Genomic DNA, 57,671 nt, shown 5'->3' on the forward strand with positions numbered 1-57,671 from the left:
CTTGTTGTACTAACGCCCCTGTAGCCCGAAATAGCGTCTTCTAGTTAACACTAATTAATCTGACTATATTGTAATTATTAATAAGGGATGTGAAACCGGCTTAGCTATCCAAAGCTCTAAATGGTTATAGCTCTAGTATATTTCTTCTCTCCTCTTCTATTGTGCTCATATATATGGACTTCTGGAAGCATAGATTTATTGATGGTACGTCCTAGTTCAACTGCAAGTCCAGCCGGTCCATAATAGAATAAATGAATGTCCTTATAATGATGGAGGTCTTGTAGGTCATATACATATTTGCGGAATGCCTCTTTAATGATTTTTATGTCATGATTATATATTACGGCATCTATACCCGGTTTTTCTATTCGGATATCCAAGTGTTGATAAGGTGACTCGATTACCTCTCTTACTTCTTTCTCAGCAATCATTCCACTTACTTGAACGGTCACAACAAGAGAATCATGTACGTCCTTGGATATATTAACGTTTATTTTTTGTTCCTCTGCCTTCTCGCTTGAATTCTCTAAAGCCCATTTTTGAATTTTTCTGTCGTATTGGTATACTACTACAGGCACGGTGTCTGAAATTAATTGCCCAAAATGAATCAGGAGTGGAATAGGTGACAAGGTAAAAATAAAAAGCTTAGTCCCGGAAAATTCTTTCTTCGCTTTTACTATGCGTTTAAAAAATTCTTCATTATGTTTCTTGGCTTCTTCCCATCCCGCTTTGGAAAAATCAATGAATTCCTCTTGGAAGGAAACAGCATCTAAGAATAGGGTATCAATTTCTTCATTAAGAAGAATGGAATCAAACGGCATGCTGTTTTTCCTTTTATGCAATACCGCTATCGCTTTTTTCTCTTGTTTTAAACGCTCATCTACCCAAGATTCATGCTTCTCTTTCATATCAAACAACATCACTGGTGGGTAGTTTTTAACGTTTGTATCGATGGTATGATGACAAGGGCTGCATAACAACATCAGGTTTTCTATAGAATCGATGTTTTCTTCATTGATTCCAAATTCCTCACCAAATTCGCGTCGTGGTGCCTTTTTTCCCGTGCCCTTTCCGATAATATGAGCTTTCTCTCCGATATTAACTTTCTTATCGATATCATCAAAGATTAATGTCCTTTTACATTTCGCACACCTTCCACCAGAACGTACCCATAAATCCCTGTCATCTATTGTAGAAAATACAAAAGCATCTCTAGCCATACATTTAACACCTCATCAGTTTTTTTACTTCTAATCTTTTTCTATTTCCTGTCCATACACCAATTGATTCCGTGCCGACTATGATGAAAAACAGTTCATCGGAGTCACAAATGGTATCTTTCAAGACTCTTTTCCATTCTTTGATATCGTGAGCGGAAGGGGTAGGATGTGGCTCTGGATGAGTGTGCCACTCTCCTAGGTAATTGCATGTCTCCATACTTTCTTCCCAAATGGATTGGACGATTTCTTGGTGGTCATCCCGGTGTTTTTTAAAAAAATATCGCTTTCGAATATCCCTTTTCATCGGGGCTGTTCCCCGGTCGACCACCACATCTAATGAAGACTGAATAAACCTACCTAACAACACGCCCCCAGCTTCCCTATCCTTATTTCCGATTTGCCGGTATTCATGAAATAAGGCATTTACTCTATCGCTTATTTTAATGACTCTCTGGGTATCAATGTTAAATTTCATCCGTCTCACCCATTCCCACAAACTGGACAGTTGTGAACCTTATACAAATATTTCGTTTGCGAAAGCTGCTCGCTGCTTAATTCATATCTATTACTGACCCTTTTCCCTTGAGAAACCATCTCATCACCTTCTCCCTTCCATGAAAGCAAGGGATTGCCAGGTTCTTCTCCTTGTAATGTTTTGATGGCTAATCTGCTTGTTAGAATAGCCGTTTGCAGCGCATCAAGCGAACCATATGGCGTGAAAACTGATTCACAACCTGTCAAAGTCTTCCCAAAGAACTGGTCAGGGGCGGCAAAAGATGCCCTGTTGGAGACTAAGATACTGCTATCCTCCGGGTCTGTAAATAGGCATTGAAAACAACCATCTTTGTTTGGATTGTTTGTAAGAAGAGAATGCCCCCCGATTCCTAAAGGGTCTAACCAGGTATAGATAATAGGTGGACTGTCCGTCATATGATGAAACTGCTTATTTAATTCCAATTCGACTGTTGGTGTTCCTAATGCCAGTATAATTAAATCAGCATTCATTATCTGGTTCTGTTCTTCTTCCATTAAATCCAGAACATCCATTGCTTCATAATCAATTTCTAAAAATGGATATTGCTGAAGGAGTTTCATTTTTAATGCTTCCGCTTTTGAAATTATTGAATACTGATTGTCCACGCTTTTCCAATATAAACTATCAGCTCCAAGTTCATGACGATAAATGTTATCTACATCCAACCCGTCTTTGTCTATCAGCATCATGGTTGTAACCCCTGCTCTAGCTAATTCAAAGGCTATTCTACTTCCAAGAGAACCAAGACCAATTAATGTAACCTTCTTTCCTATTAACCGATTATGCCCCAACGTACGATTTAGAAGGAAGTGCTTATCATGACGTTTAATGGACAATGCTGTCATAGAGAAAGAAGACTCTACTTTCTTTAATGGATGAGGGAAAGGATAACAGGTTTTTACTTTTCCGTGTTTCTTTTGGGCAGCAGACTTTTTGTGTTCCATTTTTTTGAAGTCATTCAGTAATACACCGAAGAAAATTCGTTGTCCTTCTTCAACAGGGATAGAAATGTAGATATATTCCTTTCCCTGTAAATTAAATGTGGTTTTCTTCAAATAGGAATGGAGCAGCTTCTTAGTAGAACTACTAATATTATCAAACACAATCTTTCTTAATAGTTTAGCAGTCCAAGATTCCCAATATGCAGGTGGTTTAATCTTGGTACCTTTTCTAAGAGGGATATGAATGCTGATTTGTGAGGTAAAATCTTTTGTCACATCACATTTATACAGTGTTTTCAAATAGCGTAAGGTCTCTTCATCCAGTTTCTCCACGATTATGGTTTTACCGCTCTTTTCATCAAAGAATGTGATTATTTTCCCGAAAGTATCACCTGGAGAAAATAAAGAATCCACTCGTATCATTTTTTCTTGTCTAATCCAAAGTGTTTCGAATTCTTTTAGGTAATCTTCCTCGTTTCGACCAGTAATTCCATTTCTTAAGGTATTTTCTGCTCTTAAAAAAGCTTCTTTTACAAGACCAGAGGGATTGCTCTGGTCTAAAAGCAACCCCTCATCATGGGCATAACAAATGTATCCATCTCTCTCGATATGCGGTAAAAATCCAAGGACTTTCGGGTCCTTTAAAAACAACATGGGTTTTTCCACCGGAAATCGTTTAGGTAAGGCAACCTGTAATGTTATTTCTTTGCCTTCAATAGTATATTGCCCTTCAAAAGCAGCTTGAAAGGGTCCTCTTTGATTGCTGAAGTCCGTTATTTTCCTAACAGATGATAATAAATCATGTAAACCAAAGTTTACTATTCCTTGTTGCTCTGTCATCATGATTTCACCTCAAGCGGAAGAATTATCCGTAATAAATGTTCTCCCGCTTTTTACAGCTGTATCAGATTCTTCTGGAACGGGGAAATCATCTCCAAATTCCCCTCTTAGTAGTTTGCACGCTTCCACTGGGTCTGTTTCGGTAGAGGCGTCTTTTAATGCATCCAATAAGCATTGGAGTTTTCCTTTGAAATCAATCATTTGTTTCGCACTCATTTTTTCATAGATGTCGTTATACGTAGGTGTTGGAAGGTAAATATGCAGTCTATCTTCCCACTCTAACGTTTCACTATTCCAAACGGATTGAAAAGCATTTAACATGTTCTGAACAAAGGATTCAAGCGCATCTAAATCCTTATAGGTTTTTGGTGTATTCATAAATTGGTCGGCAGGTGTGTACTGGGTCTGAAAATGTGTCAACCCTGCCACGGTTAATCCGATACCAGATGGACGATTAACCTGTCCTTTGAATTTAACATCCTTCCACCGTTTCATATAACGAATGACTCTTCTGAATTGCTTCCTATCTTCAATATCCGAAAGATGGTTCTTAATGGTACTTACTAGTGTTTTGGGTTCTGCCTCGTCCCAACAACGTTGTTCAACCGTGCTGTGCAATTTGCCTTTAGCATGGTACGTGTTATTATCACCATCGGAATATATTGCGAAATCCACATGGTAATTCCTTTCATCTTCCCCATCAGATTCGAACTTAACCGTCACACATGGTTTTTTCATTTCAACATTGTCATACTCTTTAATAAGAGCATCGTATACCCATTTTTTTACGGTTACGGGATTCGGAAAATCATCTTTGGAAACATCAAACAGAAGTCCTACATCAATATCATAGTCTCCTCCGTCCAATGATTTAATTCCAGTGTGCATGGCGTAACTTCCTTGGTGAAATACAGAAAAACGACCGGAATCATCTGGCATATTTTCATCTAACTTATCCAGAAGCTCGTCTCTTTTTTCTCGAAGTTCTTTGTTGTCGTCGTAATCAAGCTTAATTGAATCATGAAAACTTTTGAAATAAGATTGCACGTTAGCCATAAAATGCCTCTTTTCCCTATGAAATTAGTAAAACAGATTATACCCGCAAACAAAAACATACATTCGCATTATATTGATATTATTATACAATTTTACCAATTTATAAGTCAACTTACCTACTCGCTATTTCATCATGAAAGGAAATACTGGTAATAACTAATCACTCCTTTAGTTGGACTAGAAACTTTTCAACTCCTTAATAAGAAATATGGTATTATTTTACAGATGGACTTCAAAGTGGTGTTTTAAATTTATGTAGTAGAACTATTTTTCAAATAACAATAAAGCATTTGAATTGATGGCTTTGGTGTGAAGGAGAGGAGGACAAAAAATGCCCTTAATAATAAGGACAGAATTCTATTGTAGAAAAAAATTGTAACAGCCAAACTTTTGGCGCTTCAATCGAGTATGGATTATTTAAGGTGCCAAGAGCAGGATTCTCATACTCTTGACTTGCCCAGGTCTCACTTTACCAAGCACTCTACTACGAGTACACCTTATTCTGCCTAGCTTTCGCTATGAGGACGGTTGACTTCTGGGGAAGTGTATTTCCTTTTAACGGAAGACACTACGAGAGTAAATCGTAGCCGGGGCAGACGGGTTACCCAACGGAAAGCTTTTACGTCATATTACAACAGCATATTTGCCTTTCAAACATACTGAGGAGCACTTCGCCACATCTATAATTGGGATTAAAATAGTTCAAAATGGATTGTTTTATCTATGTTCATCATTTTAAAGTAATTTTACTAAATCCTTTTTATCTATAGAATTTACTTATATATCTACTGAAAGAAAATATAATCGTTTCGGCTGTTCATATATATTCCAATTAAATTTATACGAGTTATTAAAAATAAGTTCTACATCTTTCCCAATCTTTGTATGTACTGTCTTATAGATTTTTCTAGGTTCAATTTCATAGCCTTTGTATGTTGGAAAGTCCTCTCCAGAAGTATTGGGTGGACTAACATTGGTATAAGCTACTCGATTAGCAAGCATATAGAATTTACAAACTGAAAATCCCTCATGCTTTAATTCTTTTAGTTTCTCTAATCTATAAATGTCTTGATAAGAACCTATTCTCCCTATATCTGTTGCATCTCCTGATTTAATAGTATGTTTTAACTCAATTGCCGCTTTAGCACTATCTTTATTTTCAAAATTAATTAATTCACAAACTATATCAACTTCAGCTTTTCTCTCAAAACCAACTTGTTTCTGAATTGTATATTCTAAATCAACATGAAATGTCTCTTGTTTAGAAAAGCAGTATAGTGTACCAACCTGCTGTATGATATTTGCAAAATGGTGTTGGAATGATGCTTCTTTGTGAAGAATAGCCCTACCTTGTATACAATGAGCAATAAATATGTTCCAAGCGGAACATAATATCTGATTCATTCTTGCTTCGATAGACCCATTAATTAGCTCTTGAAATTCCATTTTTTATCTCCAATAATAATTGAAATTTATAAGTTTGCCTTATCAAGGAACTGTATGACATTCTTCATATGGTTATTTAAGTTTTCATCATTCAAATCCTTAATATCCCAAATCAATGCAACTTTTTTAGCAATCTCAATTTTATTAAAACTGCTTCCTACATTTTTTATTATTGAGTTTTTAAGATGTTGATTTTCCAATTCCGATTCATGTACATACATCTGGGCAAAAAACTCATCGAATGAAAAGGACTCGATAAAATCCATCTCACTAATTATTTTTGGATTAGGTTCATCAAATTGATGGACTATTGTTTCTTTATTCTCATTGACATATGTAAATCGACTTCGATGTTTTATCTCATTACAAATCACCTGTGTCAGTTTATCCTTTGGAATGTAGTTTTCAATCTCTCTTCCATCTGTTATCCATAAATAAACATATGGACTAGCAGCATTCGTCTCATCAAGTCGGTCTTTTAACCTTTGCAATCTACCCTTGTATTCTGTTCTTGTACCGCCAATATCACTATCACAAACAACAATTGAGTATCTACTTGTATTTAAAAAATCAATAAAGTCCGATAAATTTGATTCATTTTCTTTTAAAATTGTATAGTGGTCTAACAAGGAACCGCCATAAAATACAAAACTATAATTCTTTCCTTCGCTGTAATTCTTACTATGAATTGTATTATATAATTCTATCCATTTATTTATATAGATTCGGTCACTTGGACCCTCAACCCAAATAACCAGATTAGACAACAATAGTTGTGAAGGTTGAATCCCTAATAGGTCCAGAATTGCAAAATTATCTACTTTATTTAGGCAGCTTGTTACACTAGTTGCACCCATATTGTCCTGTTCAAATCTATGGACAGAGTAATTTTCATTAATCAAATTCAATATCACATTTGAGTGGGTAATAAGAAAATACTGATGTTTCTTAAATACACTATCGGTTTCTAAAATGCGAATTAAATCAGAAATTGATTTTGCATGAAGATTCATTTCAGGTTCTTCAATAAAAATAATACATTCCTCATCTTTACATTGATAAATAGCTGTTAATAGCAGGATGAATTGTAGAACTCCCACCCCTAAATCTATCGGTTCATGTATTAAATTATTTCCTTCTTTGTTGAAGAATAGTTGATACTCTGCTTTTTCTAACGGTTGGTCTTCCATCATTGGGATAGCTTTACGGTTATCTCTTACATAAGGGGATTGACCATAATTAGGATTAATGAGCTTTGTCTCTAGAGTCACATCGGCATTTAATAGCGCAGATAGCCATCTAGACATATCCAGTTGGTACTGCTCATACCATTTATAATCATGGATTCCCTTAGTAAAAACAAAATCAGCTGTTCGTATTCCATCCACTCTATGTTCTGGTTTCCCTTGTGAATTAATAAAGAATCCTCGAATATCAGTGAATATTTTTATTTTTTTAGTCATTATGTTTTTCCAAAAATAAAAGCTATCATCATTTGTTACGCCATTTATTTTAAAGATTTCTTTCTTCTGCACCTTTGTACGAATTACTTCGCATATATATGTCCGGTCCTGAGTTTCAACGGTTAATTCACAAGTAACATCCTCACATTTTTTTATCCATGTATCTTCTTCTTCAAGAAAGCACGTTAGTATTAAATTGGGAGCACCATGATTACTAAATAATGTTTTAAGGCTACTGAAAAATCTAATTAAATTTGATTTACCAGAATTATTTGGACCAATTATTAGATTTATTCTTTTTAAATTACTTAGTGTGATGCCTTTATCTGAAAATGACCGCCAGCCATTAACCTTTAATTCTTTTATTTTCATTTGTCTCTCCTTAATTAATCAACTTAGTTAATGTTTATAAATGGAACTCGGGACAGTAAAAATAATCTTTTAGAGGATTTTGCTCACATTTTTTTGAAAATTCCCACAAATAAATCTTAGCAAAGATTGGAAAAAAATTATATATTAATAATTTTTATTTTAGTTCAAATAGTGATTTTATTTATAAAACCGGAAAACGCTGGAGTAGAACCCCAGCGTTTTTTTAAATCATTTAATAATCATCAGTTAGCAACTTTCTCTATACCCATTTCCTCCAACTTATTCCATAAATTTTCAAGTGACTTAGTTTTGTTATAATAAAATTCTCGACCTCTAACTCTCCAAAACTTCCAACCTGCTCGTTCTAAATCAGATTGACGTTGCATATCCTCTTCCCATTTTTCAGGACCGTGCCATCTCTCACCATCACATTCAACAGCAAGACGGTCTCTGATTCCTTCAATAACCAAATCAATACGGTAATTTCCTACTTTAACTTGAGGTTGTACTTTATATCCTTTTGCTACAATCATACGTAATACTTCAATCTCAAATACAGAATCACATTTTTCTTCTAAATTCTCAACAATTTCATTTACCCTTGTTGGATTTTTACAATAGCTTAATAACTGATATCGGTAACAGTCTTTCTTCAATTCATCTAACTCGACTGAATGATACAGTCTCATTTGATTTTTCGCTCTGCTTGCAGCTACATTAAAGGTTTGTTGTTGGTCTTTCTTTGTCATCTTAACAAATTTTCTGTTACCAGCGATAACCATTGATAAGAATATAATATCTCTTTCATCTCCTTGGAGGCTGTATGCATTTCCACAGATTATTTTTCTCTTCACAAACTCACTTTCAGATATTCTCTCACGTATTTTATTTTCAATAAGAGATGCTTGTTTATTTCCTTGTAATGCAATTACACCTATTGTTTGTTTTCCATACTGTGGGTCTGCAATTATACTTTCAATATCTTCAACGATTTTATCAGCTTCCGGAACATTTACAATAGAACTTCCTTCAGTGGCATAACCGTCTTCAACTTTAATCGCAACTACTGGCGGCTCTATTTTTTCGTTTTCAAATGGAAGTCTTAAAGGAACCATTTGTCCCCCATAACTGAGGTCATTCGAAAATTGTATGATTTCAGGTACACATCTAAAGTGTTCTTTTAACATTAATCTGCCACTCTTAGGGAAGATTTGGTCAGCAATTTCGTAAAGAGATATTTTATGGTCAAACAACCGCTTGTTTGGTACCCCTTCTAGATAGCGTTGTATCAATTCTTCAATTTCAGCGTCTTTCGTTCCAATTCCATACGGGCTTATTTGTTCATCATCACCTACAACCACAATTTTTTCACCTCGTAATAGCACAGGAACCGACATGATATCGCATTGACTACTTTCATCAAAAATAATGACATCAAACTTATCGTTATAAATTGGAAAGTTTTCAATCACTTGATTGACCGGCATAATCCATACAGGAATCGCTGATTGAGCCTTTTCCATTTCTTTACGCGCATCAGCTAAATATCGTTTGTTATTACCAGTCCCTTTACCATAACGCTTTATAAAGTTTTTCCAAGCTACAAGAGCTCTCTTTTGTGATTCAGTTATTCCATTAATTTGATTTAACCAAGTAGAACTTGACACTATTGATGTAATTAATTTCTTTTGATAATCTTGTTCAGATTTGATGTTGTTTTCTATTCGTTCCGCTTCAAAGTTTTGATTTTCTGTCATCCAATCATGTAAAGATTTTAGTTCCCAAGACTTATGAACTTCTTGAGGAATCGGTACATACTTAGAGAGGAAATCAACCATCATAGCTGCTGTTTTAGGCGCAATTACCTCAAGTCGTGTAAACAAAGCAAAGTATTTTGTAACTTTTTCTTTCTTATTCATTAGATACGTTAATTCTTCAAGTACAGACTCCCATCTAGAATCATCTTTGTCATTTAATACATCAAGGAATGATTGTACAATAGGGTGTATTTCTTTTTCTTTCAATAGTTGCTTTAATGTATCTCTATATAAATTGTAGTTCCTTTCCCACTCTTGGAAGTTAAGAACATCAAACAGGTAATTAGTTATTGATTTAAGCTCTACATAAAAATTGTAATTTAGCCAATTGGAATTATTCAGTAATAGACGATTTGAAGTTTGTATAAAACCTTCTACTAAGGCTCCTAAACGCATAGTTTTCTCATAGGGTTCGATTACTTTGTCAATCGTGCTAAAAAGACGCTTATCTTTGATATCAATTGGAGTTCCACTTATTTCATCGATGTTTGAGTTCCAAATGCGAACTACTTCCTCTTTTTTCTTTTTTAAAATAAGGTGTTGTTGCAGTATGTCAATTTCTTCAAGAGTTCTTACAGGCTGACCATTAATGATTGATTCTTGCCATAAATATTTCGCATTCTTCCCCTTAGTTAAGGTAAATATCGTATTAGGTTTTTTGTTTGCTCTTAATCGTTCCCCATAAATATAAATATCTGATTCTAATTCAAAATCTGGTTTGTTAGGGAGAGTAATGTCATGACTAATAATAGTTTTATGAATAGATACCATTTCTTTATTCATTTCTTTTATTCCACTAAAGAAAGAGGTCCATCGTTCTTTTCGGGAATCACCAGCTAGACAGTCATCTAGTATCTTCTGATTCGCAGTTCCTTCTTTAAAGCAGTCTTTGTATTCTAAAATTCTTGAAAGCTCTATGTTTAATTTTTCAGCATATGGCTTATCATGAGGAAATTGAATTTTATTAGTATTTATAATTGCCTTATCATGTTTATGTTTTAATTCCTGACCGTTAAAAAGCCATTTCTTCATTTCTTCTGGGCTTTTTAATAAATGGATATCTGGAAGAACTGTACCTTTTAAATAAAGGTCTTTTTCTTCTAATGAACCGTTTAGTTCCCAAAGAGTCTTAAATTCTTCTTCTGATAACGGAAATGCAGAATTCAATTCCACTTTATCTAAAATCCAATGATAATCTAATGATTCTTCAGTCAACATTTGGGCAGTATCTGCTTTGGTGATGGAATTACCTTTGTACTCAACTTCTGTTTTTTCACTTTTGCTGTACTCCAGTAACTGATGTTTAAATTTTGCTTCATTTCTTCGACTACTATCTAATTGGTCTTTATTTCTTGCTATTTCTGCTTCTAACTTTTCAATTGATGTATTCCCAAGTTTATCTGAAATTGTCCGTATGGATTTTTCAATTTCTCTTAGAGAATCTCTACCTCCACCGAGGACGGGTACACACAAATCACGTATTTCTTCAGGGATTTTCGCTTTTAGAACTTTTAGAGGATTTTCCTTTTGGCTAGTAATAAGTATTTTCTTTCCATGCGCAAGTAAATGAGAAACAATATTGGCTATTGTATGAGTTTTACCAGTCCCCGGAGGTCCTTGTACGGTCAATCCGTAGTTACTTGACAGCCTTCTGGCAATTTCTTTTTGTTCCTCATTTGCAGCAAGAGGGAAGTATAATTCTGTACCTACTTTATCCCATTTATAGCTATTCAATTCTTTATCTATTTGCACTTCATTTCCGACAATAGACTCAATTGTTGCAGGTACCTCAAAGCCTTCGTCTTGCATAGACTCAATGATTTGTTCTAAATCTTTTTGTATAACTTGATTGTCTTTTCGTCTTAGAATAATTACATATTCATCTAAATGACCTATAGCATCTTTTGACGGATGGATAGGTTCACCATTTAAAGCAGCACGACCACTCGCATCAATTACCTGCATAAATTGGCTAGATAAGTCCCGCACATCTTCTTCAAATACATCTCTATATCGCGCTATTCTTCCTATATTCTGAATTTCCTCCATATTAGGAAGTGGGATGCCACTAAGTATATTCAGTTCGAGCTTGTATCCTTGATTAGTTGGTTTGACAGTAATAATACCTTTATCAGTATCAAGTTCTATATCCAGTTTCGTCGTAAATAAAGGATGTAGGATAGAATCAACTTCATGTTTCCACGTAAAAATCGTCTCTCCTAGCAGTAATTCAAGACCTTCACCTTCAACTTGGAAATCTTGATTAATTCTGAAAAATAGTTCATACAAAGTTTGAACCTTTTTCATTCGAGAAATTTCCGCCGCCCAGTCACTCCACAATGCTTTCCAATCATTGAATAACTTTAACCGACTTGAATCCTCTTCAAAACGTATTTCCACCTCATCTTTTCCTTGGATTACTACTTTCGGGGCAGGGATTTTTGGAGGTTGTATTTCTTTATTATACGAATATGTAATCCACTCTCTAATGGACTTGTCAGGATGTGGAGGAGTCAAAATCGCTTCAGTGAACTTTTGTCTATGAATCTCAATAATTGCTTCCTCATCTTCTCCTTCTCCCATTAAATATACTCCATCACCGTAATCTTCTAGAGAAGCACTAGTCCAATTTTTATCATATTCCTTAAAATCACGGATAACCTTAAATCGCAAGTTATTAATTGCTAACAAATATTCAAACAGTTGCCTAGCTTTGTCGCTCAATTAAAAGCACCTCTTTATTATTTCATATAGTAAATATAACACATTGTATGTATGGGAATAAAAGTTAATTCTTTAGGTCGATTGATAAAATTTATAAGCAAACTTGTGTAATTGCTGAATTTATATATATGAGTCTTTTGTTGGAGTTATCCATCTTATTTTTTTCCCAATCTCATTAATATTTCTCACAAAATCGCTAGTATAAATAATAAAACAGGTAATATCAAAACGCTTCCGGAAGGGGGTGAAACAAAATCACTTTAGGAATTACACTATATTCTCAAAAATAATGATTATATATTGTGCTTTAAAATTGTACAAAATATCGATACTCTACTGCCTCTACAGTAAGAGTTTCTTTAGACCTATACGTAATCGGATTTGGATACTCTAGGTATCAAAATCTTATTGAGCTTGATTTATAATACTTTTACAAACGAAAAAATCTTTACTTGTCTAACATTTATTGAAGGTCAGAAATCTCCATTTATCTAAATAAATATTATGACGGTTTTAGGAGTAAATACTAAAGGTTTAAAAAGGCATGTTCTAAATGAAATTTGTTTTTTTATTGGGAAACAATCGTTTAATTCAATGAATGGGTATAATGTACATGAAGGGTTTAATGATGGCGGAAGATATGCTGCCTATGGTGATGTTCTTTTGAGGCTGAACGGAGAAACTTACGATGACGAAGATAAGGGTAATGAGTTAATTAGAAAATGGAGCAAACATTATAAAAATGGATACAGAACAGGAGCAAAGCATCTGGATGACTCTTTAAAGAGAGAGAATTTATTACACATGAATTATCTCTATAGAAAAAAGACTAGGTGTTCCTCTTTGTTTTTTTATTGATTAATTAATCACTTCCTTTTACTCTTATTAAGTCACTAAATCTAATCCACTGAATTTCTTGGTTAACTTCCAGCATACTCATCTTTTTAATAGGTACTCACGATAATGAACAAGTCCAGTACAGTTTCAATTTGCCCATCTATGTAATATGTTATCTCAATTTCTTTCGCGTACTCCATATGTTCACAAATAGTTTGTTTGCTTCTTGCAGTTGCTGTTCATCTATAATAGGTTTATCTACTTTGTTCTTATATTTTTTCCTTCTTTGTCGTCAATATTTAGACTTTTAAACTTTTAAAAAAACATGAAGAACCCTGTTGGTTCTTTATGTAACCAAAATGAGAATTTGAAGTTGGTATTATTTTAGAACTGAATCACTTTACATGTATGAATTTATGTAATGTGAAAAAAGCTGATTTGAAGTATGAACATTTCTGAGGGAGAGTAGTAAAGTATTCGGTGTAAAGTAGTGGTTTTTATAGCTACTAAGGGAGCCTTGATTAAAATATAAAGCTCCCTATGTGTTACTATATATTATTTATGTAATCCCTTTTCTTTAAACTCTTTCCATATTTCTTCTATGAAAAAGATTGGATGTGAGTAACCAGCATGACGTAAAAATTCTTGGTATTCAGGATGGGACTGGAAAAATCGAGCAGTATAGGCTTTTCTAAAACGCAGATTTGTGGAGGTTTTAAATGTTGAATCTGCAAAAATGAGTTCTTTTAACTCTTGCTTTTGTTTATCCTTCTCAGCCTGAGTTTTCTCACTAATTTCTTTTAACCTCTCTTCCGGAATTTCACGTACTACTTTTTTAACGATTATTTCCACCATTTCTTCATATTCACTAAGTTCAAAAACATGTTCCCATACGGTATAGTTATAAAACAAGAAACCCTCTTTTATATAGTACATTAATAGAAGTGATGGCTTCTGAAAATCAATTTCCTTTATCATTTTATTATATTCATGAATCTCCATGTTTAGCCGCTCTTGTATAGTCTCTTCATATCCTTGATTGTATTCATTTGGGATTAAATAGTCCTCCTCATAAGCGTATAAATAATTATAAAATAACAATTTATTTTCTACATGTACATGAAAATCTAAAAACTCCTTCTGATTTGGTATTTTTATTTGATTCTCACTTTCTCTGTCTATTTCAATTGTTCCATTAACAAGAGAAAAACCCCTCGTTTTAGCAAGACTTTCCAAGTCTTCTTTAAGCGGTATTTGATATTCCATAACATACCCTCCTGAATAAATTCAAAGCTAAAAATTTGTATCCTCTATTAATAATAGTCTAATAGTCCTTTTGACTAATCACAAACAAAAATTCCAAGTATTTGAAGGCTTTTTCTAAAAGGTATACCTTTTAAAAGTGGTTTTTTAAAGCCGTAGAATCAATAGTCAAGAGGTCTAAAAGGTTATTGTAAAATAGATAGAAATAAGGGGTTGTTTTCAATGATGGTAGGTTACGCAAGAGTTTCAACGATTACGATATAATAAGGATATAAGCAAGTTGAAGTAAAATCAATCAGGACATAAATACTTAGTGGAATAACTAGGATAATCTGAATTCCCATTATCTCTAGGAGGTACATATTTGAAACAAACTAAATCGAATAAAGGTTGGTTAAGTCTTGGGGCAATCGGTTTATTTATTATTGGGAAAATGAAATGGTTGTTTGCATTATTAAAAATAGCAAAGTAGGTTCGTTGAGTGTCCCCTTTCATGATAATTTACGAAAATGTTCAAAACTTGGGTCATCTGCATTTAGGACAGCATATTTTTCATCTTTAGATTTAAATGTAATTCCGAACCTAGAAAAGCCCTTTTGTATTCCTATATTGTTCAATTATGTCATGATAATCCATGTGGTCTTGAGTAAGGTTTGTAAATAAAGCTGTTCCAATTCGATTTGTGCAGGTGACACAAAAAAACATTTATGAAACAAGAAAAATATGAAATAATATTATTAGTTAAGCTGTCTCATACTCATACTACAGTAATCAAATGCTCAATGTATTATTAAACAATTAAACCTGTTGACATTTATACGAAAAGGTGAAACCTTTACGATTTCACCTTTCTAGTATTAATCAATAGATTAAACCATTTAAACTATTATTTTTATATAAGCTATATATACTCTAATTTTATATAAAATCCCTTGATTTCTTTTTGATTATTCCTTATAAAACATATCTTTATCATCTTGTGTATAAAGATAGCCACTCAATTTACAGTTCCAGGCTTCTTGACTATAAGAACTTTGTTTCTTATTAAAAAAACCGAAATTCTCTTCTCCCTGTCTAACTATTCTAAACGTAAATCCCTGGTTCAATAATAGAGGGTTAATGGTGTTTATTCTAATTATACCAAAATCACTAATATTTCTCATTACTTGTGAAGTAATTTCAGTTTCGTTAAGTTCAATCACCAATTCTAAATGAGCTTCAAATATCAATCTCTTCATAAAGCCAAATACAGATGAAATTAATTCATTTGAAATAAGCAAATTAAATTCTTCATTGCTCCTTGCTAATTGATGAATTAACAGTCGATTTTTTTTATCGAAGGGATAATTACTTCTTTTTGATTCATAATCCGAAAAAATATTAATAGAATTTTGATTTTGAGCAAATTCCCTTAAAAAATATTTAACAATCCCTGTCCTTTGTACAGATACATGTAAATCTTGAATTTTCCTTTTTAGCTTGGGTTTTGCTACAGTTCCAGCGAATTTTTTTGGTATTGTTGGAGCTATAATGTCTTTGTGCAGTTCTTCAATTGCATTACCAAAGTAAATCCCCAATTCCACAAGCTTTTTATATTCGGGAATTGATAAAATTTCTTCAATCTCCTTTTTTAATGATTCATTTTTCTGATTTTCTTTATTCGCCTCTAATAAATAATATGCATTTGGTATTCCATAATAATGTCCAAGACCTTCTCTAGCATTAGATATAACTAATTTAAAGAAGTTATACCAAGCTTCAGGGGAAGTTTTTTCTTTTGTAATTTTAATTACGTCTAGAAGTTCTTTCCCCTCGTCAATTTTTTTAATAACTTTTCCTAACTTATATGAAGTCTCAGCTATATTCATTTATTTCCCACCCTTATGCTTCATCTTATAAGCAATAATCATCCCTATAATTGTGTTCGATTTCCAAACATCCATCATCTCAATATTTTCTGTTGCACGACCATGAACTAAATCATTTCTTTTTTTTCTAATAAGGTTTAGGGAGTTTTCATCTGTTTTTGTGATTGGAATTTCCAATGTTGCTATTAAATTACGTAACTTTGCAAATAAAGGAGCATTAGTTAATGAACTAGAAAACTTACCCTTAATATCTTCAGATAACTTATCTTTTTCTTCTTTGGAGCCGTCAAAAACTGAATTAAATTCATTTAGTGCAGCTGCGACTACCTTTTTTCTGATTCCCTTATTCACTAATGGAGACACCTTTTCATCTGATAATAAAAATTCTATTGATATGTTACTGAATATAATTTGGTCTTCTAAATTAGTAGAATCCCAACTCCGTTTGAGCCATTTTAAAGCATTTAATAAATTTTTCATCTCTTCAGAAACGTCATTATCCATATTGGCAGCTATCAAATCTTCATACCAATCTAAATTTTCTATTTTTTCATTAAAAGATTCATCTAGTGTAAGTATGTTTGGTTCCACTATCTTTTCCATATCAGAAACAACTAGGCCATTTGTAACTAGATTACGAACATACACTAGAGAGCCCACTTTGGGTTTTGGTACGAAAACGTCTCTCTTCCACTCTGTTATATAGTCCTGAGTAGAGTACAATTCAAATAATGAATCTTGTTTAACAATATGGTTTATCGCGTTTAGTGCATCTTCAATTTGCTTTTTGGCTTGAGAATAGGCTGCATAAGGAGACTGACTATCTACATTGACTTTAGCTAATGTATAATGTCCAAATTTATCCTTTAATTTCTCTTTCATCAATGCAATATCATAGTTATCAGAATCACTTGCAAGTAATTCTACATTACCAATCCCTATGGACTCAGTTTCAACCAATATGTTATGTACTGGTATCAACACTATATAAGGTTGAATATGCTCCTCAATTCCTTCTATGTCAGCTTTCCATCCATTACTTCTAACCATGAAATCAATAAGGTAACGGGGGTCGGTATTTTCAGAGATAAGTAAACCTAAAGTAGATTTCTTGAGATTGTAAACATTGGTATTGAAATTCAACGTAACTGTTGAATTATTTTCTTTCCGAACGGATATTATCAAAGCTAAATAATATTTTTGCATCCCTTCCCCATAATCAACATAAATAGGAATTTCATTAATTAAATGAAAGGTTTTAAGGTTCATCTCAAAAACATCTTTAAGAACAATTTCCCCATAATCATCGCTACCTGAATATCCTACAAAATTAAATCGTAAGGGTGTTATAAAATCTTCTTCGGAAACCTGTATTTGCATTTTTAATGATGTTTTTTCATCTTCATTTATATCTATTAATCCATAAAAATGGTTGCCAAGTTTAATTAAGTTGTCTCCATTTTCTAGTATTTCATCTGAAATTTGTTCTAATAATTTTATTGCTACATTGATATCATCGACACTGATTTTTTCATTTTGATTTTTATATGTAGTCAATCTATTTAATATTTGATTCAAAACTTGGATTGCAGTATATTTATTAATCCCAAATAAATCTCCTGTAATCGTTGATACACCTATAAGCAAATATGCTGGAACTTCAGATTTCTTACTTTTGAGAAGAAACGCTTTTATCATTTCTTCATCCTGATACATAATAATTTCATAACAAACAACTGAATTTTTAAACGGTTCAAAGGGCAAATTTATTGGTATATGCTTAGCTGCTGCTGTAAATAGTTCAGTCATTATATTACTCCTTTGTAAACTTAATTTTATTAATATAAAAGTAAAGCAAGCAATAATTAAGGACAACCATTCTGTTTTTTGCTACGCCAAACTACAGAAACTGAAAAAGAAGAACCACTTCTTTAATCCCTCATAAGGGTCACAAGAAGGATGTGGTTCTTCTTCTAATACTAAACTAGATTGTTACCAGCCACTCTATAGATTAATCTTACTTAAGCGTTAATTTTTTATAGTAAAAAATATCGTTACTCTTTTAAACTAAAATTTTGTTTTCCCCTGCGCATTATCTAATTTTGAAACTTAAATATATTAAAAATCTACCATTTCACTTTGGAAATCTTCTGGAAAATTCTTCATATCTTCTAATTGTTGAAGAAAATAGAGCTTTATGGTTACATCTTTATACATTGCTCTAAATTCATCTTTCATCATATTTAAGCAATACATACAAGGTTCAAGTTTTGTGTATATCCTTATTGTTACTCCACCACTTGTAAGGTCATTCTTATATCTACGCACAATCTCATTAAAAATTTTGCGTTCACAACAATACTGCCTTTGACCGATGTAGTCTCTGTTGTAATAATTTTGGGGCATGTAAAATTTCAAGTTTGGAGTTAGTCTATGTGCTACAGGAAATTGCCCTAGAGGTCTCATACAAAGCACAGGTGGTGGCATGTCTGGTAACCTTTCAAAAGCAGGAATATCAATATCTTCCTTTGCTGAAAGATTAATCTTGCTATGAGCAAAAAAGTAAGGAATATCTTTTGCTGACTTGCTAGGTAATATTACTTCCGCAATTGCGATGTTACCATTAATATTCCATCCCTCTATTATCTTTTCAAGGTCTTGTTTTAGCTTTTTTCCAATTTGAAGTTCCTGCTCTACTTCTTCTTTATTCATCTAAACCTCCCATGGTTAAAATGTAATCCAACTAGAATAGATTATCATAATTACTTGATTATGGTAAAGGAAGAAGGGGGCTATATAAATCACCCTCAATATAACAAGAGAACTCTACAATATATTGGAACTCACCGGTTATCTCAAAAGGATAAGTGGCTTCTGGGCCAGGTACAGTTATTATTTTTTCTGGATGGAAGTAGCTTATTTCTACCTTCATGTTATTCGCCTCTCTTAAAAGGTTCGGATAGTTATATTTTTATTATATACCACTTGAAACTGTTGTTTTCACTGGCCTATTAGAGTTATCAGCTTGTTGAACTAAACTGCCCCGTTAGCCATCCATGAATCGCAAAAATCAGCGATTCACCACAAAGAATGAAAATGGTTAGGAAGTGTCAATACTGATACTGACCGTAATCCATCGGCTAATTAATTAACGCTCTCCTCTTTTTTTTTAACGATTGAGCAGAGTCTTCTTAAGTATTGTCATTTTTCATTTTTAAAGAGACTTATTTTCATGGTAGTTCATCAAGAAAATCAACAACATCCTTTAACTGAGCCTACAAATTAAAAAAGTTGCAATATAGAGGGGATTCCTCTCGAATATTCACTGGGAGCATCCGGTTTTATACATGTCAATTATTATTATTTCTTATTGTCGTATACGCATAAGATTATCAACGGTTAGTAAGGTTTTCAATATCAAAAATGGTGGTTTCATTACGATTTATGGTGTTGTCCTACATACATTTTGTAACATCAACTTTTCAGCATTGGAGAATCTTGTACTTCTCTTCCAGTTAAAACGCGAGCATAAGCACCACTCTAAACATTTAACACCCCTTTTTCTAAAATATTATCTTTATTCATGTGTATTCTATTTACAAACCCATCACCTTTCGAGTTAAACATCTCCTCAAAATATTCACCATAATTTGGACGAAAGGTTCCTATATTGTATTCCCCCCCTTTTCATATGTTTATAAGTTCGATTTTCTGTCCATACTAATCTTATAAGTTTCGATAATATATCCATTAAACTATACTTTATAGGATTGAATATCGAACTAATAATAAGAAAAAGCTTATAACATATAGCATTTAAAGCCATTTGTTTATAAGCTAGTTCTGTTCAAAAAATCCGGTTCGGTTTTTCATACAAGTGTCCGGTAGAAAGTTCGATTTTCTATCCCATTATATTTTCGAGTAGTACAACTGGGTTAACTTTGAAAAGCACATTAAATTTCAAATCTGTTCCCATTCTATCGTTAATCCTTATACTTTCAATAAAGTAAAGGAATACTAATCTCTGTTCTGTATGTGATAATTCGTTTAAATCCAGCTGCTCAAAATTGTGTAAAAAGATATTTATATTATCTGGTTCTAAGAGATTTTCGATATCTTGTATTGTTTGATTAACATTATGAATTTGCTTTTGTATCCTCTTTTCGACATTTCGAAATACGCTGTCCAATTTTAGCCCTTTTTCAATTTGAATCTTTTTATTTTCCTGAAGAAGCTTTTCTTGAGCGTTTAGTTGTAAAAGAAAACCTTTTAAAGAATCAGAGTAATTTAATAATGAACTAGTTACTGTGGAAGAGTTAATTTTAAAAGAAACTGCCAATTGTTTTTGAATATAATCAATTAAAAGTTGGTTTAAACTTTCAGCTTCAATTTCAAACGGACAATTAGTGCAGTAATATTTCAAATAGGCATATTTAATACCATTCTTTTTTGTAGAGCTATTCCGATGTTTAAGCTGATAATCACAATTTTCACAATACAATAGGTTGCCGAATAAAAATGGTGTTTCAAATTTATTGTACCTTTTTTTCAATGAACGATTAATTTCAATTAATCGACTTAATGAATTTGGCACGATTGGTTCATGTATGTGCTCTCTATAAAATTTCTTTTCAAAGTTTTGTTCTCCTTTGATATTCCAGTCTAAGTGACCTAGATAAACTGGATTTTTCAACATATTGTCTATTGTACTTGCTTGCCATTTTTTTTTGGAAGGTGAAGGGATTTCAGCTTCATTTAAAATATCCGCAACCTTTTGTACAGAATGACCCCAAGATGCTAAATAAAAGATGAATAATACAATTGCTTCATCTTTATTAGGTACTAATTGCTTTTGTTCTTTAATATGCTCATACCCAAATGGACTAGTAGAACCAGGTCTTTTAACAACTTCTAAATTCAAATCAGTCTTTTGACTGTCTACTGCTCTTCTTGATTTTTCGATAGACTCTGCATTAGCTATAATCAGTTGCAACTTAACGTCCAAATCGGCAGGTGTCCAGGCTTCTTCTTTCGTTGTAGTGAAAAACTCAAGATTTGGTTTTTTATTAATTACATCATAATAAAACTCAGAAACAAATGAATAAATTTTTCTATCAATTCTTGAGAAGTCATAAAAAATAACAGCTCCTATATCTTCTGTTAATATTATTCTTTTCATTTTATTTAATCCATCCCGTTTGCTAGCCTTTATTTTAAAAGCACTCACTGCATCATCATAAAAAATAAACTCATCAGGTAATATATAACCCTTTTTATTAGCTAAATCTTGGATTGCTAACTTTTGAACTTCAAATGAGTTATTACCTTTTTGATTAGTGGATGAACGTCTAATTGAAGCGACAGCCAACTTTTTAGATGTTAATGTTAACAATACTACTCATCCTCTCTATGTAGTCCTTATCTAGGTATTCATTAAAAAAGAAATGATAGGTTAAATATTTTTCATCAACGAAACATTTTTTAACAATAAGATTTACGAAGTTCTTGATTTCATTTTCCGTTAAAGAACTGCCAACATTTATTTTTTCAATCAACACTTCCAAATTTTTTTTATAGTTATTACATATTAAAATCTGTTCTTTCACTTCTTTTCTTGCAGCTTTTAATTGCTTTAATTTTCTGATATCTTTATCAAGATTACTGTTATAAAATTGCTCTTTAGGTGATGTAGCGATTTTTAGTTCTTTATCTTCAATCTCTTTTTCAGTTGAGTAATGCTCTCTTTTCTTATTTTCTATAATTTTTTCAAGAATCACTAAAGCCTGTTTCTCCAAGGCATTTTTATTCAACGAGCTAAATACTATGGAAAGGTTACTGATTAATGATTTGTTAAATTCACTTACCTTAATCGATATCTTCATGTGTTTCCTTGAACAAGTGTATAATCCTGAATCACCCATTTTATTCTTTCTATATACCATTTTGTTTTGACACATTTTACAAAAGGGTATAAAAAAACTTTCTGAGGAACGTTCGTCCAGATTCCCCTCTAGCTTACTAATAAAGGGCTCAACTTTATTTTGAACTTCAGAAAAAACCTCAATTGTTATTGCTGGTTCAACATATGATAGTAAAGCGTAACGTTTTCCAATTTTTTCATGACCTGCATAAAAACAATCTGTTAATATCTTTACGATTTTCATCGGTGGTCTATTGAATACCCCTGAAAAAACTGTAATTAATTCTATGAATTCTTTAGTATTCTTAATTCCATTTGCTTTTTCGAAAAGGTTCATTAATTGAGTTTTATATTCTGAATCCAAAGCGTATTTTTTTATGATATCCTTCTTATTAACTATAAAGCCGAATTTCCTATTGGGTAGCTTTCGATTATTATCCGCTACCCTGCGTGCAATGCCTTTCCCTTCTTCTTCTATCAAAATCCCGTTAAACCCCTCTACCAAGTAATTAGAACTAAAATTTGAATAGCTCGCATCAGTTGTAGTGAAATTTATTTCAATATTATTAGCAATAAACAAATCTACTAATTCAATGTATTCATAGAAGTTTCTAGTCAACCGGCTTCTGTCATAAACATATATCTTAGCAATTTCCCCTTGTTTAATTAATCTAATGACCTCCACCATTTTCTCTCTGTTCTTAATGCTAATTTTGTTTGCTGAAACTCCCAGTTCATTGATTTCTAGATACTCATCTTCATCCAATACATCTCTGTACTTTTTATCAGCCGCTACTTGCATTTCTAAACTCTGGTTTTCTGTACTAACTCTCCGAAGAAATAGTATCAACTTGTCTTTTTTTACTAATTTATTCAATTTTATCTTCCTTTCCTTGGTACCGCTTATTAATTATTTGAATTTGCTCTGTGACGGAAAATCCAATTTCTTGAAAAAGTAATTTTTCAATAAGTCGCTCAATCCACATTGTTCCCAACTCGTTTTGCTCTTGTGTTATAACAAATTGAGTTTTAATGTCCTTCATATAATCGTCTCCTAATCTAGTCTTATATACATAATTGACAGAAAGCGTTTTTTATATACCTACGAGTTTTTTAAGCTGTCAAAATCGAATTCTAGTTGGTATGTATCTTCTAAATCCTCTGATACTTCTAAAATATCTTTTCTTTTGCTGACAGCCTTATATGTATTTGAGCCTGGCAACTTAAGTTGCTCGAATATACTTTTCATTATTTATTCCTTCTGCTCATAATCAGAGCTATATATTTAATAACAATGGTTGAAGAAACATTATGTTTTTTACATGCTTTCTCAAGACTTTCCAATAGATTTTCAGGGCTATGCTCATTCATAATATGTTTCTTCTCCAATTTTGTTTGTAAATACATTTATTTTTTGCTGGGTAATTGTTCTTATCCTTCGATTAGGTTTCCTTACTTGAATTTTCATTTTCCTATTCCTCTCTTTCATCCATTTAGTAAGCATCATTTCAGTAAGGTCATAGTAGCAAATTAAAAAATCGAATGGATGGAAAATCGAAATTTTTTTTCTAATTCAAGATTTATTTTTTTAAAAAAAAATCTAATTAGAAAAAACAACAAATAGGAGATTTAATTTGCTATACTAGATAGTTTTTAAAAAAATGATATTCAAAATGGGATATAAAAAATATGTAGATGGGTTAAAGGAGGATGGATTAAAGGCTGTATAACATTGCTTATTTTGAACGGACAATACATAAGAAAAGGACCATGCAAGGGTCCTTTTTACTTGATAAAAAATTAATTATGGTTAAATAACCAACAGCTAATACCTCTTATTTCGCGCACTTAGGTAATTTAATAAATTCTTATGACCGGTTTCCTTTGTCACCGGTATCCCGAATTATTTGTTTTATTTCTTCTTTTTTCATTATTTTCAACACCTCTAATTAAAATCTTACGATTAATTATATTACTTCAAATCTTCAATAGAACAAATAAACTTAAAAACCAAACCAGTGCAAACAGCCAATTTTTAAGTAAATGGTATCGATTTATTTTTCGCCATATTCTTTTCTTAAAAGGAATTAACAATTGGCTAAGCGAATATAGGTATTTAAGTTTATTAGAAGGGTTGATTCAAGTGAGTATTAACATGGCTGAACACAGACTTGTCAAAAAAATAGCGATTTCAATCATCTCTACCCGTTTAGAAAAAATCTTGGATGAAATAGAAAACTTATTTGGTGTTATTCTCGATACAGAACCGGCAGATGTACTGGCTACAAAAGCGAAACAGTTAGCCTCTGCAACAACTGTAGAACAATGCATTGATATTTTTATATAGAAGATTGAAACATAAAAGGCATAACAAAAAAAGGTACTCACCATTGTTGTGAGTACCTTTTTGCCTAAGATTTTTGCTTCAAAAAATGAACATGAATACGATTATTTCACTTCCATAATCCATTTTGCTTTGCTACCCGTAATATAATCTGTGTAGAAGATTTCATAAGGTGCATTACCGGTTACTCCGAAAGCAGCAGGTCCGTTAACATGCTTACCTGCTTGAACACTCTCGGTTAATGTATCGAGAGCATATACCTCCATCTTTTCACCTTTGCTGTCATACACTTCAAAATCTCCCGCGCTAACTACTTGTTCTTCTTTTGTCCCATTTTGGTATTCAATATCAAATCCCATTACTTCTTTGGGCTGTGTTTCTTCAAATTCGTTTCTTTCCTTTGTATAATGTGCATTTGTTAATGTAATGATATGACCTTCCACATTTACCTTTTCACCTAGTTTGAAGGTTCCAAGTTCTTTAGGTTTTTGTTCGGAATCCTCACCATCTTCTTCGAATTCAATAGGCTTCTTGTTTTCCGCAATAACTGTGTTACTCAAATCAACGGTACGGATAGTTGGTTCTTTTTTATCATCATAGAGCTCAGAGTGTTTATATAGTTCTCGTATGTAGGCATCCATAATTGCTGCTTGCATGCTGTTCTCAAAGCTTCCACCATCTGAGTTGTTCACTTTCATTTCTATCGTCTTAGAGTCTTTTAATTCAATGCTTTTATAAGTGATAGTGCCGTCATCATCAGGACCAGACATCTGTTTTAAAATTGTTTTGAAATCTTTTTTTGGCATATAAATTTTAGCCCATGCCTCTTTATCTGGATTCTCAAAATCTATTTTAGAGAAATCTTCCAATGTTGAGAATTCTTTTTGCTCTTTCTTCGGTTCTTCAACCTTTTTTACATCTCCGTTTGAACTGTCTGAACATGCCGATAAAAGAATGACAGACAATAAACCTATTATTAATACTTTTAACAACTTCATTATTCATTTTCCCCCTGTATGGTGTCTCTTTTAGCACGGTTTATTATCTCTTGTAACAATATTTTAATCAATAGTTGTTTTACAAAAGGTAACAGGAAAGTTAAATAAAAGTGGGAAGTCCAGATATCAAGAATCAAATAGTAGATTATTTGGTGGAGTATTTAATTTAAATATAGACAATGCAAGAAAAACGATATATGGTTCAGAAATTGAAAAGAAAATCGATGGCGATATTTTTGGTCACAACACATGGGACCCGCTTTTTGGGCGGAAGAAATAATAAAAAATAATTATATTTATCAAATGGAAGAATAGGTGTCGGTCTATTTTCGCTGTCTTTGTGATGAATGTTTCGACTTATAAACAGCAGCTTCTTTTTGTGTTAAGCGTTGAAGCAGTTCTATTTAGGCTAATGTACCAACATTATTGTTTAATAGAATATACAAAAAAGAAACGGTAATACTTTGAGAAGTATTACCGTTGTTGATATTGTCTTTGGTTAATATTAGCTTACCTTTATTGTTTTACTTTTACTCTTGTTACCTGATTTATCTTGAGCGTATACCTTTATAGTAGAACCCTTCTTTTGTGCCTTGATTTTCACTTTATAATTTCCTCGGCTATCTACTATACCTTGTCCGATTTTCTTGCTTCCATTGTAAATAAAAATGGATGCGCCTTTTTCACTCTTACCAGTAACGGTTACGGTCTTGCTCGTTATTTTATTAACGGTTGGAACAGGTGGAGCTGTTTTATCAATGACCTTAACGGCTCTGCTGGAGCTCTTATTTCCTGAAGCATCTTTCGCATAAACAACAATGGATGTGCCGGCTTTTTGCTTCGAAATCTTCATGGTATACGAACCGCTTTTTGATGTGGCTTCTCCAATTGTCTTGGTTCCAACCACCGCATATACTTTTGCATTGGTTTCGGCTTTACCAGCTATAGCCGTCGAATAATCATAGACTGTATTGACACTTGGGGCAGATGGAGCCGTTTTGTCTATTACCTTAACTGTTTTGCTGGAGCTTTTATTCCCTGAAGTATCTATCGCAAACACACCAATGTTTGTTCCGGCTTTTTGCTTCGAAATCTTCATGCTATACGAACCGCTTTTTGATGTAGCTTCTCCGATTTTAGTGCTACCGACCATGGCATAAACTTTTGCGTTGGTTTCAGCTTTACCAGAAATAGCAGTCGAATAATCATAGACTGTATTGACGCTTGGGACAGATGGAGCTGTTTTGTCGATAACTTTTACAGAATTGCTTCCGCTCTTATTTCCTGCTGCATCAACCGCATGCACAACAATGGATGTGCCAGCTTTTTGTTTAGCAATCCTAATGGAATAGCCACCGTTATTCGCTCTGGCTTCACCGATTTTCTTGCTTCCCACCATGGCATATACGTTTGCATTAGATTCCGCTTTACCCGTAATAACGGTAGCATTATCATAGACGGCATTTACAGTAGGCGTAGATGGTGCTGTAACATCTTTAATTGTTATCTCTTTTGCTGCACTGATGTTTCCTGCTTTGTCTGTAGCCGTAATGGTTAGTTTTTTTCCTGCTTTTTGTTTAGATATTTGGACGGTAAATTTACCATCGGTATTTGCTGTAGCAGTTCCTATTACTGTTGTACCGTCTTTTACTCGTATTATGGAATCTGCTTCGGCGGTTCCTGATATGCTCGAAGAGGTATCCTTTACTTCATTTACTGTTGGCACGGTAGGTGCTGTTACATCTTTAACTGTTATCTCTATTTCTGCGCTAGGGTTTCCTGCTTTATCCGTAGCCGTGACCGCTAGTTTTGTTCCAGCTTTTTGTTTAGATATTTGGACGGTAAATCTACCGTCTATACTTGTTGTAACTGTTCCTATTACAGCTGTTCCTGATTTTACTTTAATCAAGGAACCTGATTCAGCTGTACCTGATACGCTTGTAGATGTTTCTGTTACTTCGTCAACTGTTGGAGCAGTCGGTGGTGTTACATCCATAATGATTGTTTCTTTAACTTTTACTTCTTTTGCTACGCTGGAGTTTCCAGCATCGTCAGTAGCCGTGATGGTTAATTTTGTTCCAGCTTTTTGTTTAGGTATAGAAACCGAAAATTTGCCTTCGTTAGTTATCGTTGTACCTAATACGGTCGAACCGATTTTTACTACTATCGATGAATTTGTTTCTGCTGTTCCTGAAACACTTGTAGACAAGTCTGTTACCTCATCCACGTGTGGAGCTGTAGGTGCTATTACATCTTTTACAATAACTGTCTTGGCTTCGCTTTTATTTCCTGCATTATCAGTAGCGGTAACGGAAAGTTTTGTACCTTCTTTTTGTGCATCAATCTTTACTGAAAACGTTTCATTGTCTAAGGCTACTCCTGTTCCCAACTCTTTTTCACCAGCCTTAATGGTGATAGTTGAGCCTGCTTCCGCTTCCCCAGTCACACTTGTACTCGTATTATCTACATTGTTAACTTTTGGTACGGGTGGTGATTTCACATCTATTTGAGGTAATCTTTCTAAATGAATATAGTAATCATCAACTAGAACCCGCACAGCATGGAGGTTTTCTTCTGTCCATTCAATATGATTAAATGTTAGATTGATTGCATTACCTGTACGGAACCCGCCATTTTTACAATTAGTAACCAATGGACTAATGTCCGTAATTTGATTGGTCATTAGATTGAGATTATATAATCCTGTCATATTACTTATAGGTGTAATATCTTTAATCTTATTATTTTGAAGACTCAGAATTCCTAATTGTTTCAAGTTCTTTAAAGGAGAAATATCCACTATTTCATTTCCAGCAAGGATTATTGAACTTGCATTAATTGCATATTCTAAACCAGTTAAATCCTTTATCCCCAGATTCTGCGCATTTAAATTTGATAGGTTCGCCATATCCTCCTTTGTTATATTGTCAGTTACGCTGATTGTTTTTCTTAATTCCTTAAGAACCTCTTTTTTTAGATTTTCATCTACAAAATCCACTATATTAGATTCCTTCACAGTAACCTTGGTTACTTCGCTGACGTTTTCTGTTTTATCCGTTGCAGTAACTTCCAACAATGTTTCTACTGGCTGTAACTTTATGGGTACAGAGAACGTTCCGTCTTCTTTAGCGACTGTTGTTCCAAGTAGTTTGTTTGCCGTTTTAACAGTTACCGTTGAGCCAGCTTCGGCTTTTCCTGTAACACTTGATGATTTGTTCGTCACTTCATTTACATTTGGTGCTCCTGGAGGAATTACATCATCTGCTACTTTAAATGTTTTATATAAAGTGTCCCCCAATTTGGGAAAGGAATAGAAACTATTACCCACTTTATTTTCGATGCTAATGTAATTTATTGACCATGTACCGTTCATTGCATCAATTGGTATCGTATACAAGGCTTCATATTTTTTTGTAGCAGGGTTATAGGTCAAATATAGATTCCCTGTTACATTTGCGTTTCCTGGTTTTCTTAATTGAATAACCGTATCTCCTTTATTTTCTCCTATTCCGGACTCTAAATCTTCTGCTTCAACTTGGATAAGTACCTTCTCTCCTGGCTTTACGACCGCTTTGTCGAAACTGATACTTTTTACCGTCGGAGGAGTTTTGTCGTTACTTCCATTGACTACTTCAAATGTTTTATATAAAGTGTCTCCGAATTTGGGAAAGGAATAAAAACTATTACCCACTTTATTTTCGATGTTAATGTAATTTATTGACCATGTACCGTTCATTGCATCAATTGGTATCGTATACAAGGCTTCGTATTTTTTTGTAGAAGGGTTATAGGTCAAATATAGATTCCCTGTTACATTTGCGTTTCCTGGTTTTCTTAATTGAATAACCGTATCTCCTTTATTTTCTCCTATTCCGGATTCTAAATCTTCTGCTTCAACTTGGATAAGTACCTTCTCTCCTGGCTTTACGACCGCTTTGTCGAAACTGATACTATTTACCGTCGGAGGAGTTTTGTCGTTACTTCCATTGACTAATTCAAATGTTTTATATAAAGTGTCTCCGAATTTGGGAAAGGAATAAAAACTATTACCCACTTTATTTTCGATGCTAATGTAATTTATTGACCATGTACCCGTTATTGAATCAATTGGTATCGTATACAAGGCTTCATATTTTTTTGTAGCAGGGTTATAGGTCAAATACAGATTCCCTGTTACATTTGCGTTTCCTGGTTTTCTTAGTTGAATGACCGTATCTCCTTTGTTTTCTCCTATCCCCGATTCTAAATCTTCTGCTTCAACTTGGATAAGTACCTTCTCTCCTGGATGTACGACCTCTTTGTCAAAGCTAATGCTTTTTACGGTCGGAGGGGTAGTATCCGTTGCTGCTAAAATCGGCAGCGAGTTGCCTAATGAAAAAGCAAAAAATATAGCAAAAACTAATAAAATCTTTATTGAACGTTTGTACATGTAAAATCTCCTTCATACACTTTTTTATTTTTTATACATGATTCTTGTGAACTATTTAATTGTACTATTTACCCATATGAACCAACAATATATATTTACCACATTGTCAATAAATTGGTATTTCACAAAAAATATCTATGCCGTCCTTCCATAACCTATTACATAGCCAGAATTAATTTCTATTATTATATGAGACTGTTAATTAGATAATAAATTCCTAAATTGTGACATCAACTATATCCTAACTGAAATCCAAAATCAAAAGTAGTTACAAAGAACTATTTTTTATCTTTTCAAAAATAAAACTGATATTTTCACATTTTATAAAATCAATTTGTTAATATCAGCGTGTAGAGTTTTGAAAGGAGGAAAATAAACGTGATAACAACCGAATACCCTTCTATATTGAAAGTTAAGGATATACAAAATATATTAAGAATCGGACAAAGACAAACGTATGATTTAGTTAAAACTGAGGATTTCAAGACAATACGACTTGGGAATAGACATCTCTATTCTAAAGAGCACTTTATTAAATGGTTAGAAGGAAAGGGGAAATAGACATGACAAATATAAGTACGCTTGATTCATATCCAGATGTTATAACTGTTAACGAATTACAAAATATCCTTGGTATAGGGCGTGAACAAGCTTATATACTAGCTAACAGCAATTCTTTTCCTGTTAGAAGAGTTGGGAAGAGAATAATAATATATAAACCAACTTTTATAGAATGGTTAAAAAGTTAACTAAACAGATGTATAAGATATTAAAAAAATAAACATACTGTATCTATAAGACTATTAACGATAAAGGAGAGTTTAATATGAGAGGCAGCGTAAAGAAAGAGGGAAGAACTTGGTGTTATACAGTTGACATTGGTAAAACACCTGATGGTCGGAGAATTAAAAAGAAAAAAAGAGGGTTCAAAACTCAGAAAGAAGCACAAAATTCCTTGAATGAAGTGTTAAATGATATCAATAAAGGGAAATTTATTCAGGCTGCAAAGTATACTTATTGTGACTTTTTAGACATTTGGATGAAACAGATTGAACATTCAGTTGCTAGTTCTACTTTTTCTACATATTCTAGTATTGTAAGTAATTATTTAAAACCGGTGATTGGTCATTATTTAATCGAAAATTTAAATATTAGACTACTAAATAATTTTAAAACCGGTTTACATGATAAAAAATTGTCCAATAACTCCATTAGTAAGATTATTTCTGTGCTAAAAAACAGTTTAAATTATGCTGTAGAACAAGAATATCTTTCAGTTAACCCTGCTAGTAAGATTAAAAAACCACCTGAAATTCTTAAAACTACTATTGAATGGACAGAAGATGATATCAGGAGATTTTTAGATGTCGCAAAAGGTACAGTATACTACCCCGCATATCTTTTAGGAATTTTTTGTGGTCTTAGGCGCGGTGAGATTCTTGGTATAACTTGGAATGAAATTGACTTTACCAAAAAGAAACTAGTTGTTCTGAAAGTTTTAAGTACGGATGGAAAAACAATCATTATGAAACCAAAGACAAAAGGCTCTCGAAGGAATGTTGATATTCCTACTGAAATTTTAATGGAACTTAATAGAATAAAAAATGAGCAAGAGAAAAAAGACCATATATTCAGAGAACATAACTTGGTTGTACCTAATGAAATTGGTACAACTGTTAACCCTAGGAACCTTCTACGTAATATGAAAATTTTAATAAAAAAAGCAGAAGTTCCTAATATAACATTTCATGACTTGCGTCATATTCATGCTTCTCTTCTTCTTCAACAAAACATTCACATGAAAGTTGTTTCTGAAAGATTAGGACATACAAAAATATCTACTACTATGGATAGATATTCTCACTTAATTCCTTCACTACAATCGGAAGCAGCGGAATCATTAAATTATTTATGGGGTAAATAGACAGCAGATTGCTGTCTATTTTAATGTGATTATTGGTATGAAACTTCTATCCTTTTTAGATAAGGCTATGTTAATCGAGAATGCCGGCATCAGTATACAGTACCCAATTCTGGTCCAGTTTTAAGAGTATTTTAAACTAACAAAGGTAAGATGAGTTTGTTTTATAAACAGGCTTTGTTAAACATTAGTGTTGATTCTTTAACAAATACAAGAGACCACGCATTGTGCACTCATACTTAACTGCTTTAAAGACTCTTCTTTAAAATTGCTAAGTGCGATGCAGTATTCAAGAGTCCAACTATCAGATACATAACACTTAACGTCTCTATTACTATATATAGCTTATTTTCGCTGTTTATTATATGTTTTGTCTTTTCTGTATTTGGCAATTTAAAAATGCTATAAATGGCAGTATCTTTTATAAATGTAATAAGAGCCAAAATACGCAAGTAGTGCATAAAAACTTGCATATTTTAGGCTCTTTAATTTTATTCCTTATTGTGTTAAAGCACTCTAAAGTTTAAGTACATATATTCACAAACTTGTTTATTAAATAGTAAAACGATGTCATTAATACCATCTCTTTTTGAAGGTATGGTAAATTTTATTTAGGTTAATTAGGAAAATGTATCTTCGTTTTTTGGAGTCATATATTTCTTTATATTGAATTTAGAAATATCACCTTTAAGTATCTCATTTTGAGAACTGATATAAAAGGATTTCCCTAGTTCACCATGAAATTTTGAGTACAATTTATAATCATAAAAAATATCCCAGGTCACTCCAAAGTCAACAGAGCAATATACTTTATTATAGGACCATACAAACAGTAATCCATCGTTACTTTCATAAATCCATTGTATATTATCCCATGTTTTATCTTCATGAAGAACAGCCCAAGATTCTCCATTATCCTCAGATAATAACAACTTACAAACATTATCAAAGTCTTCTGTTGTTCCTCCACCTGTGGTACCAGCTAATATTCTGCCGTTGCTTATGGTCGTAATTACTGTAATCTCCTTTATAGGTTTATTTACATTAAAATTAAAGGAAGCCCTAATCCAGTTAAATCCATTATCAGAATAAAAAATACCTGCTGCACTTTCTCTTTTACTATTTGTACTAGTACCAAGAACTACTCTTTCTTTCGTTACTTGTTTAATTGTTTTTATAACCATTTTTTCTTCTATTCTTGATTTAATCCATGTTCGTCCATCATCTTGAGAAATTAAAATTAAATTCTTATCTCCATATTTAGGACCGTCATCAGCTACAAGTATCCAATTACCATTTTCCATGATAAATCCATCTCTAACATACCAGACATCTGTGGGAACCACTAGCTGTTGCCATGTTTCACCCCCATCATAGGTTATTATTGCTCCACGATATGATGTTCCTAAAATTAAACATTGTTTATTTATTTCTATAAACTTAGTTACTGCAACTGCACCTTCTAGCTGGGGAATTCTTATTTCATTCCACTCTTCTTTACCTATTTTACGTTTGTAAAGTAGGTATTTACTTTCCTTCTGACCTCCAAGCCAATCATATCCGTTAAAGTTTAGAATAAGGTCACTAATATATATATTTGGAGCCTTTTCTTTTACAAATAAATTATCATATAAAAAATTCAGTGGTATTTCCCCTATATCAGTAATTGTTTTTTTATTTATTTCTACATTTCTTACAACAGTATTTAAAAATTCCCCTTGTATTTCAAGGGAATATTTCCCAGGATTTAGATTAGTAAGTTTAAAATTTTCATCAACATAATTATTCAATCTTTTTTCTTTTTTGTTTCCAAAGAGCTCCTTTAAATTTATGGTAATTTTATAATCAATGGGTAACTGGGGATAGTTTAATTTTCCTTTTAAGGAACCCGATTCTCTTCTATCTTTATATCTATCCCATCCCAACGCAAAAACTATTGCCCCTAAAACTGTTAACACAATTGATAAAAATGTCAAGCCAACAGAAGAAGCATAAACTCCTCCAATTGTTAGACATAAAAAGATAATTAAGCAAATCATCCATGCAACCAATATATACCTCTCCTCAAAAATACAAAAAAATTATCAAACATTGGAAATATTTATACTCAGTTTATCATAATATTTCTGTTCTCGTATTTAATTTCTTTTCAAATTCTCCACTAAATGCCTTATATGATTTTTCATGAATGTCTCCTTTAAAACTTTTAGAAAACTAATTCAACAAAAAAGCGCACTAATCCTTCTTAGATTAATGCTCCAATTATTATTAATCTAAACTGCTTCGTTAGTGGAACAAGAAAAGGGATTGCCGCAGCAGTCACAAATAATTGTCCTGTAATACGTTTAAATACTTCTCTATCCGCCACCAATACGCCACCAATTGAGTAAATAATACATAATGAACTATATCTTTAAAAACAAAAAAAGACCCAAACCCCTGTGATATCAAGGATTTGAGCCTTTGTTAGTTGATGACCTGTGAGGGATTCGAACCCACGACCCCTTCCCTGTCAAGGAAGTGCTCTCCCACTGAGCTAACAAGTCGTATGTATATGTTAGGTTTCTAAAGGTTTTTACATTTATTAAAAAACACCTGACCACTAACCTTCTAGCGTTTCCACTTTATATTGTAAAGTGGTCACTTAAATTCGTCAAGAGAGAATATCGTTACTTTACAGCCTGATTATTCAAAATTATACCGTTTACAAGCTTAGAAGGGAGTTTCTGAGATAAAATCACTAATAAATATCAGATAATCTATGGGAATTATATGCCTTCTCAAAACAATAAAAGGTATTGATTTTATTACCAATACCTTTACATAATCTATTTTAACAATTCTCTTAACTGTTGTATAGTTAGCCACGGTCTTCTTCTATGAAGCATCCGATGACAATTTGAACAAACTAAAGCAATATCCTCCACTCTGGTTATTTGACCTTCCTCTAACTCAGAAACTGGAATAGTATGATGACCTTCGATAAAATTCTCTCCAATTTCCCCATACTTTTTATAAAAATCAAATGAACATATCTCGCAAAAAACCTTTCCGTATTTTTCCTTATAATATTGTTTTGCAAGTTTAATTACTTTAGGATTTCTTTCTCTTTCAATATGACGTTTTAACTGTTTTTTCCCTTCTGGAAATCCAATATCACCATCTGTGTCGTCAACATTATTTTCATCTAAAGTGAAATTATTGTATGTTTCCATAATATTTTTTGATGTTATAAATCCTTTTAAGTCATGATAAGAATTAATATTAAATTTATCCGCAATTATCTTTAAGTCAACCGATGAAACCTCGTCATCAATCATATCTTTATATGCTGTGTATAACATACCACTATGTTTAATCAATTTTTCATCTAACTTTTTCAATCCACAAATCTTTGCAATTTTAGTTATTCGACCAGAAATATATGGTTTATTTACTGCATTATCAGCATTAACTTTATCAGTTTTTAATGCTTTAATTATAAATTCATTATCCACTAATTCTGTAGAATGTATAATATTTTCTATAAGTTCTTCTCCATATACTTTTTCATCTATGGCACCATTAATAATTTCTAAAGTTCTATCAGAAACATCAATATATCTATCTATTGAAGATAAAGGATTACCATTTTTATCTTCTCTTAAAGAATTAATAAGCCTTAATTGTTTTTTTTGAAAATTCACATCCTCTTTCTTGAGGTTGCGAATTTCAGACATTTGCTTACCACCCACACCTATAAATAACAATCTAAGAATTACAGAATCTTGGTAATTTGTACAATAATCTTCATATCTTTCTAAATCTTTATCTGTAAAGTATAATTCGTTATTAGTTACGTATTTTATAAAATCGTCAGGTTTAAAATCTGCAATTGGATTTTTCTTAATGATACCTTCTTTTACACCCCAATTTAAATATCCACTAATACTGCGAGCATAGTGTTCAATTGTATTTTTACTACTTGATTTATAACTATGAAGGATAGTTTCAATTTCCTCAAGATTAAAATACATAAGTTCTTTATCGACATCACGTTCATATTCACTTATTTTTGAAAAATGATTAGCATAATATTTAGCAGTATTTTCTGATATTTTATTCTGGTTTAACATTGTTGAAAGATATTTTTTCTTTAGATTATTTATGTCTTTCAATATTCACTCCTCCTTCTAGAAATTGTACGTTTGAATATAAAAGTGAGAATAGTTACTATATGTAGTTACTTAAGCAATGACATATTAACTATTTTAGCTTGACAATACTCTCATACTGTCTTCTACATACTTTTGAGTATTTCCTTTAAAGAAGTGCCAATATATACTGTTGGTAGAAGTCGGTTCTTATTCATATTCATTAATTACCTTATAAATGTTTCCTCAAATGTAACGAAGGCATTAAAAATCTATGGTGTGTGTGTTTACCAACTCCCCCTCTACTTAATAGGAAGGTGACTAAAAAATGTGGAAATACTCCCCCGTTTATTCTAAGCTTCTTCTTGAAGAAGCCTGCCATCTAAATTTACAAACTATTGTTCTAATCCATAACTCCCTATTAAATAGGAAGTTTCTTAATATATACCATTAACAATAAGCCCATAATAAAAAGACAGTGAAATACATTTCTAACTGTCTTTTTATTATGCATGCGATACTCTTTTTATTGCAATGTTATTTTAATACTCACGTTTGGTTCTAATTCTTCAGTTTTATATTCGGCCTTAACACCCTTTAAAGTTTCTTCGACATAATAAACAATTTCATCAACAAAAATTTCTTCTGTTTTTTCAATGATTACTGCACCTTCATCTTGTAATACTATTAATGCTTTCCCAATCTCTCCTAAAATACCATTCATTTGTATCATCCCTTTAAAGTTAATTTTTTCTTACTATAAGCCATTAATTTTATAACTTCAACTCACTCGCACTGGAATATTATTCACCATGGTCCAATCGTAATTGAAGCACCTAACATAATTCACATTATTGTCCTTTTCTGCTTATATTGCTCTTTTTTTACTTCTTTCAACCTATGTAACTTCAATCATTGCTTATATGTAATGTAATCTAATTCAATCCAGTCACAATTACTTTAGTTGATACTGTAATACTAGTATAAGTCCTATATGTACCATGCCTTCAAAAATATAAGAAAAACTCAATCAGCTTCGTATTCTTTCACCTTTCGATAGAAAGTTGCCTTAGCCATACCCAAGGATTCCATGAACTGTACAGCTGTAATCTCCTTTGCTTTCCACTGTTTATAATACTTCTCCCAGTCCTTCGGCATCGCTAACGACGGACGCCCAAACTTGACCCCTCTCTTTTTTGCAACTGCAATGCCCTCTGCTTGCCTTGTCCTGATTTCATCACGTTCCTTTTCAGCAAATGCAGTAAGCAATGTAAGAATGATTTTTTGAATCGCCTGCTTCATTATGTCTTCCTGCTCATTGCCCGTATTAATCATTGGTTCTTTTATGAAACGGAGAAACACTGCATTTTTAACAAACCATTCATATTCGCTCATTGTCTCATTCATACTGCGACCCATGCGTGTGATGGAATCAAAAACAACTATGTCACCTTCACGAACCATCTGCTTAAGCAATTGGTACTTAGGACGGTCAAAGTCTTTACCGCTCGCCTTATCGATGAAAATATCAAGTTCGCCAATACCCTCTGCCTTCATTGTCTCAATTTGCCTTGCCACGTTTTGCTCTTTGGAGGATACACGAACATATCCGAATGTTTTCACCGTCTCACAACTCCCTTTTCACTTTAGATACACTCATTGTATAAAAACAGTATCAAAATGTCAATGAAAATTTCGATACGAACCAAAAGTAAAAACTATAAGTTTAGAGACTAATAAAATGTTTATTTTATCATGTTTCAAATTCCGTCCCGTATTGTGTACTTTTCAAGACAAAAATAACACTCAATTGTGAGTGCTATTTTGTAGTTTTATATAAATGTTTATGTGTAGTTTTGGTTAACCTCTTCCACAAACTATTTAAGAATGAATATCACTTTTCAATCTCAAAAGCATATCTCTATTAAATCCTACCTACTTGTGGGTATCTTTGATGTCTAATATCTTGCATTCATAGCCACTTATCTACATAGATACTACAGTTTTCGAACCCGCGTCCAATATTCTAATACTCAAACTTCTATCCATGTTACTATCTATTTAAAACATCCATTAGTATTATGCCGACATTGACTGCCACAAAGGATTGGAGTCTTTATCATACATTATATTCAACAATATTTTCACTAGAGAATATTACAAGTTTTGAACTTGGTTAGTAGACCTCAAGATTATTATATTTTTTGATTTTTAATTTAGGCCTAGATTTATTCTTAGGCATATAAATGCACTACTGGAAATTATAGGGGTTCTTCGATTATTCTCCTAAACTTCCTATGTAAGTAGTAGATTATAATCACAATTTCTTTTATTCAATAAACGGCTGTTCGTGTAATAATGCTACTAAAACGCTCCCCTTCACCCAAACGTATTGACGATACATCGCAATGTTATTTATCGTCTCCGGCTTAATAGTTGAATCTTTTCCTGAGCCTCGAATAAATATGTCGTAATCTGCTGATTTTGGAAAGTTAACAGACGTTTTCAATGTACCCGATTTATTTTTTTTGGGTTTTCCATCCTTTCCGTAATCATGTCCTTCTCGTAACTCTTTGTCCCGAATTAAACGTCTCACTTCAAGCCATACTTGCTGCAATTCTTGTTCAATTATTGATTCTGGAAAAATAAATCTTTTAAATCCTTGAAATTTGTTATCTAAAAGCTTCGCATCTGAGGAAGGCTGCTCAAATAAAATAAATAATAATTGCTGCAATTTAAACGCTTGATACACCACGGATTGTTCAAAAGTTGTATTTACTTCTGTCCACTCCTTAAAGTCGATAGGAAATAGTTTCGTATCTTCTGTACGTGTACCATTTTTCGTCATCGTCAAGGTTTTCGGTAAAAGCCCAATTTTATGAAACAACTCAATTTTACTTAGTTTTTTTGCTTTTCCTCCAAACATGCGCACTATAATTTGCTCCGCGATAGATTTTGATACATCATTATTTTTATTAAGTTTTATCGGGATTTGTAACTCATTCATTAGCTCACGAATCGTTTTCCCACGATGCGACTTAGTTAATTGCTTTAACTTTTCATCAATTTGCGCAAACGATGTATAACTTTCCGTTAATCGCTCTAGCTTCTGACCGAAATGATTTTGCACAATCGTTGAAACCGTACTACGCTTTAAACGGAAACGTGGTCGGTTCGGCCATTTCGGTGCGATATCAATTAGCATTAATTGCTTGCGTAATTCAGATGAAATGCTGTGATATAGCACCTCCGGCTTGGGGTAATTTTTCTGTAAGACTTCAATAAATGAACGAACAAGTTCCCAGTCGTTTTGAAGCGTTTTTCTATCCTCTTCTGAAAAAGTATGGAAATGATAATCCTCAATAATGAAGTTGGCATATTCAAGAGCCGGTACTGTTTGTCCTGGTGAGTAATGATAATAAACCAGCAATAAATTCTGAAGCTTATGCCAAAAATTCGAGTTTTCAAAGTACTCCTCAACAATTCGTTCTGGAGAAACAGCCGTAATCGACATCGGCTCCTTCGCCTCAAATTCATGTTCACTTTTCTTTTTGGGTTTACGAATACCAGTTGTTTTCAGCTCAACAGGGACTCCATCTACAAGTAAATCAGCCTCTTGTTTCGAATCTGCAGGATAACCTAGCACAGATTGTTCAATGACATCACCTGCAATTCCTGTAATTTTAGGTGAAATACGCGCACGGTCAAAAACTCGATTTTTATCAACTTCTCCCAACGATTTCCCCACAACATTATCCAAGATTTGAAGCAACTGAGACTTTTTAAAAACATGTCCAGCCATTAAACTCACTCCTTTTTAGTCAAGATATCTTATCAAAAAGAAAGACATAACGTTTTGTTCTCGCTATTTTATTTTCGATATAATATTTCTTCATAAACCATATGATATACACTTGATTAACTATAGCTGTATTCTCTTTTAAGTAGTCCAATATTTCCCTATAGTCCGATTCAGAAGGTGAATAATGAAAAAAATTAATCGATTCATTCCGCGTTCTTTTTTATCTAAAACAATTCCTAGAACAAACTCATCTAACCCTCGATTTCTAGTGATTTCATTTGTTTGATAGCTGGTATTCTTATACCTCCTATGAAGTCCGACTTTTCAATTGTAACAATTAACCATCCAAACCGATAGGTATTTTGTTCTATTTTTCATCAAATAATCCCTTTATCAGATATCTTAATTAAATAGGATATAAATGTTATATACACATACCTCCGTAAACAAAATCACACACAATAAAACCCCATCTTTTTTAAAGATGAGGACTTTATATATCTCTATTAGTTTGATTACCGTTCACTGTTAATCTTGTATCAAACTGCGGAAGTAGCATTCCGCTTTTTAAGATTGGTTCATTAATCCTGAGATTGTTTGTTATTGCACGGAAAAACCATGTTTACTAAGGTGATTTAAGAGCATTTTTTTCACATTCATACGTGTAGCTATTTAAGCACGATTTTGCGGATGTATCACTCTTAATGAGTGTTTAAAATATTTCTTTTATTCAGCCTAGCTATCTAGTTATACAAATAGCTAATAAAAGGAGGTAATACTTAGTTATTATTACAACCTGTTTTATAATAACCTTTATTGTTTCGCTTGTACTTTTATTTCCCACATCTTGTTGCATTTATTTTCAACTTCCTACCAACTGTTGGCTTATCTAATTCCTTATCTTTAAATACTTATAACAATAGATATCCATAATGAAAATAATAAGTAGTATTCTAGTTTCTAAAAATAAGGGGGATATTTGACTATACTGCTGAGGTTTCTCCATTTATCCTTGGATTCATGGTTCATATTACAAATCACACGTAAAAATCATGTCTATTGACACTATTGTCCCCCTTTTCACACGGTCATAAAACTTAACATGAATAGGGCCGTAGGATAGTGCAACAATACCTATAATTCGACTCTCACTTGTTTTAGACCACTATCTAATAGTGAAATACTCTCATTCCTGTATTTAGTCAGTCACATAATTTGGAAAAATATGATAAAATAACAAAAAAGGGGGTTTGACAATGCAACGAATATACTCTAAAAAACTTATTTTCGAAAAAGGTGATTCCGCTCCACTGAATGAATTGCGTTTATTGACATTGCAAGAAAGCGATATAGTTCAAAAAATTAGAGAGTATTTCCCCATAAATCAATATGGCAATTTAGACGACCTTCTATTGATTAAAGGAAGTAAAATGTTATTAACAGAACTTGAAAATATTAATAACTTAAGCAAAAAAATGGACATATCTATGCCTTTATCTGATATTGAATATATTGGACTTTCTGATAATAATGAACTTATCCTAAGATTTATATCAGATGACATAACTGCAACAGGCACTTATAAGTTTAAAGAAGATTTTTTAGAGATATTCAAGCTGAGTTCATTTGGTAATTATTGTATCAGGAATGGTCATAGAGATATTCTTCAGGAAAATCTCGCTAAACTATTAACTAGGTTAGGAAAAGAAAAGAAACAATTCCGTCTGCTTTTCCATAATGAAAAGTTCATATTACGTGGTCTTACATCAGAACATTATAACAACTATGATAATAACCTTCTATTATATACTGTCTTTCTTGAACTTCACAAATTCTCAAAAGAAGAAAATGTAAATTTTTATATTGATAAAGCATATATTAGTGACTCAGATATTAATATAAGTTTGGAACAAGAACAAGTTATCCCCCTTGATAATATTGGTAATGTACAGTTAGGAATACAATTAATTAACAATGAAATTCGAGATTCAGCTGTTAGTATACAATTAAGATATAAAGTTTCTGATAATGAAGGTAATGCATTCATTGGTGTTTCAACTCTTAAAGATTCTTTAATAAATTTTAATCATATTGCAAAATTCGATACAGCTATATCAAAAATAAAGAGTATATCGAATCTTAAAGAAGCAGAATTTGAGGTTTTGGAATTTATCAGGAATATACATGATACTCCTGAACTTACTATTAATTCTCTTTATGAAGTTATGAAAAAAGTAGTAAATAGCAAGAAAACTTTTTCTACGGAAACTAGAACTCAAGCTGAAAAAGTTTATAATGATTTAAGAGATAATACGGTTTCACTTATAAAGGCATTCGGAAGAATGGGTGAAATAAGTGATAATGTTGATGAAACTACAATTATTGAAAGAATATTGCATGAGGTACTTTGGGAACAAACTAAAAGTAATAAAGTTATAACTAACTCTAACTTCCAATAATAAAAAAAGTGCAATTTTATCTCTAAAAACCCCATCCTGAAATAGATGGGGTTTAATAATTTCTTGTAGCAACTAAATACAAAAATCCGCTAGCTTTGAAATACATTTATTATTTTTCCTTCTGCTGAATATAATCCTAAGCAATTTTGATTACTTCTATTTCTTGTTGACTTAAATCTTTATCTAATGATTTTTAATTTTCACTTTCGAACCTAACTGGTACTTTTTTTGCATTCTTGATACTTTCAAAATGCTCTTGTGTTAGGTCTTGGTAAACCGTATTCATATTCTTATACCTACATAAATTCTCTCGATAAGTTCACAATCTGCTCTCGGACGTATACTATTTAAGAACAGCCACTCATCTTGTATTATGCCCAACATAAAATAAATAGATTTACCCTATACGCCCTCTTCTATAATATGGTAACACATTTTATTTTACTGACTTCAGTCTACTTGCTCTCATCTGCCTTGAATAATACTTTTCATTCTAAAAAAGAAACCAAAAAAGGATGCTTACACGCATCCTAAGTTTTAAGTATAAAAAATAATAACTTTCCACATATCATCAAATATTATGGATAGATTGTCTAGCTTTCACCATATTAGACTGTGCAGTTTCAAGGTGTAAATGAGCCTTATTTAGATACTGATTCACTAGTTCTGGAGGATGTTCCACAATCTCTCCTTTTTCTAGGAACTCAATTACACCGTTTTTTATCGTCTCATCACGTTTAATATGAAATTCCAAATTTAATAGATATTGCTCTTTTGATGCTTTTATATACTGCTGAACTGGTTTAGGAACTTCATATACATCTGGTAATAATTCTACCCTATCAAAAAGGTTATTTGTCAAAAGGATTCCAGTATCAAAATTTTCAAGAAATGCATCTAACTCCCCCTCAATATCTATGCTTTCCCTTAATTCTTCATTATTGTTGTATGCATCTCCCCATTCATTATATAGTTTTGTCAAATTAATAAAATATTCGTCAACGAGCTTTTCTTGAATATTAATTTTATTCTGTTTTTCCTGTAATTTCTTTTGTCTGTCAATTTCATTAAACCTTTGCTTATCCATTTCCTTAGCTGTTTTAAAAATCATACTGAATAGTCCCATGAAGATTCTCCCTTCTCCTTCAACTACTTCACTAAACGTTTATATTCTTCAAGAACTTGGAAAATCCTTTATACAAGAAATCTTTTTAACACACGTAAGAAATATGTCTATGGACATCGTTTTCAATCTTTTCATTAATAATAAGTATTAAAGATGTTTGTGGGAGCCTAACACTTCCATGAGAAAAACTGGTCAAAAATAATTGTCTTAATCTATTGTCAAAAGATAGATAATAGCACATAATTTGACAAAATATAATAATTGTGATATAATAATATTAATAGGAAGTATTCACTAATAACAGTATTTACAAACTAATCCACGCAACATAAACACGAGTAACAACCCATTTCCAGATTATCAGTTTTATCTATTCTACAATAACAATATTCCAAAAACATAATATACGTGTGAATGTAGTCTATTGACATGATTTAAAGCATCTTAATGCACTTTCACACGACAATATATATTTTAATAGATTGCACGGACAGAAGTGCATATATCTTTTTTTTGAGATAATTTTAAAGTTGGTGAATAGCATCCACCCCATTTAATAAACATCAAAGAGTATGAAGAAGCAACAACCAACACATGTTGAAATGATGTTAAAGGACTGATGTGCGAAGTCAATGATTGTTAATTATGTACCTTTTTACACAAGCACTTTAAAACCTGCTTGTACCTCGTAGGATTTCAAAGTGTTGCGATGCAAAAAGGTACGCCAAAAACATCGCCGTCAACACTTGTTAGATGATAATGGATGATGAGATAAATCACCTCAACATAGCCAAATAAGGGCCTATTTCGCCCTTTGCGTACTTTGGGCGAGGTCTGACGAATGCGTCTGCATTTGACAGAGATGGTAGCAAAGTACATAACCAACAGGATTCAAAGTAATTAAAATAAAGGGCAACAACATCACTTTGTATATATTATATAATTATATTCATAGTGATGTTGTTGCCCTATTAATTAAAACTATAAAAGGAGAACGATATATTTATGACAATTATCACCAAAAAGGAAGCGGTAATGAAGTATGGTAATAAGGAGCAAATTACACACTTTGTAAAGTATAACAAGTTTAAAAGCAAAACAGTTGAAGATGCTGTAATTAAAACAATGGAACAATACTTTGAGTATGTTAAAACAATTAAGAATACTAATGGTCGTGGGCATGTCTATGAACTCGGAGTAGAAAAGGAAGAAAAATCCATTCGCGAAGATGGTCGTATTTCCAATGGTACTTGGAAAATTCCTTACACTAAGAATTTAGATATTGTAGTAGTAAGTCTCCTAGAACAAGGTTTAGAAACTAAAACTGCACAAACACTTGCTAATTGGGCTATTGATTTTGGAGTAATCACAAAGGAATTAAAAGAGGTACTTCAAACTAGGTATCATGAAGGTTTAAGAAAATCACATGTTGAGGATTTGAAGGAAAATAAAATTATTTCCTTTGGCGAGGAAAGAATTATTGATGACTTTGCACAAATTACAAAAGAATTGATAAATCAAATTGCAGGTACATTGAATCGTATGGCAAAGGCAGGAATCATTGAATTTTATCCTATACATAAAGGTCATATTAAAGAAACAGTTGAAAACGTTAATCTTCATGAAGATATACATAAGGAAGTTACAACTTTAAGGCGTAATTTGATGGAAAAATATGATATAGATGATTGGTATATGGGTAAATATAAAAACGCTAAGAAAACAGTTGAGTTTCAGAAGGAATATAGCGAAAAACTTGCACTTGTAAAGGATGAGAACGGTAAAGTGCTTGGACTTGACTATTGCTTTACAGAATATGTAATAATCTTAAAGGCAAGAAAGAAAAAGATTATCAGATATCTGGAAAAATACAACAATGAAGCCATTGAATTATTTAAACAAGATGAGCAGAAGTTTCTAGATGAAAATAAGCAACAATTCCATGACAAACGTAAAGAACGTGTACTTGATGAAGCACAAAAGAACGTGGATAAATTCTTTAAGCCAAGAGAAGTTGAAAATCCTTTAAATGCTGAATTAGGAGGTAAGAAGAAAAAATGTCTGCCAGAGGTTGAAGGGTACACATACGATGCAGAATACTACAAATTGTACTTTGAAGGTTTATATGTTAAACGTATTGTGCAATTACAAGATTACTATGGATACAACGTGTTTACTAATGTTGGAGTAAGCTAATTTAAATAGGAAAAATTACATCGTACAGACGTCAATAAATACAAAGACAACTTTAAAACTAATCGAGAAAAGAAGAAATAACATAATACATATATAGGCGTTGCAGTCATTTCATTAACGAGCGATAGAGGTAGATAGCATCAAAACCATCAAAACCCTTTCTTAATGTGAAAGGGTTTTGATGTTCCATTTTTAGAACATCTAGGAAGGAGCGGGGAAACGGAGTTTCAACCTCAAGTGAATAAAACTCTAATACTCTTATCTGTTCAAATTGCATTCCGAGTGTAGGGGTGGAAGTGCTACTCATTGAATCTGAAGACAAAACCATGGTTTTGGTGATAAGTACCCCACCAAGAAGTCTTAACATGATTTGAGAGAGACTTTCCTTATCGACAGCCACGATTACGTTAACCATAGAGATTTCTTACATTAAGATTTTATTTTTTGACTTTCCGATATTCATTAACGGACTTGGCGAGGTAGCCTTGTCCAATAGTTGTTGATTGTTCATGGATGATAAATATCTTTGTGTAGTTGATATATCAGAATGACCAAGAAGTAAACTTAGCGAGTGCAAGTCTATCTTTCTACTAAGAAGGCTCTGAACGCTATAAAAGTGTCTAAATGTATGTGGAGATACTCTCTTATCTTCTATTCCTGCACGCTTCCCAGCTTGCTTTATGACTTTATACAATGGCTTTCTAACAAAAAAGAGCAGCCACTATGACTGCCCTATTTTATATCTATAAATTATATTGTCGCTAGCTAAACTAGAATCATTTCCCTAATGTCACTTAATTAAGTGAAAAATTTGGATTTTTTTTAAGTTCTACTATTTCCAATAACAAAGCATCTTTTTCTTCTTCTAATTCACTTACCCTAAAATTATATTTCTCTTCTATTGAAGTTACTTCATCGACATATAATTCTTTAATTTTTTTTCCCATTTTTTCAATTAAGCCTACTACTAAAGCATTTCCCATACAAAAATACCTTGCTTTGTCAGGCATTCCCTCTGTCCAATTTGCAGGGAAATCATTAATCAGTTCACATTCAACAGGAGTCAAAATTCTTAATCTGTTTGTATCTAGGTCTCTAACTATATGTGTACTTCTGTTTTTAGTACCTTCACTAGTTAGCATTGTTCTTGCAGGGCTACTCAAATCATCTGGAAAATTCATCCCACCTTCAGCATACGTATATACATGGCCCGTATTAGAAGTTCGTGGAACTTTCTTTGGACCTTTCATGTATTCATACATTTCAAGCGTTGTTTTCCCGTTTTTACCAACTTCTTCTTCATTCAAATAATATTTCTCATCTACAGTTTGATACTGCCTTGCTTCCTCTAATACAGTACCTAAAGTTTTTGCTGGTACCATTTCTGGAATTATTTGCTCAGTATAATATTTGCCTTTTTTCATAACTCCAGCATTCATGAAATTGGCACTATAATTATCAGATATATCAACAATATCCAAAGGTAAAACTTCACTAGAAGCAGGATGTTTAATTGATGTACCTTTAATGGGAAATTCAGATACAAAAAATCCCTCGTCATGAAGTATTTCTAATGATGAATAGTTTTCAAGTTTCCTAGCATAATTAGAGACTTCTCTGTAAGCGAATATAAATACTCTTCTACGTTTTTGTGCAAAACCATAATCAGCTGCATTTATAACTCTCCATTCCACTGTATAACCAGCATCTCTAAAACTAGCTAGCATGATTGCGAAATCTCTTCCTCGTTGTTTTGCTGGAGACTTCAAAAGTCTGTCTACATTTTCCAAAAGTACAAATGTTGGGTTTCTCAAATTAACTATGTCCATTATTTCCCAAAAGAGAACCCCTTTTTTTCCTTCTATTCCCGTTTCACCTGATATAGACCTAGCTACTGAATAGTCTTGGCACGGGAATCCCCCAACCAATAAATCATGGTTTGGGACTGTATTTTTTACCTTTGCTATATCTTCATTTGAATGAGTACCAGATTTAAATCGCTCTGCATAACAATCAAAAGCATATTGAACTTTTTTTGAAGGTTCCCACTGGTTACCCCAAACAATATTAAAACCTTCGTTTCTTTCTAGACCGAGTCTAAAACCGCCTACTCCGGCAAATAATTCTACTACATCTATCATATATATTGTACTTCCTTTCATTGTCGGAACATGTATTCTAATTATAATGTATTTTTACAATTAAATTAAGTAATTGAGGCTAACATCTATATGTTATTATTTACAAGAAGGGAGATAAGCTATGAAAATAAGATTACATTCACACAGAAATGCTCTTGCTATTCTCCAAAATGAACCAGAATACTAAGAAGGTTGGGCTGAGATACACCACATCCTAAACAACCCAAATGATGATAGAATTATTTTATTATAAGAAAAAAAACAAGAGTCTTTCAACAAGTATAAATAAATTATTGAAAGATGATTTTAGCACTTTTGGTTGGCATACGGAAAGTGCAATTTTTAAGAACCTCAATATCAGGATATAAAAGGTTACTATTGGAGACTAGATATGGCTAAAGACAATATATCAATCGAGGTTACTTTTAATTACTCTACTGTTATTTCATGGGCATGGAACCTTTTAAAACCAGTACTACAAGTGAGCATAACCGTATTCAGAAAGCAATTCAAACAAAACTTGGTGTTATTATTTGTGCTACTCATGTTTTGAGTCAAGTGTAGTAACACGTGGCTACTTCTGTCTTCTTGATTTGTTTAGTATTTTAAATTACTGAGCGGGTTGAATTTTTCATTCTGTTCCCTTAATGCAGTACCCCAAATAGCAAGGTACTTCTCTGTCATCTTTAGATTGCTGTGACGCAACATTTTTTGAAGCGTAAATACGTCGCCGCCATTCATTAAGAACCTGTGTGCAAATGTGTGTCTAAAAGTGTGGGCTGATAATCTAACATCTTTGAAATTCATTATTTTCTTCAAACGTTTAAAGACATTCTTAACTGCATCTGTTGTCATAGGTTTGTTTTCCCTGTTTATAAAAACATTCTCAGAAGGTTCTGGAAAGTGTTGCTGACAAAACACCTTGTATTCTGCAAGTTCCTTCACCAACTTATCTGTAATTGGAATACTTGCTTGCGTTCGATTTTTACCAAAAACTATGATTGTGCCTGTAACCAAGTCAACCTCTTTCCATTTAAGATTACATAACTCACCTAAACGCATTCCACTACCAAGCAAGGTAAGAATTAGAGTGTAATCTCTATAGGCGTAAAACGAGTGTTCCCTGCCTTTTAATCTTCTGTAATAGTTCAACATCTGTTTAATGTGATTGTCACTAAAAACATCGATTTTAGTGTCCGTCTTAGCCTTCTCAATCTTAGACAATGGATTTCTTTTCTCCACAATTATGTCACTTTCAACCATGAAATTGAAGAATGCTTTTAGGTTCTTAATTTTCGTGTTTACTGTTACTGGGTTATTCTTTTTTAGTTTCATACAGTAAAGGAAATAAGACTTAACTATATTTGCAGTTACATCTTCCACATTAAGGATTTCCTTATCAACACAAAATCCTTGAAACTCATTTAACTGAATCATATAATTTTTAATTGTTTGTTCAGACAGGTTTTTGAACTCCCTGTCATCTTTAAAATCTTGAATAGCAAATTTCAACAACATAAAAAGACCACTTCCTTCTCGTTTTCCATAAGAAGGTTAGTGGTCTTAAATGTAAGAATAGGGTCTGGTAACGACCACTTTCTTACTCAGGTTGTATAATACTTGCAAAACCCTTGATACGCCTCAGTTGATGACCTGTGAGGGATTCGAACCCACGACCCCTTCCCTGTCAAGGAAGTGCTCTCCCACTGAGCTAACAAGTCGTATGTATGAGCTTGCGTGTGAATTACTTAAGTACATAATTTATTATAAGTTTTTTTGGCGAAAAGTCAACGCATTATATTAAAAAAGTTTTAATTTTATTTCATTTTTTGCAAAAGCGAACAATTGTTCCTTTTTCACTTGCATAAAAAACGTACGTTCGCATATAATGTTAACAACCAAGTAAGTTAGCAAAGGGGCGATCGGGAATGAAATATATACTTCGCAAGCATATGGAAGAAAAGGTTCCTCTGGAAATCATTTACCTCTCGGAGCAAGGAAAGATTACGCAGCGGAAAATCCAGGTGCTTGAGGTATATCCAGGCCATATCCATGCTTTCTGTTTTCTGAGGCAGACGAAACGGACGTTTAAAATGAATAATATCCTTTCTGCCCGCCTCATCAAGGCAAAATATGATCGTTCCGGGTGAGTCAGCCATGCTCACTAGACTATCAACCGATTAACTCTTCTTCCTCCTGGATGTCCTTTTCCCGTTCTGTCAATGATTCTTCCTCATCCCTCAGGCGATGGGCCAATCTTGAGGCGGCACTCGCGGCTATGCTTGCCACGATATCATCCAGGAAGGTATGGACGACCCCTTCCTGCTTCTTATCAAGCTCGTGGATGACGCCAATTTTATTTTTATCCAGATGGCCGAAGGTCGTGACAGCAATGCTTCCATATCCAAGGACTGCACCGAAGGCGATGGTTTCATCGACTCCGAACAAGCCTTCATCGGATTCGACGATGGATTGGAGAGGTTCGGAGAGCTTTTTTTGCTCTGCCAGTTTATCAAGCTCCACACCGACAAGTATGGCATGCTGAATTTCCCTTTTCAGCAGAACACGCTCGACGCTGCGGATGCATTCCTCCAATTTCAGGTCAGCCTTGTATGGGATCTGCAGTTGGTAAACGATTTTTGCGATATCCTCCACACTGACTCCGCGCTCCAACAAAAGCCGCTTAGCCGCTTTTGTTACTTCCCTGCTGTGTACGTGTACTTCTGCCATTTAATTCGCCACCTTTTTTATAGTATGATGGATATATATCCTTGTATTATACCATTAAATTTTCTAAATTTTTAGAAAATACAACGAAAATTTTCTATTCCAAATTCTTGGGACAGGAAAAACTCGCAAGGCTATGCTAAAATATTTAAGTAATAAATATTTCATTATAAATGATCATCGAGGTGCGGGAAATGAGTTTACGCAAAGGTACAATTAAAGAGTATATGTTCAAAAGTGAAGCACTGGCGGAGGATTTGGAGCTGCTTGTTTACTTGCCTGCTAATTATTCTCCATTGTACAAGTATTCGCTTGTTATTGCTCAGGACGGGCGTGATTATTTTCAGATGGGCCGAATCGGTCGCGTAGTGGATGAACTGCTGGGTAATGAAGAAATCGAGAATATAATCGTTGTAGGCATTCCCTATAAAGATCGTTTTGACCGCAAAAGCAAGTATCATCCAGATGGGGAACAACACCTTGCATACATACGTTTCCTTGCCCATGAACTTGTCCCGTTTCTGGATGAAGAATTTCCGACCTATCAAATGGGACATGGCCGCGCCCTGATAGGCGACTCTCTTGGCGGAACCGTTTCATTATTGGCCGCCCTGAAGTATCCGCACACATTCGGGAAGTGCATCATGCAGTCGCCACTTACCAATGAAGCAGTGATGGATGCTGTACGTAATTTTGAGGATCCTCATCTCCTGGAACTTTACCATGTAATCGGGACTGATGAAACCGACGTACCAACCACTGATGGGGATCGGGCAAATTTCATAGAGCCCAACAGGAAATTGCATCAATTATTGAACCAAAAAGGATTTCCGTGCTTCTATGAAGAATTTGAAGGTAATCATACCTGGAAATATTGGCAGGCAGATTTAAAAAGAGCACTACTGGAAATGTTCTGACCTATAAAAAGGTTTCTCCACAACAGATCCAGCCACCATACAACCATTATAAATTTCAGGAGGTTTTATTTATGAAATACGGTGTTGCCATTTTCCCTACGAAGAAACTTCAAGATTTAGCTAACTCCTATCGAAAGAGATATGATACGAAGTATGCGTTCATTCCACCGCACCTGACTCTTAAGTCAACGTTTGAAGCGACGGATATGGAAATTTCGGCGATTGCTGACCAAATAAAAGCCGTTGCCCAAAAGTGCAGGCCTTTTACGATGAATGTGACGAAAGCTAAGTCCTTCCAACCGGTAAGCAATACGATCTATTTCAAGGTGGAGCTATCCGAAGGGCTGCAGGAGCTGCATGATGCGCTGAATGGTGAAGGCTTCATAAAAAGTGAAAATGATTATGCTTTCGTGCCGCACATCACCATCGCCCAAGATTTATCGGATAATGAGCATTCCGATGTTTTAGGTCAGCTAAGCATGCTTGATGTCAGCCATGAAGAAGAAGTTAAGCGGATTCATCTGTTGTATCAGCTAGAGGACGGTGCCTGGACGGTATACGAAACATTTAGGTTAGGAGCTGAATAAATTCGTGTTTGTAAAAATTGCCGAAAACAGCCAAGAGCGTGAAGAAGCCTATATGATTCGAAGGCAAGTATTCGTTTTGGAACAAAATGTACCGATGGAAGAAGAAATCGATCAATACGAAGACGTTTCCACACATTTCGTCTTATATAATGAGCAGGAACAGCCCGTCGGTGCAGGCCGTTTCCGGGTCATCGACAATATCGGTAAGGTCCAGCGCATTTGTGTCCTGGCAGCTGGCCGTAAAAATGGTGCCGGGGCCATGATCATGAATGCAATCGAGGAATACGCCATCCAGCAGGAAATCCCTCAGTTGAAGCTTGATGCTCAGGTTCATGCCATTCCGTTTTATTCTAAATTAGGATATGAAATCGCGTCCGATGAATTCATGGATGCGGGCATTCCTCATAAAACGATGATTAAAACTTTATCATGACTTAAAAACGCTGTCTCTTCCGTCTTCTGATGGGACAGCGTTTTTTCGTTCGTTCACGCCCGCCGCTTATCGTTTTATAAAAAACCCTTTCCGTTCAATGGCAATATTCTCATAAATACATAGTCTATATATAGAAAGCAAGAAGGAGGGATAATTTTATGGGTAACAATGAATTTAACCTGGAGGAGTCGCAAAAAAGATTAATGGAGTTGTTGGTTTCAAGAACAATGAGAAAACATGGTTTCAAAAAGGAGCATGTCGATCTTACTGAAAAAGAGAGAAACAACCTGAGGGAAACCATTCGCTATTTACAGGAGCAATCACAAATCCTCATAAACCAGGGAAAAAACATCACGGAACATGATGTTAATCCAATTACGAATTCCATTCATAATAAATTCACGGATCCCAAAGATAAATGATTCACCATATCAGCCAAACAACCTTACTTGCTGGCGAAAATTGAATGAACCAAGACATAGCAGCACTTCCATTCCAATCCTGAAACTCCAGCTTCTTTATCATTCATCCCCACACATCGATCCTTTTCAAAAGTATTTAAAAAAATAGACGAATGAATTGATTTATTCGTCCAACCAGAATAATCATCGAAGCATATTTTAATAGGGAATAAAACCTAAGGAGGAAAAAACGACATGAACCAAAATGTATACCGTAGCAACTGTAACACACATGAAAGCTGTGACAGAACTTGGTCAGCTCTGGACTCCGCTTCTAACCATCCCCTGACAGGATTCTGTAACGGCAACAATGACACACGGATTGACCAAGAGGCTAGACAGGATAATTCCCAGGTTCAGCTTTCTGAGGAACTTATTTACATTAAAGATTCTTGTAATGTGAATATCACTTCTACTGATGTTAAAGCTGCTCTTTCTCTTCAAGCTGCTCTTCAAGCTGCAATTGCGGTCATCGTAAGCATTTCCATTGCAGATGCTGATAATGCTGAAAGAATCACTCAAGAATTAATCCAATCCTCTAATGTCAAACAAATTACGCGTCAAAAAACAATTGTTGAGAATAGCCGGGATATCGACATTACGACAACTGATGCACAAATCGCTCTAAACATCCAACTATTGCTGCAACTATTGTTAGCTTTAATCGTTGAAATAGACATCCTCTAAGAAATCAACACAAAAAGGACACTCACGTGTCCTCTTTTGTATTTCGGGGCATTTTTATGCCATTTCGTTGAAAAGCACTCCCTTTCCCGTCATTGCAGCAGTCAGTTGGTCACTGGCCCTCATGGCCATTCGCATTTTATGCGTGTCTGATCCAGTTGCCCTTTCCCGGGTACGTTGATGAATCTTATCAAATTCATCAAAACTCCCCATCTTCTCTTCCAATACTTGATCGAAACGGATAGGTTGAATGGGTGTCGTTCCTTTAACAATTCTTACTTTCCCAGCAGCTTCGACCGTCCTGTTGGCATATTGAATATAATCGAATTGTGTTACCGGCGCTATGTATCCCATGTTTACCCCACCTTTTTTATGTTCGTATGCTTCCATTTAATACCCGCACAGGAATATAGGTAAACACCATTTCCGCATTCTTTTTTCTTCATCTTCTGGTATGATGGGTATTGCCGATATTTTTAATAGATTAGAGGGATCCATTTATATGAATCAAGCAAAATCTGGCAATGAAATTGTGCATATACATACCGTTTCAGCTGGTGCGCTGCAGACACTATTTGAAAAAGGGAAACGTGATCAGCTTTCCTGTGTGGTTTGTCAAAAGCCAGTGAAATTATATATTGGTATCCATGAAACTCCCTATTTTCATCATAGTGACCCCACGCAGGCACCCTGTGCTATGCCGCATTCCGAGCCATTGAATCAGGACACGCCACTGGAATATATGGAACAGGGTGGCTTTAAGATTCCCAAGTCTAGAACCATTACTGAAAGCAAACCCATTACGGAGCCTTTCCTTAAAAGCCGACAGGTAACGGGAAATCCGCAATATACAGACAAACACACCTCCTTGATACAATTGGAGGAGCCTTACTTGCAGGAGTTATCCTCTTGCGGGGTCGTGCTTGATGCAGAGCAGCTGAAAGCAGTAAAGACGATCGATGGGCCGGTTCTCGTCCTATCCGGGGCAGGCAGCGGCAAAACCCGGGTATTAACGGTCCGCACTGCCTATATGCTTATGGTGAATAAAATTGATCCGAGAAGCATCATGCTCGTAACCTTCACCGCAAAATCAGCTAAGGAAATGCAGCAGCGCCTGCTCGGTTATCCTGGTATGACCCCTTCCCTCGTTTCCCAAATTGTGAGCGGGACCTTTCATAGCATTTTTTATAAAATCCTGATCTTTCACGAACCGTCAAAATGGCAGCGCGATTTGCTGTTGAAATGGGAATGGGAAAAAGAAAAGATCCTAAAACAAGCCGGCCGGGAATTGGAACTTGATGATAAGGAATTTGCCTATGACCAAGCACTCCAGCAAATCGGACTCTGGAAAAACTCATTGGCTTTCCCCGAAGATATCCAACCTGATGACGAGTGGGAGAAATCCTGTTTATTCTTATACAAGAAATATGAAGAGTATAAAAAGCAAACAGGAAAATATGATTTTGATGATATGCTTGTCGGCTGCTATGTTTTCTTAAAAAATCATCCTGATCTTTTAAAGAAATACCAACAAAGGTTTCAATATTTTTTGGTTGATGAATTTCAGGATATCAATAAAGTTCAATACGAATTGATCAACCTCCTTTCTTATGAATCAAAAAATGTCTGTGCGGTTGGTGATGATGATCAAGCGATTTATTCATTCAGGGGAAGCGATCCTAAATACATCTTGAATTTCAATCATGACTTCCCTCAAGCACAAGTCGTCAAGCTAACCGAAAATTACCGTTCTACTCATGAAATCGTCGCTACTGCAAATCGATTGATCAAGCGCAATCAAAATCGGATGGAAAAGAAAATGCGGGCCCAGCATGATTCAGGAAATCCGCCTGTATTATTTTATCCATATGATGAGGAATTGGAAGCAACGATGATCGTAGCCGATATTCAAGAAAAAATCTCCAAAGGAGCCAATCCCGGGGACTTTGCCATATTATACAGAACACACACAATGTCCAGGGCCATATTTGAGAGGCTGGCCGCTTCCAACCTGCCATTTGTAATTGAGAAAGACGCAGATTCCTTTTATCAGCGCAGGGTCATTCGCGGCATGCTCGCCTTCATGCGCTTAAGTTTGTATCCTCATGACAGCAAGGCTGCTGCGGATGTTCTTTCTTCATTATTTTTAAGGCAAAGCATTTTGCAGGAATTGAAAGCACAAACCATATTGCAGGACTGTGATTTCATCGAAGCATTCGCCTACATCAAGACTGGTCATGCTTTTCAGGAAAAAAAATTAAAGACGATCCCCGGGCAGATCCGCTCTTTGAGGAACATGTCGCCGCTGGTCGCATTGGAAATCATCGAGAAAGACCTGGGATACCAGGATTATGTAAAGAAACGCGGGAACGAAGCCAATTTGGAAAAAGGCTCCGATGACATCCGCGACCTGAAGGTAGCAGCCAACCGTTTTCCTAACGTTGCCGCTTTCCTTGATCATGTCGATCATATGACGGCCATGGTCCAAGAGATAAAGCAGCTTTCGAAGCATTTTAAGGATGCCATACAGCTTACCACCATACACCGTTCCAAGGGACTTGAATACGAAACCGTCTATGTACTTGCTGCAGTCGACGGCAGCCTTCCGCATGATTTTGCGCTCGAATCCTATCGAAAAGGTGAACTTGCACCTCTAGAAGAGGAACGACGATTGCTTTATGTTGCGGCAACAAGGGCTAAAAGTAATCTTTACCTTTCGATCCTGCAAACAAGACGCGGACGCACCGCTCACCCATCACGCTTCCTTAAGCTTTGATTTGGCGCTATTGCAGATCATATGGAAAAGGCCTGCAGCTAGAGCAGGCCTTGGTTCAAATTATTTTTTATTTATCATATTGGAAATCGTCCCAAAATCGAGTTTATTCCCTTCAGCTACGATGGAATGGACGATTTTATCTTCCGTTTCCTTATTGACCGGTTTGTTCGCTATTTTTGATACGCGTTTAATGACATTTCTGACAGTAGTTTCATCTTTGAAATTGGCTCCTTGAAGAGAGTTTGCCAATTCCAATACATCTTTCATATTCACGCCCGTTTTACCTTCTATGTTTTTAAAAAAGTTATTATCCATACCTAAGCCCCTCCCTTTTCTGTACCTATCCTATGGCTTAAACAGAAAAATGGTGCAAGGCCGATAAATAAAAATAAATGGAATAGGCTTCTCTGCCTATTCCATTTACTTTAGCAGAAAGAAGCCCCTACAATGATCAATAGGATGAACAACACAACGATAATCGCGAAAGTAGAACCGCCACCGCCGTAGCCTCCGCCATAGCTGCCTCCATACCCATAACCGCTGTTGCCGCAGCAACCGTAGCCACCGAAACCAAACATACATATCACCTCGCTTTCGCTAAAAGCTTACTGATAACATATGTCAGGCTGGACAAATATGTATAGGCCATGTCCTAGTCCAGGCTGCCTATTTCCGCCGATCCCTATCCTTTTGGCCTGAAAACCAAAGCCCCGATGAACCCAAAGATAATGGCTGCCGAGATACCCGAGCTCGTAATTTCGAACATGCCAGTCAGCACGCCAACTATACCATGTTTTTCCGATTCCATCATGGCACCATTCACTAGCGAGTTCCCAAATGAGACGATTGGTATCGTTGCTCCTGCACCGGCAAAGTCAACAAGCGGTTCATATAAATCAAAACCGCCAAGTACCGCGCCTATCACAACGAACAAGCTTAACGTATGTGCTGGTGTCAGCTTAGCAACATCGAAAAGAAGCTGGCCGACTACACAAATCAAGCCGCCGATGACAAAGGCCCAAAAAAACATTGCTAACATCCAAATCTCTCCTTTTTCATGAATTCACCCCATACTCGATGGATACCGCATGAGCAATGCACGGGATCGTTTCCTTTTGCTGGACCGATAATGGCGACAATAATGCCCCAGTTGCAACCAGCAGGATTTTTTTATAATGACCTGAAATCATTTGATTGAGGATATGTCCATATAAAACCACTGCTGAACATCCTGC

The 57,671-nt window shown here is 34.0% G+C and carries 47 protein-coding genes and 2 tRNA genes (1 of these 49 running past the window's edge); 13 read left to right on the forward strand and 36 right to left on the reverse strand.

Translation table 11 applies throughout. From position 1 onward, the window contains the following. Positions 1–116: 116 nt before the first annotated feature. From QNI08_RS11140 to QNI08_RS11215, 16 genes are all read right to left on the reverse strand, one after another. Positions 117–1,220 carry an SAVED domain-containing protein gene (locus tag QNI08_RS11140; RefSeq protein ID WP_285767515.1) on the reverse strand — a complete coding sequence of 368 codons (1,104 nt, stop codon included), beginning with the start codon at positions 1,218–1,220 and terminating at the stop codon, positions 117–119. A 4-nt stretch (positions 1,221–1,224) separates the two neighbouring features. Further along, entirely contained in the window at positions 1,225–1,695 is a 471-nt protein-coding gene (locus QNI08_RS11145; protein WP_285767516.1) for a Mov34/MPN/PAD-1 family protein, read from the reverse strand. A 5-nt stretch (positions 1,696–1,700) separates the two neighbouring features. Further along, positions 1,701–3,539: an E2/UBC family protein gene (locus QNI08_RS11150; RefSeq protein ID WP_285767517.1), complete on the reverse strand. Its 1,839-nt coding sequence runs from the start codon at positions 3,537–3,539 to the stop codon at positions 1,701–1,703. 9 nt (positions 3,540–3,548) lie between these two features. Next, the gene (locus QNI08_RS11155; protein ID WP_285767518.1) at positions 3,549–4,592 is read right to left on the reverse strand and encodes a nucleotidyltransferase domain-containing protein; all 1,044 of its coding nucleotides are present in this window, start codon (positions 4,590–4,592) and stop codon (positions 3,549–3,551) included. Between the two features lie 777 nt (positions 4,593–5,369). Then, positions 5,370–6,038 carry a hypothetical protein gene (locus tag QNI08_RS11160; protein WP_285767519.1) on the reverse strand — a complete coding sequence of 223 codons (669 nt, stop codon included), beginning with the start codon at positions 6,036–6,038 and terminating at the stop codon, positions 5,370–5,372. A 26-nt stretch (positions 6,039–6,064) separates the two neighbouring features. Continuing rightward, entirely contained in the window at positions 6,065–7,873 is a 1,809-nt protein-coding gene (locus tag QNI08_RS11165) for an ATP-dependent nuclease (protein ID WP_285767520.1), read from the reverse strand. 242 nt (positions 7,874–8,115) lie between these two features. Next, positions 8,116–12,414, reverse strand: coding sequence for an AAA domain-containing protein (locus tag QNI08_RS11170; RefSeq protein ID WP_285767521.1), 4,299 nt, complete (start codon positions 12,412–12,414; stop codon positions 8,116–8,118). Positions 12,415–13,806: 1,392 nt separating this feature from the next. Continuing rightward, positions 13,807–14,517 carry a hypothetical protein gene (locus QNI08_RS11175; protein WP_285767522.1) on the reverse strand — a complete coding sequence of 237 codons (711 nt, stop codon included), beginning with the start codon at positions 14,515–14,517 and terminating at the stop codon, positions 13,807–13,809. A gap of 579 nt (positions 14,518–15,096) precedes the next feature. After that, positions 15,097–15,219, reverse strand: coding sequence for a Mur ligase family protein (locus tag QNI08_RS22585; protein WP_483313772.1), 123 nt, complete (start codon positions 15,217–15,219; stop codon positions 15,097–15,099). A 242-nt stretch (positions 15,220–15,461) separates the two neighbouring features. Continuing rightward, entirely contained in the window at positions 15,462–16,382 is a 921-nt protein-coding gene (locus QNI08_RS11185) for a hypothetical protein (RefSeq protein ID WP_285767523.1), read from the reverse strand. After that, positions 16,383–18,191 (reverse strand): HEPN domain-containing protein, encoded by a 1,809-nt coding sequence (locus QNI08_RS11190; RefSeq protein ID WP_285767524.1) that lies wholly within the window; start codon positions 18,189–18,191, stop codon positions 16,383–16,385. A gap of 309 nt (positions 18,192–18,500) precedes the next feature. After that, positions 18,501–19,094: a deaminase domain-containing protein gene (locus QNI08_RS11195; protein ID WP_285767525.1), complete on the reverse strand. Its 594-nt coding sequence runs from the start codon at positions 19,092–19,094 to the stop codon at positions 18,501–18,503. Between the two features lie 58 nt (positions 19,095–19,152). Beyond that, positions 19,153–19,314, reverse strand: coding sequence for a hypothetical protein (locus QNI08_RS11200; RefSeq protein ID WP_285767526.1), 162 nt, complete (start codon positions 19,312–19,314; stop codon positions 19,153–19,155). 969 nt (positions 19,315–20,283) lie between these two features. After that, positions 20,284–21,774, reverse strand: a complete 1,491-nt coding sequence (locus QNI08_RS11205) for a recombinase family protein (protein ID WP_285767527.1) — start codon at positions 21,772–21,774, stop codon at positions 20,284–20,286. Beyond that, positions 21,755–23,179 carry a recombinase family protein gene (locus QNI08_RS11210; RefSeq protein ID WP_285767528.1) on the reverse strand — a complete coding sequence of 475 codons (1,425 nt, stop codon included), beginning with the start codon at positions 23,177–23,179 and terminating at the stop codon, positions 21,755–21,757. The genes QNI08_RS11205 and QNI08_RS11210 overlap by 20 nt, the downstream gene beginning before the upstream one ends. Beyond that, on the reverse strand, positions 23,172–23,345 hold the full coding sequence (locus QNI08_RS11215; protein ID WP_285767529.1) for a hypothetical protein: 174 nt from the start codon (positions 23,343–23,345) through the stop codon (positions 23,172–23,174). The genes QNI08_RS11210 and QNI08_RS11215 overlap by 8 nt, the downstream gene beginning before the upstream one ends. 1,100 nt (positions 23,346–24,445) lie before the next feature. Between QNI08_RS11215 and QNI08_RS11220 the strand changes: the two genes are divergently transcribed. Continuing rightward, positions 24,446–24,649, forward strand: a complete 204-nt coding sequence (locus tag QNI08_RS11220) for a hypothetical protein (protein WP_285767530.1) — start codon at positions 24,446–24,448, stop codon at positions 24,647–24,649. Between the two features lie 101 nt (positions 24,650–24,750). Here the strand turns inward: QNI08_RS11220 and QNI08_RS11225 are convergent, their stop codons facing one another. Next, positions 24,751–25,644 carry a hypothetical protein gene (locus QNI08_RS11225; RefSeq protein ID WP_285767531.1) on the reverse strand — a complete coding sequence of 298 codons (894 nt, stop codon included), beginning with the start codon at positions 25,642–25,644 and terminating at the stop codon, positions 24,751–24,753. A gap of 505 nt (positions 25,645–26,149) precedes the next feature. Next, complete coding sequence (locus QNI08_RS11230; RefSeq protein ID WP_285767532.1) at positions 26,150–30,073, reverse strand: Ig-like domain-containing protein; 3,924 nt, start codon at positions 30,071–30,073, stop codon at positions 26,150–26,152. Positions 30,074–30,451: 378 nt separating this feature from the next. Between QNI08_RS11230 and QNI08_RS11235 the strand changes: the two genes are divergently transcribed. The 3 genes from QNI08_RS11235 to QNI08_RS11245 all read left to right on the forward strand — a co-directional run bounded on the left by QNI08_RS11235 (position 30,452) and on the right by QNI08_RS11245 (position 31,997). Further along, positions 30,452–30,634 carry a helix-turn-helix domain-containing protein gene (locus tag QNI08_RS11235; RefSeq protein WP_285767533.1) on the forward strand — a complete coding sequence of 61 codons (183 nt, stop codon included), beginning with the start codon at positions 30,452–30,454 and terminating at the stop codon, positions 30,632–30,634. Positions 30,635–30,636: 2 nt separating this feature from the next. Further along, complete coding sequence (locus QNI08_RS11240) at positions 30,637–30,822, forward strand: helix-turn-helix domain-containing protein (protein ID WP_285767534.1); 186 nt, start codon at positions 30,637–30,639, stop codon at positions 30,820–30,822. A 77-nt stretch (positions 30,823–30,899) separates the two neighbouring features. Beyond that, positions 30,900–31,997, forward strand: a complete 1,098-nt coding sequence (locus QNI08_RS11245; RefSeq protein WP_285767535.1) for a site-specific integrase — start codon at positions 30,900–30,902, stop codon at positions 31,995–31,997. Between the two features lie 617 nt (positions 31,998–32,614). Here QNI08_RS11245 and QNI08_RS11250 read toward each other — a convergent pair. From QNI08_RS11250 to QNI08_RS11275, 6 genes are all read right to left on the reverse strand, one after another. After that, the gene (locus QNI08_RS11250) at positions 32,615–34,045 is read right to left on the reverse strand and encodes a beta propeller repeat protein (protein WP_285767536.1); all 1,431 of its coding nucleotides are present in this window, start codon (positions 34,043–34,045) and stop codon (positions 32,615–32,617) included. A gap of 423 nt (positions 34,046–34,468) precedes the next feature. Beyond that, positions 34,469–34,540: transfer RNA gene (locus QNI08_RS11255), tRNA-Val, on the reverse strand. Positions 34,541–34,822: 282 nt separating this feature from the next. Further along, positions 34,823–36,151 carry a phage lytic cycle repressor MrpR family protein gene (locus QNI08_RS22590; RefSeq protein ID WP_285767537.1) on the reverse strand — a complete coding sequence of 443 codons (1,329 nt, stop codon included), beginning with the start codon at positions 36,149–36,151 and terminating at the stop codon, positions 34,823–34,825. A 502-nt stretch (positions 36,152–36,653) separates the two neighbouring features. Then, positions 36,654–36,851: a hypothetical protein gene (locus QNI08_RS11265; protein ID WP_285767538.1), complete on the reverse strand. Its 198-nt coding sequence runs from the start codon at positions 36,849–36,851 to the stop codon at positions 36,654–36,656. A gap of 302 nt (positions 36,852–37,153) precedes the next feature. Beyond that, a complete protein-coding gene (locus QNI08_RS11270; protein ID WP_285767539.1) occupies positions 37,154–37,750 on the reverse strand; it encodes a recombinase family protein in 597 nt (198 codons plus the stop codon). 706 nt (positions 37,751–38,456) lie between these two features. Continuing rightward, complete coding sequence (locus QNI08_RS11275) at positions 38,457–39,929, reverse strand: MutH/Sau3AI family endonuclease (RefSeq protein WP_285767540.1); 1,473 nt, start codon at positions 39,927–39,929, stop codon at positions 38,457–38,459. Positions 39,930–41,185: 1,256 nt separating this feature from the next. On the opposite strand from QNI08_RS11275, the gene QNI08_RS11280 reads away from it, so the two are divergent. Next, positions 41,186–42,388 carry a hypothetical protein gene (locus QNI08_RS11280; protein ID WP_285767541.1) on the forward strand — a complete coding sequence of 401 codons (1,203 nt, stop codon included), beginning with the start codon at positions 41,186–41,188 and terminating at the stop codon, positions 42,386–42,388. A 571-nt stretch (positions 42,389–42,959) separates the two neighbouring features. On the opposite strand, the gene QNI08_RS11285 is transcribed toward QNI08_RS11280, so the two are convergent. Beyond that, the gene (locus QNI08_RS11285; protein ID WP_285767542.1) at positions 42,960–43,514 is read right to left on the reverse strand and encodes a hypothetical protein; all 555 of its coding nucleotides are present in this window, start codon (positions 43,512–43,514) and stop codon (positions 42,960–42,962) included. A gap of 1,005 nt (positions 43,515–44,519) precedes the next feature. On the opposite strand from QNI08_RS11285, the gene QNI08_RS11290 reads away from it, so the two are divergent. Then, positions 44,520–45,710 (forward strand): hypothetical protein, encoded by a 1,191-nt coding sequence (locus QNI08_RS11290; RefSeq protein ID WP_285767543.1) that lies wholly within the window; start codon positions 44,520–44,522, stop codon positions 45,708–45,710. A gap of 106 nt (positions 45,711–45,816) precedes the next feature. Here the strand turns inward: QNI08_RS11290 and QNI08_RS11295 are convergent, their stop codons facing one another. The 5 genes from QNI08_RS11295 to QNI08_RS11315 form a co-directional block, all read right to left on the reverse strand. Continuing rightward, on the reverse strand, positions 45,817–46,110 hold the full coding sequence (locus QNI08_RS11295) for a hypothetical protein (RefSeq protein WP_285767544.1): 294 nt from the start codon (positions 46,108–46,110) through the stop codon (positions 45,817–45,819). Between the two features lie 24 nt (positions 46,111–46,134). Next, positions 46,135–46,404 carry a tyrosine-type recombinase/integrase gene (locus QNI08_RS11300; protein ID WP_285767545.1) on the reverse strand — a complete coding sequence of 90 codons (270 nt, stop codon included), beginning with the start codon at positions 46,402–46,404 and terminating at the stop codon, positions 46,135–46,137. A 100-nt stretch (positions 46,405–46,504) separates the two neighbouring features. Beyond that, positions 46,505–47,851: a DNA (cytosine-5-)-methyltransferase gene (gene dcm / locus QNI08_RS11305; protein WP_285767546.1), complete on the reverse strand. Its 1,347-nt coding sequence runs from the start codon at positions 47,849–47,851 to the stop codon at positions 46,505–46,507. Between the two features lie 597 nt (positions 47,852–48,448). Next, the gene (locus tag QNI08_RS11310) at positions 48,449–49,369 is read right to left on the reverse strand and encodes a tyrosine-type recombinase/integrase (protein ID WP_285767547.1); all 921 of its coding nucleotides are present in this window, start codon (positions 49,367–49,369) and stop codon (positions 48,449–48,451) included. Between the two features lie 131 nt (positions 49,370–49,500). Further along, positions 49,501–49,572: transfer RNA gene (locus tag QNI08_RS11315), tRNA-Val, on the reverse strand. Positions 49,573–49,779: 207 nt separating this feature from the next. Here QNI08_RS11315 and QNI08_RS11320 point away from each other — a divergent pair. Continuing rightward, entirely contained in the window at positions 49,780–50,001 is a 222-nt protein-coding gene (locus QNI08_RS11320) for a hypothetical protein (protein WP_285767548.1), read from the forward strand. Between the two features lie 22 nt (positions 50,002–50,023). On the opposite strand, the gene QNI08_RS11325 is transcribed toward QNI08_RS11320, so the two are convergent. After that, the gene (locus tag QNI08_RS11325; protein ID WP_285767549.1) at positions 50,024–50,581 is read right to left on the reverse strand and encodes a phosphatidylglycerophosphatase A family protein; all 558 of its coding nucleotides are present in this window, start codon (positions 50,579–50,581) and stop codon (positions 50,024–50,026) included. Between the two features lie 191 nt (positions 50,582–50,772). On the opposite strand from QNI08_RS11325, the gene QNI08_RS11330 reads away from it, so the two are divergent. The 5 genes from QNI08_RS11330 (at position 50,773) to QNI08_RS11350 (ending at position 53,663) form a co-directional block, all read left to right on the forward strand. Beyond that, positions 50,773–51,495, forward strand: a complete 723-nt coding sequence (locus QNI08_RS11330; RefSeq protein ID WP_285767550.1) for an alpha/beta hydrolase — start codon at positions 50,773–50,775, stop codon at positions 51,493–51,495. Between the two features lie 71 nt (positions 51,496–51,566). Then, positions 51,567–52,082: a YjcG family protein gene (locus QNI08_RS11335; protein WP_285767551.1), complete on the forward strand. Its 516-nt coding sequence runs from the start codon at positions 51,567–51,569 to the stop codon at positions 52,080–52,082. A 4-nt stretch (positions 52,083–52,086) separates the two neighbouring features. Continuing rightward, entirely contained in the window at positions 52,087–52,515 is a 429-nt protein-coding gene (locus QNI08_RS11340; RefSeq protein WP_285767552.1) for a GNAT family N-acetyltransferase, read from the forward strand. A gap of 158 nt (positions 52,516–52,673) precedes the next feature. Next, positions 52,674–52,937, forward strand: a complete 264-nt coding sequence (locus QNI08_RS11345) for a hypothetical protein (RefSeq protein ID WP_285767553.1) — start codon at positions 52,674–52,676, stop codon at positions 52,935–52,937. Between the two features lie 234 nt (positions 52,938–53,171). Continuing rightward, positions 53,172–53,663, forward strand: coding sequence for a spore coat protein (locus QNI08_RS11350; RefSeq protein ID WP_285767554.1), 492 nt, complete (start codon positions 53,172–53,174; stop codon positions 53,661–53,663). A gap of 54 nt (positions 53,664–53,717) precedes the next feature. Here the strand turns inward: QNI08_RS11350 and QNI08_RS11355 are convergent, their stop codons facing one another. Further along, positions 53,718–54,014: a hypothetical protein gene (locus QNI08_RS11355; RefSeq protein ID WP_285767555.1), complete on the reverse strand. Its 297-nt coding sequence runs from the start codon at positions 54,012–54,014 to the stop codon at positions 53,718–53,720. 148 nt (positions 54,015–54,162) lie between these two features. Between QNI08_RS11355 and QNI08_RS11360 the strand changes: the two genes are divergently transcribed. Continuing rightward, positions 54,163–56,436 (forward strand): ATP-dependent helicase, encoded by a 2,274-nt coding sequence (locus QNI08_RS11360; protein ID WP_285767556.1) that lies wholly within the window; start codon positions 54,163–54,165, stop codon positions 56,434–56,436. A gap of 60 nt (positions 56,437–56,496) precedes the next feature. Here QNI08_RS11360 and spoVIF read toward each other — a convergent pair whose 3' ends face one another. From spoVIF to spoVAD, 4 genes are all read right to left on the reverse strand, one after another. After that, on the reverse strand, positions 56,497–56,751 hold the full coding sequence (spoVIF, locus tag QNI08_RS11365; RefSeq protein WP_034314458.1) for a sporulation-specific transcription regulator SpoVIF: 255 nt from the start codon (positions 56,749–56,751) through the stop codon (positions 56,497–56,499). A 110-nt stretch (positions 56,752–56,861) separates the two neighbouring features. Beyond that, positions 56,862–57,014 (reverse strand): YjcZ family sporulation protein, encoded by a 153-nt coding sequence (locus QNI08_RS11370; protein ID WP_081092502.1) that lies wholly within the window; start codon positions 57,012–57,014, stop codon positions 56,862–56,864. Positions 57,015–57,118: 104 nt separating this feature from the next. Next, on the reverse strand, positions 57,119–57,475 hold the full coding sequence (gene spoVAE, locus QNI08_RS11375; RefSeq protein WP_061143410.1) for a stage V sporulation protein AE: 357 nt from the start codon (positions 57,473–57,475) through the stop codon (positions 57,119–57,121). A gap of 16 nt (positions 57,476–57,491) precedes the next feature. Then, positions 57,492–57,671: the final stretch of a stage V sporulation protein AD gene (gene spoVAD, locus QNI08_RS11380; protein ID WP_285767557.1), read on the reverse strand. The gene runs 846 nt beyond the window's last position; 180 of the gene's 1,026 nt are visible here — the last part of the coding sequence; its start codon lies beyond the right edge, outside the window; its stop codon occupies positions 57,492–57,494.

The organism is Peribacillus folii, assembly GCF_030271255.1.
GTDB lineage: Bacteria > Bacillota > Bacilli > Bacillales > DSM-1321 > Peribacillus.

What these genes read in the sequence shown, in the direction of transcription:
- QNI08_RS11140 (WP_285767515.1), bottom strand. Translation starts at nt 1,220, where the DNA reads ATGGCTAGAGATGCTTTTGTATTTTCTACAATAGATGACAGGGATTTA.
- QNI08_RS11145 (WP_285767516.1), bottom strand. Translation starts at nt 1,695, where the DNA reads ATGAAATTTAACATTGATACCCAGAGAGTCATTAAAATAAGCGATAGA.
- QNI08_RS11150 (WP_285767517.1), bottom strand. Translation starts at nt 3,539, where the DNA reads ATGATGACAGAGCAACAAGGAATAGTAAACTTTGGTTTACATGATTTA.
- QNI08_RS11155 (WP_285767518.1), bottom strand. Translation starts at nt 4,592, where the DNA reads ATGGCTAACGTGCAATCTTATTTCAAAAGTTTTCATGATTCAATTAAG.
- QNI08_RS11160 (WP_285767519.1), bottom strand. Translation starts at nt 6,038, where the DNA reads ATGGAATTTCAAGAGCTAATTAATGGGTCTATCGAAGCAAGAATGAAT.
- QNI08_RS11165 (WP_285767520.1), bottom strand. Translation starts at nt 7,873, where the DNA reads ATGAAAATAAAAGAATTAAAGGTTAATGGCTGGCGGTCATTTTCAGAT.
- QNI08_RS11175 (WP_285767522.1), bottom strand. Translation starts at nt 14,517, where the DNA reads ATGGAATATCAAATACCGCTTAAAGAAGACTTGGAAAGTCTTGCTAAA.
- QNI08_RS22585 (WP_483313772.1), bottom strand. Translation starts at nt 15,219, where the DNA reads ATGTTTTTTTGTGTCACCTGCACAAATCGAATTGGAACAGCTTTATTT.
- QNI08_RS11185 (WP_285767523.1), bottom strand. Translation starts at nt 16,382, where the DNA reads ATGAATATAGCTGAGACTTCATATAAGTTAGGAAAAGTTATTAAAAAA.
- QNI08_RS11190 (WP_285767524.1), bottom strand. Translation starts at nt 18,191, where the DNA reads ATGACTGAACTATTTACAGCAGCAGCTAAGCATATACCAATAAATTTG.
- QNI08_RS11195 (WP_285767525.1), bottom strand. Translation starts at nt 19,094, where the DNA reads ATGAATAAAGAAGAAGTAGAGCAGGAACTTCAAATTGGAAAAAAGCTA.
- QNI08_RS11200 (WP_285767526.1), bottom strand. Translation starts at nt 19,314, where the DNA reads ATGAAGGTAGAAATAAGCTACTTCCATCCAGAAAAAATAATAACTGTA.
- QNI08_RS11215 (WP_285767529.1), bottom strand. Translation starts at nt 23,345, where the DNA reads ATGAAGGACATTAAAACTCAATTTGTTATAACACAAGAGCAAAACGAG.
- QNI08_RS11225 (WP_285767531.1), bottom strand. Translation starts at nt 25,644, where the DNA reads ATGAAGTTGTTAAAAGTATTAATAATAGGTTTATTGTCTGTCATTCTT.
- QNI08_RS11230 (WP_285767532.1), bottom strand. Translation starts at nt 30,073, where the DNA reads ATGTACAAACGTTCAATAAAGATTTTATTAGTTTTTGCTATATTTTTT.
- QNI08_RS11240 (WP_285767534.1), top strand. Translation starts at nt 30,637, where the DNA reads ATGACAAATATAAGTACGCTTGATTCATATCCAGATGTTATAACTGTT.
- QNI08_RS11245 (WP_285767535.1), top strand. Translation starts at nt 30,900, where the DNA reads ATGAGAGGCAGCGTAAAGAAAGAGGGAAGAACTTGGTGTTATACAGTT.
- QNI08_RS11265 (WP_285767538.1), bottom strand. Translation starts at nt 36,851, where the DNA reads ATGAATGGTATTTTAGGAGAGATTGGGAAAGCATTAATAGTATTACAA.
- QNI08_RS11275 (WP_285767540.1), bottom strand. Translation starts at nt 39,929, where the DNA reads ATGGCTGGACATGTTTTTAAAAAGTCTCAGTTGCTTCAAATCTTGGAT.
- QNI08_RS11280 (WP_285767541.1), top strand. Translation starts at nt 41,186, where the DNA reads ATGCAACGAATATACTCTAAAAAACTTATTTTCGAAAAAGGTGATTCC.
- QNI08_RS11285 (WP_285767542.1), bottom strand. Translation starts at nt 43,514, where the DNA reads ATGGGACTATTCAGTATGATTTTTAAAACAGCTAAGGAAATGGATAAG.
- QNI08_RS11290 (WP_285767543.1), top strand. Translation starts at nt 44,520, where the DNA reads ATGACAATTATCACCAAAAAGGAAGCGGTAATGAAGTATGGTAATAAG.
- dcm (WP_285767546.1), bottom strand. Translation starts at nt 47,851, where the DNA reads ATGATAGATGTAGTAGAATTATTTGCCGGAGTAGGCGGTTTTAGACTC.
- QNI08_RS11310 (WP_285767547.1), bottom strand. Translation starts at nt 49,369, where the DNA reads ATGTTGTTGAAATTTGCTATTCAAGATTTTAAAGATGACAGGGAGTTC.
- QNI08_RS11320 (WP_285767548.1), top strand. Translation starts at nt 49,780, where the DNA reads ATGAAATATATACTTCGCAAGCATATGGAAGAAAAGGTTCCTCTGGAA.
- QNI08_RS11325 (WP_285767549.1), bottom strand. Translation starts at nt 50,581, where the DNA reads ATGGCAGAAGTACACGTACACAGCAGGGAAGTAACAAAAGCGGCTAAG.
- QNI08_RS11330 (WP_285767550.1), top strand. Translation starts at nt 50,773, where the DNA reads ATGAGTTTACGCAAAGGTACAATTAAAGAGTATATGTTCAAAAGTGAA.
- QNI08_RS11335 (WP_285767551.1), top strand. Translation starts at nt 51,567, where the DNA reads ATGAAATACGGTGTTGCCATTTTCCCTACGAAGAAACTTCAAGATTTA.
- QNI08_RS11345 (WP_285767553.1), top strand. Translation starts at nt 52,674, where the DNA reads ATGGGTAACAATGAATTTAACCTGGAGGAGTCGCAAAAAAGATTAATG.
- QNI08_RS11350 (WP_285767554.1), top strand. Translation starts at nt 53,172, where the DNA reads ATGAACCAAAATGTATACCGTAGCAACTGTAACACACATGAAAGCTGT.
- QNI08_RS11355 (WP_285767555.1), bottom strand. Translation starts at nt 54,014, where the DNA reads ATGGGATACATAGCGCCGGTAACACAATTCGATTATATTCAATATGCC.
- QNI08_RS11360 (WP_285767556.1), top strand. Translation starts at nt 54,163, where the DNA reads ATGAATCAAGCAAAATCTGGCAATGAAATTGTGCATATACATACCGTT.
- spoVIF (WP_034314458.1), bottom strand. Translation starts at nt 56,751, where the DNA reads ATGGATAATAACTTTTTTAAAAACATAGAAGGTAAAACGGGCGTGAAT.
- QNI08_RS11370 (WP_081092502.1), bottom strand. Translation starts at nt 57,014, where the DNA reads ATGTTTGGTTTCGGTGGCTACGGTTGCTGCGGCAACAGCGGTTATGGG.
- spoVAE (WP_061143410.1), bottom strand. Translation starts at nt 57,475, where the DNA reads ATGTTAGCAATGTTTTTTTGGGCCTTTGTCATCGGCGGCTTGATTTGT.